This is a genomic window from Streptomyces venezuelae ATCC 10712 (assembly GCF_008639165.1).
GTDB lineage: Bacteria > Actinomycetota > Actinomycetes > Streptomycetales > Streptomycetaceae > Streptomyces > Streptomyces venezuelae.
In genome coordinates this window covers 2717789-2775129 of sequence record NZ_CP029197.1, presented here as the reverse complement: position 1 = coordinate 2775129, position 57341 = coordinate 2717789, and the positions used below count along the sequence as shown (strand labels likewise).

Below are 57341 nucleotides of genomic sequence, written 5' to 3'. Positions count from 1 at the left end.
CATGGACGGCGTCGTCGCCTACGTCGCCCCGAACGACGTGGTCAACAACGAGGACTCGGCCTACGACCGGTTCTTCGAGACCGTCGGCACCAAGGAGTGCCGCGACCGCCTGAACAACCTCCAGCGCGAGGCCCTCGTCCGCCGCGCGCCCCTGGAGGCCAAGTACCAGGCGTGGGCCGAGTCGGAGGGCGCCACCTTCAACACGGTCGGCACGCTCGACAAGGCCTTCGAGGCCGTCGTCCTCGACTTCGTGTGGGGCTTCTGGCAGTACTACGGCGAGGACGTCTGCGACCAGATCCCGGACGCGAAGACCGCCAGCGACGACGTCGTCTACGAGACGATCGACGCCTACTCCGGCTGGTCCGCCTACACCGACCAGGGCCTGGAGGGCTACACGCCGTACTACTACCAGGCGGCGACCCAGCTCGGCTCGCCCACCATCAAGCAGCCGCACCTGAAGGGCCTCAGCCGCTACGGCTACCAGCCCGCGCGGAACTTCGTGCCGCGCGAGATCCCGATGAAGTTCCAGCCGCACGCCATGCGTGACGTGGACAGCTGGGTCCGCAACAACGCGAACAAGATGCTCTTCGTGTACGGCGGCAACGACCCGTGGGGCTCCGAGAAGTTCCACCTCGGCAAGGGCGCGCGCGACAGCTACGTGTACGTGGCGCCGGGCGCCAACCACGGGGCGAACGTCGCCGGGCTCGTCGACGCGGAGCGGGAGAACGCCACCGCCCGCATCCTCGCCTGGGCGGGCGTCCCCGCGCCGGCCGTCCAGGCGGCGCAGCCGCTGGCCCGCTTCGACGCGCGCCTCGACCGGCAGGTCGACGAGGACGCGACGAAGGAGCACGGTCTGCGGCCGTAACCGCTCCGAGGGGGTGGGGTGCGTCCGGCGGCGCACCCCACCCCCCCGTCGTGGCGGTCGTGTCAGCGGTACGACAGTCCGTACCCGACCGGGTGGAGCACCTTCGCCGGCTCCTCGGCGTCCTGCACCGGGACCGGCAGCCGGCCCCTCGGGCGGGCCCGGCCCGCCAGGACCCGTACGGCGGCGCGGAGTTCGACATCGGTCCAGGAGTACGTGGCGAGGGTCGCCCGCTGACCCTCCAGCCAGGCGATGTCGTACGGGTTGCGGATCGCCACCGTCACCACCGGCACCCCGGTCGCCACCAGCCGCGCCACGAGCGTGCGCTGCGGGCTCGCCCCCGTGACGTTGTACGTGCCCACCACGACGACGTCCTTGCCGGCGGCCGCCGCCACCGCCTCCTCGATCCGCGCCGCCGTCGGGCTGATCCCGGTGGACAGCGCGGTCGCGGTGAAGCCGAGCTCCGTCAGGGCGGTCGCGAGGGTGGTCGTCGGCGGACCCGTCGTACCGGACGGGGACGCCGGGTCGGCGCCGACGACGAGGACCGAACCGTGGCGTGCCGGGTTCAGCGGCAGGAACCCGCCCTCGTTGCGCAGCAGCGTCGTGGTCGCCTCGGCGATCCGGTCGGCCTGGGCGAGGTGCGCGGCGCTGCCGACCACCCGGTCGACGCCCGCCCGGCTGACGTACGCCCGCCGGAACAGACCGAGCTTCGCCTTGAGCCGCAGGATCCGCAGGATCGATTCGTCGAGCCGGGCCTCCGTCAGCTCGCCGTCCCGCACCGCCCTCAGGACCGCGTTCCACGCCACGTCGAGCTTCGGCGGGTTCAGCAGCTGGTCCACCCCGGCCTTCAGGGCGAGGACCGGGACGCGCTCGTCGCCGTACCGGGTGCGCACCCCCTCCATCCCGAGCGAGTCGGTGACCACGACGCCGTCGTAGCCCAGCTCCTCGCGGAGGATGCCGGTGAGGATCGGCCGGGACAGCGTCGCCGGGTCCCCGCTCGGGTCGAGCGCCGGGACCACGATGTGCGCGGTCATGATCGAGTCGATCCCGGCGGCGATCGCGGACCGGAACGGCGGCGCGTCCAGCTCGCTCCACTGCGCCCGCGTGTGGCTGATCGTCGGCAGTCCGACATGGCTGTCGACGGTGGTGTCGCCGTGCCCGGGGAAGTGCTTGGAGGTGGCCGCGACCCCGGCCCGCTGGTACCCCGTGACCTGCGCGGCGACCAGGCCGGCGACGGCCGCCGGGTCCGAGCCGAAGGAGCGGACGCCGATGACCGGGTTGGCCGGGTTGACGTTGACGTCCGCGACCGGCGCGTAGTTCTGCCGGATGCCGACGGCCGCGAGCTCCTCGCCCGCGATCTGCGCGGCCCTGCGGGCGTCCGCCCGCGAACCGCCGGCGCCGAGGGCCATCGCCCCGGGCAGCAGGGCGGCGGGCTCGCCGACCCGGCAGACGATGCCGTGCTCCTGGTCGGTGGAGATCAGCGCGGGGACCGGCGTGGGCTGGGCGAGCGCGGCCTGCTGGATGCCGTTGGAGAGCTCGGCGATCTGCCGCGGGTCGCGGGTGTTGTGGGCCCAGGAGAAGTAGATGACGCCGCCCACGTGGTAGCGCTCGACCAGCTCGGCGGCGGTGCGGACGCCGATGTCCTGGAGGTTGGCGTCGATGTCGGCCTGGTCGGGGGCGGTCGCGGAGTGGCCGTACACCCGCATCACGAAGAGCTGGCCGACCTTCTCCTCGAGGGACATGCGGTCGATGATCCGCCGGAGCTTCCGGTCGTCGTGCCGGTCCTGCCCGGCGTGGGCGGGGGTGGCGAACCCGGTGACGGCGGCCGCTGCCGCGGCGGCGGTCACCGTGAGGAGGGTGCGTCGGGAGGGGGCGGGGGCGCGGTGGTGCACTGATGCTCCTTCCGGCCGTGCGAGGTGGGAGGAATCCGTGTCGGGACCCCGGAAGCCGCCGTTGAAGGAAACTTCCAAGGAGTCACGGATAGCCCGAAAGTAACTGCCAGGTCAAGGACCCGCGCACGAATCACCCACGGCGGCGATCCCGGGCCAGAGTTCCTGGAGCGTACGGACCGTCTCCCGGATCGCCGGGCGCCGCGCCGCCCCGGTCCGCCACATGGCGTGCAGCCGGCGCGTCGGCATCGGGTCGAGCCGCACCGGCACCACCTCCGGCGGCAGCGCCCCCCGCCCGAGGCGCGGCACCAGCGCGATCCCCAGACCGGCCGCCACCAGCGCCACCTGGGTGTGGTTCTCCTCCGCCTGATGCACGATCAGCGGCTCGAAACCGGTCGCCCGCAGCGTCCGCGTCAGCCAGTCGTGGCACACCGTCCCCGGCGGCTGCGAAATCCACCGCTCCGCCGCCAGCTCCTCCCGGCGCACCGACTCCCGCGCCGCCAGCGGATGGTCCCGGTGGACGAGGATGTCGCACAGATCGTCGCCGATCACCGCCTGCTCCACCCCCGGCGGCACCGGCAGCGGGGCGATGTCCCAGTCGTGCGCCACCGCCAGGTCGATCACGCCCCGCGCCACCAGGTCGATCGACACGTGCGGGTCCACCTCGGTGAGGCGGGCGTCGACGTCCGGGTGGAGCCGGGCGAGCTCCGCGAGCGCCCGGGGCATCAGACCGCGCGCCGCGCTCGCGAAACAGCCGATCGCCAGCCGCCCGGCCGGCCGGCCGCGCCGCTCCTCGATCCGGACCTCCGCCTCCTCGACGAGCGCGAGCAGCTGCCGCGCGGTGGCGGCGAGTTGATGGGCGTCGTCGGTGAGCCGGACGCCCCGGCCGCTGCGTTCGAGCAGGGTCGTGCGGGTCTCCCGCTCCAGCTTCGCGATCTGCTGGGAGACCGCGGACGGCGTGTAGCCGAGGGCGGTGGCGGCGGCGCCGACACTGCCGTGGACGGCGACGGCGTGCAGGGCGCGCAGACGGCCGAGATCCAGCACGGGCTCCTCCTCGGGTGATCGATGGCAGGGAAGCGAAGCGTCGCCGCATCCGCACCGGAAGGCGAGGATGAAGCATCGCTACATCCCACCATGAAGGAACCCGTGCTGGTGCTACACGGTCGCCGCCGGTCATCCTCGATCACATGCGCCCCGCCCACCTCGCCCTCGCCGCCCTGGTCGCCGCCGTCTGGGGAGTCAACTTCGTCGTCATCGAGATCGGCCTCGACCACTTCCCGCCGCTGCTCTTCTCCGCCCTCCGGTTCCTCGTCGCCGCACTCCCCGCCGTCTTCCTGGTGGGCCGGCCGACCGTGGCCTGGAAGTGGATCCTGGCGGTCGGACTCGTCCTGGGCGTCGCCAAGTTCGGACTGCTCTTCACCGGCATGGACCTCGGCGCCCCCGCCGGACTCTCCTCCCTCGTCCTCCAGGTCCAGGCCGTCTTTACCGCCCTCTTCGCCTTCGCCGCCCTCGGCGAACGCCCCGGCCGGCTCAAGCTCGCGGGCATGGCCGTCGCCCTCGCGGGCATCGCCGTGGCCGCGGCGGACGAGGGCGGGACCGGGTCCCTCACCGGCTTCGCCCTGGTCATCGGCGCGGCGGCCTGCTGGGGCGTGTCCAACGTCCTCACCCGCAAGGCCTCCCCGCCCGACGCCCTCAACTTCATGGTCTGGGTCAGCACCGTGCCCGTCCTGCCGCTGCTCGCCCTCTCCCTCCTCCTGGAGGGCCCGGAGCGCGACCTGGCGGCCCTGCGCGGCCTCGACCCGGCCGGCGCCGGCGTCATCGTCTACGTCGCCTGGATCACCACCGTCTTCGGCTTCGGCGCCTGGGGCTGGCTGCTCCGCCGCTACCCGGCCTCGTCCGTCGCCCCCTTCTCCCTCCTCGTCCCCGTCTTCGGCATGTCCTCCGCCGCGCTCTTCCTGGGCGAGGGCGTGAGCCCGGCCCGCTGGGGCGCGGCGGCACTGCTCGTCGGGGGAGTGGCCCTGACCTCCTTGGCGCCCGGCCGCAGGACCGGCGGGAATTCCGTGGCGGACCCGGCCCCCGTGCCCGTATCGTCCTCCGGTCGCGCCCTCAGCGAGGAAAGGCCCGCATGACCTTCGAGCACATCACCGTCGACGCCCCCGAGTCCGCCCCCGGAGCCGTCCTGCTCGCCGGCATCCCCGGCAGCGGCAAATCCACGGTCGCGGCCGCCCTCGCCGCCCGCTTCGCCCGGGCCGCGCACATCGAGGTCGACGACCTCCAGTCCCTCATCGTGAGCGGCTGCCACTGGCCGACCCCGGACGGCGACCCGGAGGCGGACCGCCAGATCCTGCTGCGCGCCCGCAACGCCTGCCTCCTCGCGGACAGTCTCGCCACGGCCGGTTTCCTGCCGGTCCTCGACGACGTCGTCGTACGCCGCTCCCACCTGGACTTCTACCGCGCCCACGCGCGGGCGGTCCCGCTCCACGTGGTGATCCTCGCCCCGGGCCCGGACCGGGCCTGGGAGCGGAACAACGCCCGCGACAAGCGCCTGACGACGAACTGGGCGTTCCTGGACGAGGCCATGCGCGAGGAGCTGTCGGACGAGGGCGTCTGGATCGACAACGCGGACCAGACGGTCGAGGAGACGGTGGACGCGGTCCTGAGGGTGACGGGTCTGAAGCCGGGGGAGTGACCCGGCCGGAGAAGCGAACCGCCGGACCCCCGGGTGGGGGTCCGGCGTTCCTGATTCCCCCCCGCGGGGATCAGGCGAAGAGCTCGGACAGCAGCTCGGGACCGATCACGATGGGCGCCGGCCGGTAGGCCGGCGGCAGGGTGCCCATCAGCTCGCGGACCAGGAAGTCCCAGCAGCGGGTGCGGACATGGGCCAGGCAGTCGATGAAGGTGTGCTCGGCGCCGGGCACGACGTGCAGCTCGAAGTCCTTGCCGGCGGCGAGGAGCCGGTCGGCGAACCGCAGGGTCTGGTCCGGGTGGACCTGGTCGTCCATGTCGCCGTGGACGAGCAGCAGCTTGCCGGCCAGCCGGTCCGCGAGGTGCAGGTTGGACGTCCGGGCCCACGCCTCGCGGTCGTCGCCGTCGTACGCCTCCACGAAGCCCGCGTGGAAGGTGGGCGCGTCGTGCGAACCGGAGAGCGCGACCCCGGCCTTGTACACCTCGGGGAACTCCAGCATCGCCCGCGCGGCCGCGAACCCGCCGCCGGAGTGGCCGAGGACGCCCACCCGGTCCAGGTCCATCCACGGCCGGGTCTCGGCCAGCTGCCGCAGGGCCGCGGCGTGGTCGGCCAGGCCGCCGGCGTCGGCCAGCCGGCCGTAGGAGGCGTCGTGGAAGGCCTTGCTCCGGCCCGGGGTGCCCCGCCCGTCCAGCGCGACGACCACGAAGCCGAGTGCCGCGAGGGGCTCCGCGTCCATGCCCATGCCGCCGGGGTCGAAGCCGGGGGCGACCCGGTTGACCTGCGGGCCGGGGTAGAGGTTGTCCACCACCGGGTAGCAGCCGTCCGGGTCGAAGCCGCGCGGCCGGTACAGCACCCCGTGGACGTCGGTCTCGCCGTCGGCGGCCTTGACGCGGAAGCGCTCCGGAGCCGTCCAGCCGGTCGCGGTCAGCCCGCCGATGTCGGCGCGCTCCAGCTCGACCAGGACCCGGCCGGTCCAGTCGCGGACCGTCGTGACCGGCGGGGTGTCGACCGTGGAGGCGGAGTCGACGAAGTACGCGTGGGTGTCCGGGTCCTCCGGCAGCGTGAGGACGTGGTCCAGCGCGTCGTCCGTGACCCGGGCGAAGCCGGAGCCGTCCAGGCCGACCCGGCAGACCGTGCGCCGGTACGGGTCCTCGTCGACGAGCCCGGAGACGGTGACGTACGCGACCCGCTCCCCCTCGTCGACGTGCAGGATCTGCCGCACCGCCCACGGGCCGGAGGTGACCTGGCCGAGCAGCGCACCGGTGTTCAGGTCGTACCGGTAGAGGTGGCCCCAGCCGTCGCGCTGCGAGTACCAGAGCACCTCGTCGGCGAGCACCCGCACGATCGGCGGCTCGGTCATCCACTGGTTGGGTTCGACGCGGGTGTCCCCGGTCTCGCTCAGTACGGTGGTGACCTCGCCGGTGGCCGGGTCGAGGCGGTACAGGGCGAGCGTGCGCAGGTCGCGCGGTCGGCCCAGGTAGTAGACCGCCGATCCGTCCGGGGCCCACCAGGCCCAGCGGGCCGTGACCGGCGAGACGTGCGTCATGAGCAGCGGCTCGGCCTGGGCGCGGACCACCGTGCCGGTGGCGACGTCGAGGACGACCAGCTCGGCCAGCGGCAGGTGCTCGTCACCGGGGTGGGCGAAGCGCTGGGTGTGCAACCGGGCCGGGCCGCCGTCGGCGGGCCTCGCCTCCAGGAGGTGGGTCTCCCGGACGGACCGCTCGTCGGTCCGGTGGGCGAGGACCTTCGTCGAGTCGGGCGACCAGGCCACCGCGGGCGGCAGGTGGGGCACGCCGAGCTTGCGCAGCAGGGTGGCGTTGCCGGTGGCGGCCGGGCCCGGACCGTACGCGTGGTCCGGGGCGCCGTCGGTGGTCAGCGCCCACTCGCGGCCGTCGGACAGCGAGCGCGCCCACAGGTCGTGGCCCCGCTGGGACACCGCGTGCTTCCCGTCGGGCGAGGTGACGTCCAGCGGGTTGCCCGGCGGGGTGAACTCGGCCCGCTCACAGGCGTAGTCGTCCAGGCGGCAGCGCCAGTACGCGCCGAGCCCGAAGAACTCCACGGCGTCCCCGGTCGGCACGATGGCCGTGAACGGCAGGGCCTGGGGGTCGACCTCCTGGCCGGAGGCGGCGGCCAGGGCGGCGGCGAGCCGGGCGTGGTCGAAGGCCGGCTCGCGGGTGCCCGCGGCGGGGTCGACCAGCTCGAACCGCTTGCCGGCCCCGTTGCTCACCCCGTACCAGAAGCGGGTGCCTCCGTCGATCCACTGGGGCCGGACCCTGTCGCCGACGACGAGCTCGCCGGGGCGGGCGGGCCGGCGGAGCAGCTGCTCGGCGGCCATGTAGTCCTGGGTGGAGCTCATGTCGTGTGTCCGTTCTGGCGGTTGGCTGTTGGCTGTTGGCTGAAGTCGATCTCGGCGGGCGGTGGTGCCTCAGAGGCTGCGGGCGGTGATGTCGCCGTACGAGGTGGTGGCGTGGATGGTCAGTTCGGCGGCGGAGCCCGCGGAGTTGGTGAGCGCGTTGTGGATCCGGCCGTAGGCGGTGCCGGCGTTGAGGATCGCGGAGACGCCGCGGGCGGCGTCGACGGAGATCGCGCCGGACTCGGTGCGCAGCACGACCGTGCCGCCGGTGGCCTCGGCGACGCGGAGGTCGCCCTGCTGGGTGCTGATCTCCGCGGAGCCGCCGAGCCTGCCGACCGTGATGTCGCCGGCGGCGAGGGTGAGGCGGGCGCTCGCGGCCTCGTCGAGGACGACGGTGCCCTGCGCGCCCTCGAAGGTGACGTCGCCGAGGGGCCCGGCGCCGCGGAGTTCGGCGGCGGCCGCGACGGCCTCGACGCGGGAGCCGGCCGGCAGTTCGACGGTCACCTCGACGGAGCCGGAGTCGCCCAGGATGCGGTTCTTCGCGGGGGCGGCGGCGATCCGCAGCACGCCGTCGACGTACTCGACGGTGATCTGCTCCGCGGCCTTCACGTCGGCGCCCTTGGCGGCGTTCGCGGGCCGGATGTCGACGGTGGCGTCGGTCCGGTCGGAGGCGATGAGCTCGATGCGTCCGGCGGGGATGTCGAGGGTGGCGGCGATGGCGGCGGTGGTGGCGAACTTCTGCATGGCTTTTCTCCTGTCTGGTCAGCGTGCGCTCTGTCGGCCCGCTGTTTCCGATGAGGGAAAAGCTACGTTGCGTTCGCGCTTCTGGCAACGCATTCATTGCGTCAATAAGCAGTATCCGCAGGTAGATCCATGGATTTCATTGCAATGGTTTCGCGTCTAATGCAACGAACCCGGCTCCTCCTGTTGCAATGAACTGGAGGTGAATGCTCTGCCGGATCCGCTCGCCGGGCCGCGTGGCCGCCGGCCCGCCGGGAAACGACGAACGCCGCCGCGAGCGATGCTCGCGACGGCGTCCGGTGGCCTCCGGGTGACTATCCCCGTGTGCGGGGCCGTCCCGTCGACCCGCGCACCACCAGCTCCGCCGACACCTGCTCAAGGCCGCCCGCCAAAGGCTCCTCCGTCCCCATCGCCAGCCGCCCCGCCCGAACTCCCGCCTCGTGCAGGGGGAGATGGACCGTCGTCAGGGACGGGACCGCGTCCACCGAGAAGGGCAGGTCGTCGAAGCCCGCCACGGACACGTCGCCCGGGATGTCCAGGCCGCGTTCCCGCAGGGCCGCGCAGACGCCGAGGGCCACCGTGTCGTTCGCGGCGACCACCGCGGTCAGTTCCGGGTCGCGGGCGAGGAGTTCGGCCGTCGCCTCGTACCCGGCCCGCCGGTCGTACGCGCCGTGGACCGTCGGCCCCTCCGGGACGCCCGCGGCCGCGAGCGCGTCCCGGTGCCCTTCGAGGCGGTGCCGGGTCGTCGTCCGGTCGCCGGGCCCGGCCGCGTAACCGATGCGTCGGTGCCCGAGGCCGAGCAGGTGCTCGGTCAGGCGCCGCGCGCCGGTCCGGTTGTCGAAGACGAGCGCCGCCGCGTTCGCGTCGCCGGTCACCGGCGGGCGCCCGCACAGCACGACCCGGGTGCCCGCCTCCGCGAGCTTCGCCAGCTTGGCCGTCGTCGCCGCCAGGTGCTCGGGGGCCTCCAGGGAGCCGCCCATCAGGATCACGGCGGCGGCCCGCTGCCGCTGGAGCAGGGTGAGGTAGGTCAGCTCGCGTGCGGGGGAGCCGCCGGTGTTGCACACGACGGCGAGCTTCTCGCCGCCGCCGCGCCCCGAAGCGCCCTCGCCGATGGCGCTCTGGGCGGCGCTCGCCATGATCCCGAAGAAGGGGTCGGCGATGTCGTTGACGAGGACGCCGACCAGGTCGGAGGTGGCGGCGGCGAGGGAGCTCGCGGGCCCGTTGAGGACGTAGTCCAGTTCGTCCACGGCCCGCAGGACCCGTTCCCGGGTCGATTCGGCGACCGGGTAGTTGCCGTTGAGGACGCGGGAGACGGTGGCGGGGGAGACCCGTGCGCGAGCGGCCACGTCCGCCAGGGTGACGGTCATCGTGTGCGTACCTCCAGGGCCCTTGTCGACGGCGATGTCGGCAGGCTAGCGTCATCATCGATGGAAAGCGCTTTCTATCCAGGCGCGGAACACCGGGGAGAGGAACCTTTCGTGACACGCAGGACAGTCCGCATCGCCATGAACGGCGTCACCGGACGCATGGGACACCGCCAGCACCTCGTCCGCTCGATCCTCGCCCTGCGCGAACAGGGCGGCCTCGACCTCGGCGACGGCGAGATCCTCTGGCCCGAGCCGGTCCTCGTCGGCCGCCGCGAGCCCGCCCTGCGCGCGCTCGCCGAACGCCACGGCCTCACCGAATGGTCCACCGACCTCGACGCCGTCCTCGCCGACGACAGCGTCGACATCTACTTCGACGCCCAGGTCACCTCCGCCCGCGCCGAGGCGATCACCAAGGCGATCCGGGCCGGCAAGCACATCTACACCGAGAAGCCGACCGCCGGAGACCTCGCCGGCGCGCTCGCCCTCGCCCGGCTCGCCACCGAGCACGGCGTCAAGCACGGCGTCGTCCAGGACAAGCTGTTCCTGCCGGGACTGCTCAAGCTCAAGCGCCTCATCGACGGCGGCTTCTTCGGCGAGATCCTGTCCGTACGCGGCGAGTTCGGCTACTGGGTCTTCGAGGGCGACTGGCAGGACGCCCAGCGCCCCAGCTGGAACTACCGCGCCCAGGACGGCGGCGGCATCGTCGTCGACATGTTCCCGCACTGGGAGTACGTGCTCCACGAACTGTTCGGCCGGGTCACCTCCGTCACCGCCCAGGTCGCCACCCACGTCCCGCGCCGCTGGGACGAGCAGGGCAAGCCGTACGAGGCCACCGCCGACGACGCCGCGTACGGCATCTTCCAGCTGGAAGGCGGCGCCATCGCCCAGATCAACTCCTCCTGGACCGTCCGGGTCAACCGCGACGAGCTCGTCGAGTTCCAGGTCGACGGCACCCACGGCTCCGCCGTCGCCGGACTGCGCAACTGCCGCGTCCAGCACCGCTCGGCCACCCCCAAGCCCGTCTGGAACCCGGACATCCCGGCCACCGAACCCTTCCGCGACCAGTGGCAGGAGGTCCCCGACAACGCCGAGTTCGACAACGGCTTCAAGGCCCAGTGGGAGCTGTTCCTGCGGCACGTCGTCCTCGACGAGCCGTACCACTGGGACCTGCTCGCCGGCGCCCGCGGCGTCCAGCTCGCCGAACTCGGCCTGAGGTCCGCCGCCGAGGGCCGCCGCCTCGACGTCCCGGAGGTCGGCCTGTGATCCGCCTGCCCGAACTCGGCGGCGGCGTGAGGGAGTACGCGCCCCGCACCGAGCCCCTGACCTTGAACGGCGGCGGCCCCCTTGCCTCCCGCACCGTCTACTCGGCCGCCCACGTGGTCGCGGACCCGTACGCCGACACCACCCCCGACTCCCCCGCCGCCGTCGACTGGGACGCCACCCTCGCCTTCCGCCGGCACCTCTGGTCCCACGGCCTCGGGGTCGCCGAGGCCATGGACACCGCCCAGCGCGGCATGGGCCTCGACTGGGCCGGCGCGGCCGAACTGATCCGCCGCAGCGCGGCGGAGGCGAAGGCGGTCGGCGGACGGATCGCCTGCGGCGTCGGCACCGACCAACTCACCGCCCCCGCCGACCTGGCGGCAGTCCGCAAGGCGTACGAGGAGCAGCTCGCGCTCGTCGAGGAGACCGGCTCCCGCGCCATCCTGATGGCCTCCCGCGCCCTCGCCGCCACGGCGCAGGGACCCGACGACTACCTCGACCTGTACGGCCACCTGCTCCGCCAGGCGAGCGAGCCGGTGATCCTCCACTGGCTCGGCCCGATGTTCGACCCGGCACTCGACGGCTACTGGGGCTCGCCGGACCTGGACGCCGCGACCGAGACCTTCCTTGAGGTCATCGCCGCCCACCCCGACAAGGTCGACGGCATCAAGGTCTCCCTCCTCGACGCGGGCCGCGAGGTGGCGCTGCGCCGCCGGCTCCCGGAGGGCGTCCGCTGCTACACCGGCGACGACTTCCACTACCCGGAGCTGATCGCGGGCGACGAACAGGGCTTCAGCCACGCCCTGCTGGGCATCTTCGACCCGCTGGCAGCGCTGGCGGCGGACGCGGTACGGACGCTCGACACGGGCGACGTCGACGGCTTCCGTGCCACGCTCGACCCGACGGTCGCGCTCTCCCGCCACCTCTTCCGGGCGCCGACCCGCTTCTACAAGACGGGCGTCGTCCTGCTGGCCTGGCTGGCCGGCCACCAGGACCACTTCACGATGGTCGGCGGCCTGCAGTCCGCACGCTCCCTGCCGCACCTGGCGAAGGCGTACGAACTGGCGGACGGCCTGGGACTCTTCCCCGACCCGGCGCTCGCGGAGGACCGCATGCGCTCCCTCCTGAAGGTCCACGGAGGCCTGGCGTGAACCCGGACCGCTTCAGCATCAACCAGATGACGGTCAGACAGCTCGCCCTGCCCGACCTGGTGGCCCACTGCGTCCGCCTCGGCATCCCGGGCGTCGGGCTGTGGCGCGAACCGGTCCAGGAGTACGGGGTGGCGGCCGCCGCCGACCTCGTCCGGGACGCCGGCCTGACCGTCACGACCCTCTGCCGGGGCGGCTTCTTCACCTCCGACGGCTGGGAGGCGGAGAACCGGGCGGCGATCGACGAGGCGGCGACCCTCGGCACGGACACCGTCGTCCTGGTCTCCGGCGGCCTCACCCCCGCCTACCCGGACCTGCCCTCGGCCCGGGCCCGGATCACCGAGGCCATCGGCGCCCTCGCCCCCTACGCGGCCGAACGCGGCATCCGGCTGGCGATCGAACCCCTCCACCCCATGTACGCCGCCGACCGCTGCGCCGTCTCGACCCTGGACCAGGCGCTGACGATCGCGGAGCACTTCCCCGCCGACCAGGTGGGCGTGGTCGTCGACACGTACCACCTCTGGTGGGACGACCGGGCCCCGGCGGCGGTGGAACGCGCGGGCGCGGCGGGCCGCGTCCACTCCTTCCAGCTCGCCGACTGGACCACCCCCCTCCCGGCGGGGGTCCTGAACGGCCGGGGCCAACTCGGCGACGGCGCCATCGACCTCAGGGCCTGGGCCGACCTCCTGGAGAAGGCGGGCTGGACGGGCCCGGTGGAGGTGGAGCTCTTCAACGACGCCCTGTGGGCGAGGGACGGGGTGGAGGTCCTGGAGGAGACGCTGGAGGCGTTCCTGGAGGTCTGAGGACGCGGGGCGGCCGGCCGGTCACCCGCCCGCGTGGCGCACGTCCTGCTGTTCGACCTCCTTGAGTACACGGGCGACCGTGGCGAAGTCGTTGTCCCGGTGCAGCACGGTCAACCCGTGGTGGACCGCCGTGGCGCAGATGAGGAGGTCGATGACGCCCGCCGCGCGGTGCTGCCCCTTCTGCGTCAGCTTGTACTGGGCGCTCTCCACCCAGCGCCAGGCGTCCTTGGGGACGCGTACCGGCGCGAACATGGCCGCGAGGTCCTCTTCGATCGCCTCGCGATCGTCCGCGTTCACGGCACTGAAGAGGAGCTCCGTGCGGGTGGCTTCGCACATGCCGATCGCACCCGTCTCGATCTCGGCGTCCCAGCGCCGCTGCGCGGCGGGATCCGTACCGAGGTGGACGTAAGCGCTGGTGTCGACGAGGTAGGTGATCACACCGCGCCCTCGCCGTGCTGGGCTGCCTTGCGGGCCTCCCAGTCCCGGCGGGTGCGCTCCAGCTCCCCCCGCGCGCCGCGTTCGGCGAGACGTTGGAAGGCGGCGCGGCGGTGATGACGCCGTATGACCTCTTCCAGGGCCGTGTTGATCGTGTCCTTCTTCGTGGTCGTACCGAGCAGCTTCGCGGCCTCGGCGAGCACATCGTCGTCCACGTCCACATTGGTCACACCCATGGTCACCCCTTGTGGGTCATGTGGCAGGTTCGCCCATATTTCCCACATCGTACCGCGCGGGCGAGCCCCCGCCCCGCCACGGGCCGGCCCCCGCTGTCCGACCGGTTCGCTACCGTCGGGTCATGTCCAACGAAGGTCGCGGGCCGGGGTCCGCAGTGCTCGAAGGGGTGCTGGAGCGGATCACCTACGCCAACGAGGAGAGCGGGTACACGGTCGCCCGGGTCGACACCGGCCGGGGGGCCGGGGATCTGCTCACCGTGGTCGGCTCGCTGCTCGGCGCGCAGCCGGGGGAGTCGCTGCGGATGGAGGGCCGTTGGGGGTCGCATCCGCAGTACGGGAAGCAGTTCACCGTCGACAACTACACGACGCTCCTTCCCGCCACCATCCAAGGCATCCGCCGCTATCTCGGGTCCGGGCTCGTCAAGGGCATCGGGCCCGTCTTCGCCGACCGCATCACCCAGCACTTCGGGCTCGACACCCTGCGGATCCTGGAGGACGCCCCCGCCCGGCTGATCGAGGTCCCGGGCCTGGGCCCGAAGCGCACGAAGAACATCATCGCGGCCTGGGAGGAGCAGAAGGCCATCAAGGAGGTGATGGTCTTCCTCCAGGGGGTCGGGGTGTCCACGTCCATCGCCGTGCGGATCTACAAGAAGTACGGGGACGCCTCGATCTCCGTCGTCCGCAACCAGCCCTACCGGCTCGCCGCCGACGTCTGGGGCATCGGCTTCCTCACCGCCGACAAGATCGCCCAGGCCGTGGGCATCCCGCACGACAGCCCCGACCGGGTGAAGGCGGGCCTGCAGTACGCCCTGTCGCAGTCCAGCGACCAGGGGCACTGCTACCTCCCGGAGGAGCGGCTGATCGCCGACGCGGTGAAGCTGCTCCAGGTCGACACAGGGCTCGTCATCGAGTGCCTCGCCGAGCTGGCCGAGGACCCCGAGGGCGTGGTGCGGGAGACCGTCCCCGGGCCGGAGGGGACGCCCGTCACCGCCGTGTACCTGATCCCCTTCCACCGGGCCGAGCTGTCGCTCGCCGGACAGCTGCGGCGCCTCCTGCGGGCCGAGGAGGACCGGATGCCCGCCTTCCGGGACGTGCCCTGGGACAGGGCCCTCGGCTGGCTCGCCGACCGCACCGGCGCCTCCCTCGCCCCCGAGCAGGAGGAGGCCGTACGGCTCGCCCTCACCCGGAAGGTCGCCGTGCTCACCGGCGGCCCCGGCTGCGGCAAGTCCTTCACGGTCCGTTCCATCGTGGAGCTGGCCCGCGCCAAGAAGGCCAAGGTCGTCCTCGCCGCGCCCACCGGCCGCGCCGCCAAGCGGCTCGCCGAGCTGACCGGCGCCGAGGCCTCCACCGTGCACCGGCTGCTCGAACTCAAGCCGGGCGGGGACGCCGCGTACGACCGGGACCGGCCCCTGGACGCCGATCTCGTCGTCGTCGACGAGGCCTCCATGCTCGACCTGCTGCTGGCGAACAAGCTGGTGAAGGCGGTGGCGCCGGGAGCCCATCTGCTGCTGGTGGGGGACGTGGACCAGCTCCCGTCGGTCGGGGCGGGCGAGGTCCTCGGCGACCTGCTCGCCCCGGGCAGTCCGGTGCCCGCCGTCCGGCTGACCCGGATCTTCCGGCAGGCGCAGGAGTCCGGCGTGGTCACCAACGCGCACCGGATCAACGCCGGCATCCCGCCGCGGACCGAGGGCCTGCCGGACTTCTTCCTCTTCTCCGAGGAGGAGACCGAGGACGCCGCCCGGGTCGCCGTGGAGGTCGCGGCCCGCCGGATTCCGGCCAGGTTCGGCCTCGACCCGCGCCGTGACGTCCAGGTCCTCGCCCCCATGCACCGGGGCCCGGCCGGCGCCGGCGCGCTGAACGGGCTGCTCCAGCAGGCCGTCACCCCGGCCCGCCCCGACCTTCCGGAGAAGCGGTTCGGCGGCCGGGTCTTCCGGGTGGGTGACAAGGTCACCCAGATTCGGAACAACTATGAGAAGGGGGCCAACGGGGTCTTCAACGGTACGGTCGGCGTCGTCACGGCACTGGACACCGTCGAGCAGCGGCTGACCGTGCGGACGGACGAGGACGAGGAGGTGGCGTACGACTTCGACGAACTGGACGAGCTCGCCCACGCGTACGCGGTCACCATCCACCGTTCGCAGGGCAGCGAGTATCCCGCCGTGGTGATCCCGGTCACCATGAGCGCGTGGATGATGCTCCAGCGGAACCTGCTCTACACGGCCGTGACCCGGGCCCGGAAGCTCGTCGTCCTCGTCGGGTCCCGCCGGGCGATCGCCCAGGCGGTCCGTACGGTCTCCGCGGGCAGGCGCTTTACCGCACTCGCCTTCCGGCTCACAGGCGGCACCCTCGTGTGAAAGATCACGGAGGACTACCGGAACCGGGGCGAAGGGGGCAGGATATGAAGGTTGGCGGCACTGAGTGCCGCCGATTGGCCCAATGGTCGACCCCGAGTGCACTCTCCTGAGCCAAATGGGGGATGGTAGAGACAGTCAGGGCACCTCGAAGAAGAGGCACTACGTCGGTGAGGGATGACGTGAGCGACAACTCTGTAGTACTGCGGTACGCGGACGGTGAATACACCTACCCGGTGGTCGAGAGCACCGTCGGCGACAAGGGCTTCGACATCGGGAAACTCCGAGCCCAGACCGGTCTGGTCACCCTGGACAGCGGATACGGCAACACCGCCGCCTATAAATCCGCGATCACCTACCTCGACGGTGAGCAGGGGATTCTGCGGTACCGCGGCTACCCCATCGAGCAGCTGGCCGAGCGCTCCACCTTCCTTGAGGTGGCGTACCTGCTGATCAACGGCGAGCTTCCCAAGGTCGACGAGCTGGCGACCTTCAAGAACGAGATCACGCAGCACACGCTGGTCCACGAGGACGTCAAGAACTTCTTCCGCGGTTTCCCGCGGGACGCCCACCCGATGGCGATGCTGTCCTCGGTGGTCTCCGCGCTGTCCACCTTCTACCAGGACAGCCACAACCCGTTCGACGAGCAGCAGCGTCACCTCTCCACGATCCGGCTGCTCGCCAAGCTGCCGACGATCGCGGCGTACGCGTACAAGAAGTCGATCGGTCACCCCTTCGTCTACCCGCGCAACGACCTCGGGTACGTCGAGAACTTCCTGCGCATGACCTTCTCGGTCCCGGCGCAGGAGTACGACCTGGACCCGGTCGTCGTCTCCGCGCTCGACAAGCTGCTGATCCTGCACGCGGACCACGAGCAGAACTGCTCGACCTCCACCGTGCGTCTGGTCGGCTCCTCGCAGGCCAACATGTTCGCCTCGATCTCCGCCGGCATCTCGGCCCTGTGGGGCCCCCTGCACGGTGGCGCCAACCAGTCGGTCCTGGAGATGCTGGAAGGCATCCAGGCCAACGGCGGCGATGTCGACTCCTTCATCCGCAAGGTGAAGAACAAGGAGGACGGCGTCCGCCTGATGGGCTTCGGCCACCGGGTGTACAAGTCCTTCGACCCGCGCGCCAAGATCATCAAGGCGGCGGCGCACGACGTCCTCTCGGCCCTCGGCAAGTCCGACGAGCTCCTGGACATCGCGCTCAAGCTGGAGGAGCACGCGCTCTCCGACGAGTACTTCGTCTCGCGCAACCTCTACCCGAACGTGGACTTCTACACGGGCCTCATCTACCGCGCGATGGGCTTCCCGACCGAGATGTTCACCGTCCTCTTCGCGCTCGGCCGGCTCCCCGGCTGGATCGCCCAGTGGCACGAGATGATCAAGGAGCCGGGCTCCCGCATCGGCCGCCCGCGCCAGATCTACACCGGCGAGGTCCTCCGCGACTTCGTCCCGGTCGAGGCGCGCTAGCAGTACGCCATGAGGGCCGGCGCCCCGTAGCGGCGAGTGAGCCGAAGGGGCGCGCCTGTGGGGGCGCGGCGAACGCGCGGAGGCCCGACGAAGGAGGGTCGAGCACGATCGCCGTGCCCCCACAGGCTCCAGCGCCCCGGAGGCGAACCGAGCCTTGAAAAAAAGAGGAAGCGCCCCGCGTCGTCGATCCCCCCACGGGTCGACGAGCGGGGCGCTTCCCATGTCCCGGTGCGGATTCCCCCCACGGGATCCGGGCCGGGCGTCTGCGGTGTCGGCAGAAGCTACGCGGGTCGGGCGCTGCGCGGTCTGCCGGGGTACGTACGGGAGGGCCGCTCAAAGCTCCCCGGTGCACGTGCCCCGGCCAACGCTTGCCTAGGAACGTCCCCCAAGACATTCCATGAACGTCCCCCAAGACGTTCTCGGCATCGCCCACTTAGACTCGCGAACAGCCCAGATGGTTACCCCCCAATATCTGTGATCTAGGTCTCCTTGTGAAGGTCCTGTGCGTCACGTGTAGGTGAATTCACGTGAAGCGCCGCAGACGAAGGCTGTTGGATACGACGAAGACGGACGAAAAGGCCATGGCGAGTCCGGCGATCATCGGGTTGAGGAATCCGGCCGCCGCCAGCGGCAGGGCCGCCAGGTTGTAGCCGAAGGCCCAGCCGAGGTTGCCCTTGATCGTCGCCAGGGTGCGGCGGGCGAGCCGGATGGCGTCGGCCGCGACCCGCAGGTCGCCCCGTACCAGGGTCAGATCGCTCGCCTCGATCGCCGCGTCCGTGCCCGTCCCCATCGCCAGGCCCAGGTCCGCCGTCGCGAGCGCGGCCGCGTCGTTCACCCCGTCGCCGACCATCGCGACCGTCCGGCCCTCCGCCTGGAGCCGCCGGACCACTTCGGCCTTCTCCTCAGGGAGGACCTCCGCGATCACCTCGTCGATGCCGACCTCCGCCGCGACGGCCTCCGCCTCCGCCCGGTGGTCGCCGGTGAGGAGGACCGGGCGCAGTCCCAGGGCGCGCAGCCGGGTGACGGCCTCCGCGCTGGTGTCCTTGACGGTGTCCCGGACGGTCAGGGTGCCGCGGGCGACGCCGTCCCAGGCGACGTGGACGGCGCCGGGCTCCGCCCCCGCCGGCACGGTGACGCCCTCCGTGGTGAGCAGTGCCGCGCGGCCGACGAGGACGAGGTGGCCGTCGACCGAGCCGCGTACGCCGAGTCCGGGGACGTTCTCGAAGGTCTTGGGTACGGGGAGTTCCCCGCAGCGCGCGGCGGCGGCGGTAGCGACGGCGCGGGCCACCGGGTGTTCGGAGGAGTGCTCCAGGGCTCCGGCCAGCCGGAGCAGTTCGGTCTCGTCGGTGGCGTCGGTGCCGTACTTCCCGCCGTACACCCGCACACCGGCCAGTCGCATCCGGCCGGTGGTGACCGTCCCCGTCTTGTCGAGGACGACGGTGTCGACGCGGCGGGTGGACTCCAGGACCTCGGGTCCCTTGATGAGGATGCCGAGCTGGGCGCCGCGGCCGGTGCCGACCATGAGGGCGGTGGGGGTGGCGAGGCCCAGGGCGCAGGGGCAGGCGATGATCAGGACGGCGACGGCGGCGGTGAAGGAGGCCGTCGGGTCGTCGGTGAGCAGCAGCCAGGTGACGAGGGTGCCGAGCGCGAGGAGCAGGACGACGGGCACGAAGACGGCGGAGATCCGGTCGGCGAGCCGCTGCACGTCGGCCTTGCCGTTCTGGGCGTCCTCGACGAGCTTGGCCATCCGGGCGAGCCGGGTGTCGGCGCCGACGCGGGTGGCGCGGACGACGAGCCGGCCGGAGACGTTGACGCAGCCGCCGGTGACGGGGCTGCCCTCGGTGACGTCGAGCGGCAGGGATTCGCCGGTGAGCAGGGAGGCGTCGACGGCGGAGGCGCCCTCGGTGACGGTGCCGTCGGTGGCGATCTTCTCCCCGGGCCGTACGACGAAGAGGTCGCCGGTCCGCAGGGCGGTGACCGGGACCCGTACCTCCGTCCCCGCGCGCAGCACGGCCACGTCCTTGGCGCCGAGTTCCATCAGGGCCCGCAGGGCGGTGCCGGCCTTGCGCTTGGCGCGGGCCTCCAGGTAGCGGCCGAGGAGGATGAAGGTGACGACTCCGGCGGCGACCTCCAGGTAGATCGCGGAGGAGGCGGCGGAGCGGTCGACGGTCAGGTCGAAGCCGTGCCGCATGCCGGGCATGCCGGCGTCGCCGAGGAAGAGTGCCCAGAGCGACCAGCCGAAGGCGGCGAGGGTGCCGACCGAGACGAGGGTGTCCATGGTGGCGGCGCCGTGCCGGAGGTTGGTCCAGGTGGCCCGGTGGAAGGGCAGTCCGCCCCAGACGACGACGGGAGCGGCGAGGGTGAGGGAGAGCCACTGCCAGTTGTCGAACTGGAGGCTCGGGACCATGGCGAGCAGGACGACGGGCGCGGCGAGGAGCGCGGAGACGGTGAGCCGCTGCCGGAGGGCGGCGAGCTCGGGGTCCTGTGCCGCCTCTTCCTGCTGCTCCGGTGCCGGTGGCAGGGGTACGTCCGCGGTGTAGCCGGTCTTCACGACGGTGGCGATCAGCGCGTCGACGTCGACGTCCGGCGTGTGCTCGACGTGCGCCTTCTCGGTGGCGTAGTTGACGGTGGCGGTGACGCCGTCCAGCCGGTTGAGCTTCTTCTCGATGCGGGCGGCGCAGGAGGCGCAGGTCATTCCGCCGATCGTCAGCTCGGTGACCGTGGTGCTTGGCATGGGGTTTCCCAACGGGAGCAGGGCCGTACCAGGTAACGGTACGGCCCTGCGCGGCTTGTCCGGGAGGCGGTCAGACCAGCTCGTAGCCGGCCTCGTCCACGGCGGCGGCGACGGCCTCGCGGTCGAGGGGGGCGTCGGAGACGACGGTGACCTCGCCGGTCTTGGCGACGGCCGTGACCGCGGAGACGCCGGGGATCTCGGAGATCTCGCTCGAGACCGCGCCCTCGCAGTGGCCGCAGGTCATGCCCTTGACCTGGTAGACGGTGGTGAGTTCGGTCTTCGTCTCTGCGGACATGGCGCTCTCCTCCTGGGGGTTCAGGGTCGTACGCTATCGAGGTTATACCCCTGGGGGGTATTAATCCAGTCGCGCTGACGTCGTGTGCGACCCGGCGCCCCGTCGGAAGCCATGGTAAACACCCGATATGTCGCATTCGGGGATCACGCTCATCCTGATCATGACGATCGCCGTCCTGGCCCCCCTGCTCGCCTACCTGGCCGGACGGTGGCTCCCCGTCCCCCTCGTCATCTTCGAGATCCTGCTGGGCATCGTCGTCGGCCCCGACGTCCTGGACTGGGCCCGCTCCGACGCGCTGATCGACGGCCTCTCGCAGCTCGGCCTCACCATGCTGATCTTCCTCGCGGGGTACGAGATCGAGTTCGGCAAGATCCGCGGCGACACCCTCAACCGCTCCGTCCGGGCCTGGCTGATCGCCCTCGTGCTCGGCCTCGGCACCGGCGTCCTGCTCGCCGGCGGCTGGACCAAGGGCGTCTTCGTCGGAGTCGCCCTCACCAGCACCGCGCTCGGCACCGTGCTGCCCGTCCTCAGGGACGAGGGCGACCTCCACGGACGGTTCGGATCGGTCGTCATGGCCTTCGGCGCGGTCGGCGAGTTCGGCCCGATCATCGCGATGGCCCTGCTGCTCAGCGGGCGCGGCGCGGGCGAGTCGACCGTGCTCCTCGCGGTCTTCGCCGCGCTCACCGCCGGCGCGGTGTTCTGGGCGCTCCGGCCGCGCCCGCCGTGGTTCTCCCGGATCATCGCCAAGACCCTGCACAGCAGCGGGCAGTTCGCGGTGCGGTTCGTCTTCCTGCTGCTCGCCCTCATGCTGGGCGCCTCGCAGGCCCTCGGCCTCGACATCCTCCTCGGCGCCTTCGCCGCCGGGCTCATCACCCGGCTGGTCCTCACCGGGGCCGCGCCCGAGTCGGGGCCGCGGATCCTGGAGAAGATCGAGGGCGTCGGCTTCGGCTTCCTCGTCCCGGTCTTCTTCGTGGTCACCGGGATCGAGTTCGACCTGGACTCGCTCCTCGAAGGGGGCAGGACCCTGGTCCTGCTGCCGGTCTTCCTGCTGCTCTTCCTGGTGGTGCGCGGCGGGCCGATCTGGTTCCTCGCGCCGCGCGACCTCGGCCGCGGGGACCGGGGCGCGCTCGTGCTCTACGGCTCCACGGCGCTGCCGCTGGTCGTCGCGATCACCACCATCGGCGTGGACGACAAGGCGATGACGGCGGGGGAGGCCGCGGCGCTCGTCGGGGCGGCCATGGTGTCCGTCCTCGTCTTCCCGCTGATCGCGCTGAAGTCGCGGTCGGGGGCGAAGGCGCGGCCGTCCGAGGAGCTCAGCGGCTCGGAGTCGTGGTGACCGGCCGTCCGGCCGGGGGTCCTGCGGCCGGGGGTCCGCCGGCCGGTGACTCCTCGACCAGCGGGGACAGGTAGCGCAGCAGGAGCGTCTTCAACTCGGCCACCATGGCGTCCCGTTCGGCCCCCTCGGGTGCGGCGAGGACGAGGTCGAGGCCCCCCTTGAAGGCGGCGAAGGTCATGTTCGCGGTCCGGAGGCGGTCCTCGGGGGGAAGTGTGGGCGCGTAGTGGGCGATCACCTCCTGCACGCGGGTGAGGAGGGTCGCGTGCAGTTCGTCGTGCTCCTCCGCGATCCGGCCGGGGACGTCGGAGCCGTGCATCAGGGCGAGGAAGGCCGGGTTGGCGCAGTTGAACTCGATCATCGGGTCGACCACGGCGTCCAGCAGCCCGGGCAGCGGCAGGGAGAGGTTCGCCGGGGTGAACGCCTGGCCGTGGGCCTCCCGCATCTCGTGCAGCAGGCGCTCGCCGAGCTCGATCGCGATGGCTTCCTTGTTCGGGAAGTACTGGTAGAGGGTGCCGGGCGAGACGTGCGCCTCGCGGGCGATCGCGTTGGTGCTGGACGCCGTGTAGCCGTTGGCGCAGAAGACCTTCGCGGCGGCCTGGAGCAGCTGGGTGATGCGCCGCTCGCCGCGTGCCTGGCGGCGGGGCGGCTTCGGCTCCTCGGGCCGGTCATCGGACCTGACGGCTGACCTGTCGTCGGACATGGCTGTTCCCGACTCTCCTCGACACGTTTGACAAACACGAGAGGTCGCTCGCATTCTTGAGAAACGCGAGTGATCACTCGTGTTTGCCAGTTTATGGCAATGGGCGACCCATGTGACCTGCCGGGAAGCACGCACAGGGGTCAGGTGAAGGGGACACCTCGTCATGGCCGAAGTCAAGAAATCAGCACCCGGAGGGGGAGCCACCGCCCAGCGGGCGGGCTCCGGCGGCTGGACGCGGTTCGTGACCGCCCGCCCCCGCCTCACCCTGCTCGTCGCCCTCGTCCTCACCGCCCTCGCCGTCCTGGCCGGCGGCGGGGTCGCGGACCGGATGGGCAGCGGCGGCTGGGAGGACCCGGCCGCCGAGTCCACGTACGCGACCGAGGCGCTCGCCCGGCAGTTCCCCGGCTCCCAGCCGAACCTGATCCTGCTCGTCGACGCCGGAGCGGCCGGGGCGGACGCCCCGGCGGTCGCCGCCCAGGCCCGGAAGCTCGCCGAGCGGCTCGACGCCGAGCCCGGCGTCGACGGCGTCGGGTCCTACTGGTCCACCGGCTCGCCCGCGCTCCGCTCCGAGGACGGCCGCAAGGCCGTGATCGCCGCCCGGATCGCCGGCGAGGAGAAGGACGCCGCGGCCGTCCTCGACCGGATCGCCCCCGAGTACCGGGGCACGCACGGCCCCGTCGAGGTCTCCCTGGGCGGCGGCCTCGCCGTACGCCACGAGATGCAGACCGTCATCCAGGAGGACCTGCTGCGGGCCGAGCTCATCGCCCTGCCCCTCACCCTCGTCCTGCTCGTCATGGTCTTCGGCAGCGCGGTGGCCGCCCTGCTGCCGCTCGGCGTCGGCATCGTCGCCATCCTCGGCACCAACGCCGTGCTGCGCGGCATCACCGAGTTCACCGACGTCTCCGTCTTCGCGCAGAACCTGACGACCGCCCTCGGGCTCGGACTCGCCATCGACTACGCCCTGTTCGTCGTCCGCCGCTACCGCGAGGAACTCGCCACCGGCGCCGACACGTACACCGCCGTCCGCACCACCCTGCGCACCGCCGGACGGACCGTGCTCTTCTCCGCCCTGACCGTCGCCGTCTCACTGGCCGCGATGCTGGTCTTCCCGCAGTACTTCCTGCGCTCCTTCGCGTACGCGGGGATAGCCGTGGTCCTGCTCGCCGCCACCGCCGCGCTCACCCTCCTCCCGGCGGCCCTCGTCCTGCTCGGCGACCGGGTCAACGCCCTCGACCTGCGCCGCCTGCTCCGGCGCGGCCGAGCGTCCGGCCGGAAGGCCGACGGCGGCGAGGGCGCCGGCGGCGAGGGCGCCGGCTGGGGGCGGGCCACCGCGCTCGTGATGCGCAGGGCGCCCGTCTTCGCCGTCCTCACCACGGCCGGCCTCGTCCTCCTCGGACTGCCCTTCCTGGGCGTGAGGTTCGGCACCGCCGACGACCGCCAGCTGCCCGCCACCGCCTCCTCCCGGGTCGTCCAGGACCAGCTGCGGGACGGCTTCCCCGGCGACCCCGGCGGCGGCATCACCGTCCTCGCCGAAGGCGCGGCCACCCCCGCGCAGTACGCGGACTACCGCGAGCGGATCGCCGGCCTCGACGGGGTCGCCCGCGCCGACGGACCCGTCACCGCCGGCGGCGGCCGGGCCTACTTCACCGTCGTCCCCGACGGCGAGGCCGTCGGCCCCGACGCCCAGCGGACCGTGACCGAACTGCGGGCCGAACCCGCCCCGTTCGACACCTCCGTGACCGGCCAGGCCGCCGTCCTCGTCGACTCCAAGGACGCCCTCGCCGAACGGCTGCCCTGGGCCGCGGCGATCATCGTCCTCGTCACGCTGCTCCTGGTCTTCCTGCTCACCGGCAGCGTCCTCATCCCCGTCCAGGCCGTCGTCCTCAACGCCCTCAGCCTCACCGCGATGTTCGGCGCGGTGGTCTGGGTCTTCCAGGACGGGCACCTGGCCGGATTCCTCGGCTTCACCCCCACCGGCGACATCGAGACGACCCTGCCGGTGCTCATGTTCTGCGTGGCCTTCGGACTCTCCATGGACTACGGGGTGTTCCTGCTCTCCCGCGTCAAGGAGGAGTACGACCGCACCGGCGAGCACGAGCACTCCGTCCGCTTCGGCCTGCGCCACACCGGCGGCCTCATCACCGCCGCCGCCGTGATCCTCGCCGTCGTGATGGTCGCCATCGGCACCTCCCGCGTCACCAACACCAAGATGCTCGGCCTCGGTGTCGCCCTCGCCGTCCTCATGGACGCCATGGTGGTCCGCAGCCTCCTCGTCCCCGCCGTGATGAAACTGACCGGCCGCCTCACCTGGTGGGCCCCCGGCCCGCTGCGCCGCTTCCACGACCGCTTCGGCATCAGCGAGTCGGACGCGTACAACCCCGGACCGACCCCGGACGTCGAAGAGGTGTCCGAGACACGACGGGAGATGACCTCCCTGCGCCCATGACCCTCAAGGGGGATCCATGACACGCACGCGTACGTTCCTGGTCGCGGCGACGGCTCTGCTCGCCGCTCTCTTCCCCCTCGCCGCCGCAGGGGCGCCGGCCTCCGCCGCGCCCCTCCCGGCCCCGGCCGCCGGCCCCGCGCCGGGGACGGCCGTGCAGCACGGAGGCCCGCTGACCGTTCCCGCCGGCGAGGAGGGGCCGGTCACCACCTACGCGACGGCCGCGCTGCCGGGCGGCGCGGCCGGCCCGGTGAAGGCGTCGCTGCGGCTGCCGGGCCTCGAATGGACGCCGGGCGGCGACCGGCCGGGCGTGCTCGGCCACATCCGCTGGTGGTGCGCCGTGAACGGCGGGGCGTTCACGGCGTGCTCGGTGCGCGGACCCGCGGAGGGCCGCGGACCCTCCCTCGACCTGCCGGACACCGCGGCCGCACCCCTCCTCACCTACGCGATCCGCGTCGACGCCGACTCGTGGGGCCTCCTCGCCCGGCACGAGACCAGCGGCGACCTGGTCGTCACCGACGGCGCGGGAGCCGAACTCTCCCGGGGCGGCCTCGACATGGCGTTCGTCCAGGGCGCCCTGGAGGCGCCGTACCGCTCGGTGCTGCACGCCCGGGACCGCTCCGGCGTCCTGTGGCGGTACGAGGCCACGGGCCGGCCCGGCACCCCGCTGAAGGCCCGCACGCGGATCGGCGGCGGCTGGAACGGCTACACGGCGCTCGCCCCGCTCGGCCGTCCGACGGCGGACGGCGAGGGCGACCTGGTGGCCCGCGACCGCGACGGCGTCCTCTGGTACTACGCGGGCTCCGGCGACCCCGCCGCCCCGTTCTGGCCGCGCGTCCGCGTCGGCGGCGGGTGGAACGCGTACACCTCGCTCGTCGCCCTGCCCGACGGGCTCCTCGCGCGGGACAGGACCGGGGTCCTCTGGCACTACCCGCGCCGGCCCGCGGCGCCGCCGGCGGCTCCCTTCGGGCCCCGCGCCCGGGTCGGCGGCGGCTGGAACGCCTACACCGCTGTCACCCCGTGGGGTACGGGCCTCGCGGCCAGGGACACGGCCGGCGCCCTCTGGCTCCACCCCGGCACCGGGGGCCCCGACCCGGCCGTCCCGCTCCGCCCGCGCGTCCGCGTCGGCGGCGGCTGGAACGGCTACACGGCACTCGCGCCCGTCAGCGGCCCCGGCCACCAGGCCCCGCCGGACCTCCTGGCCCGCGACCGGAACGGCGACCTGTGGGCGCACCACGGCACGGGGGGATCGGTCGAGCCGGCCCGGCAGCGGATCGGCTGGGGCTGGAACCAGTACGACCTGGTGCTCTGAGCCCACAGCGCCGGCTTCGAGCCCGCACGCGCCCGGCTTCGAGGCCGCAGCGCACGGCTTCGAGCTCGCGGCGCACGCTTCGAGCCCGGACGCGCCGGGGCCGGCCCGGGGATCGCCGGGGCCGGCCCTGGAAGGCGGGCGGTCCGCTCGCCGGTTCAGTCGCGGCGGCCCCGGTTGCCGGGGCGGCTGGCGACCCAGGCGCGGATCGTGTCCGCGTACCAGTAGGGCTTGCCCGACTCGACGTGGTCGGGGGCCGGCAGCAGGCCGTGCTTCCGGTAGGAGCGGACCGTGTCGGGCTGGACCCGGATGTGCGCGGCGATGTCCTTGTACGACCAGAGCCTTCTGTCCGTCATGCCTGGTACCTCCCTGCGCGCCGCGCAGCGGCGGCGGGGGTGCCGTTCGGGGGCGCTGCGGGCGGGCGTTGGCGATCACTGAGCCATTGCCCCCTGCAACGACCCCCTCAGACAGGAGGGGAGCGGCTGTCGAGCGCCTGTGACGGAAAGCCCGCGTAACGGAGATATGCGTGACGCCGGAGGGACGAGTGTGACGAAAGCGAGCCATCGGGACATCGGCGTGTCCCCGTGCCGCACCCCTGGTCAGAGAGGTATGCGCCGGTCACACGCCGCAGGAGCGAAGGAAGCGCCGGGTCCGGAGCGCGATCGGGTACGGGGCGTCCGGGTCGCACGGATACATGTCCTGCTCGACGATCGCGAACAGGTCCACGTCCAGCGCCGACGCGGCCGCCAGGACCGGTTCGAGCGCGGGCACCCCCGCCGGCGGCTCGCACATCACGCCCCGCGCCACCGCCGGACCGAACGGCACCCCCTCGGCCACCACCCGGGCCAGCACCTCCGGGTCCACCTGCTTCAGATGGAGGTAGCCGATCCGCTCGCCGTACGTCTCGATCAGCTTCACGCTGTCCCCGCCGGCGTACGCGTAGTGCCCGGTGTCCAGACAGAGCGACACCGCCTCCGGGTCGGTGGCGTCCAGGAACCGCGTCACGCTCTCCTCGTCGTCCAGGTGCGTGTCCGCGTGCGGATGCACCACCACCCGCAGCCCGTACCGCTCGCGCACCTCCCGGCCGAGGCGCTCGGTGAGCCGGGTCAGGTCCCGCCACTGCCCGGCGGTCAGCGTCCGGTCCTCAAGGACCTCGCCCGTCCGGTCGTCGCGCCAGAAGGCCGGGATCACCACGAGATGGCCCGCGCCCATGGCCTGCGCGAGGGCGGCGTTCTCCGCGACGTGCGCCCAGGTACGGTCCCAGACCTCGGGGCCGCGGTGCAGCCCGGTGAAGACCGTCCCCGCCGAGACCCTGAGACCGCGCCGGGTGGTCTCCTCCGTCAGGAGGGCCGGATCGGTGGGCAGATAGCCGTACGGACCGAGCTCGATCCACCCGTACCCCGCTCCCGACACCTCGTCGAGGAAGCGCTGCCAGGGCACCTGCCGGGGATCGTCGGGGAACCACACCCCCCAGGAGTCCGGCGCGGAGCCGATCCGGATACGGGACGCGGGCGGGGGCGGCTGCGGTGACGGCGTCGTCATGTCTGCCACCTTGACCGGGGCCCGCGAGCAGCGTCAAGGAGGCCGCCACGGCCCGGTCACGTCGTCCGAATGTCCGGACATATCGTTGACACGCCTCCGGGCGGACGGCTAGACCTGGGTGCGGAGAGCCCTGGGCGCGCAAGCCGGACGCGAGAGGTGGCGCGGGTGGAGTCGGAGCCGTACGACCTGATCACCATGGGGCGCCTCGGCGTGGACCTGTACCCGCTCCAGACCGGCGTCGGGCTCGACCGCGTCGAGACCTTCGCCAAGTTCCTCGGCGGCTCCCCGGCCAACGTCGCCGTCGCCGCCGCCCGCCTGGGCCGTCGCACCGCCCTCGTCTCCCGCACCGGCGCCGACCCCTTCGGCGGCTATCTGCGCCGCGAACTCAAGGGGTTCGGGGTGGACGACCGCTGGGTGACCGAGGTCGAGGAGCACCCCACCCCCCTCACCTTCTGCGCCCTCTTCCCGCCCGACGACTTCCCCCTCACCTTCTACCGCCGCCCCCACGCCCCCGACCTGGAGATCCACCCGCACGAGCTGGACCTGGACGCGATCCGCGCCGCCCGGGTCTTCTGGGCCACCGGCACCGGACTCTGCGCCGAACCCAGCCGTACGGCGACCCTGGAGGCGCTGCGGGCCAGGGCCGGCCGCGAGGTGACGGTCCTCGACCTGGACTGGCGGCCGATGTTCTGGGCGGACCCCGCGTCGGCCCGCCCGTACTACGCGCAGGCGCTGCGGCACGCGACCGTCGCCGTCGGCAACCTCGACGAGTGCGAGGTCGCGACCGGGGAGCGCGAACCGTACGCCGCCGCCCGGGCCCTGCTCGCGACCGGCGCCGTCCGGCTCGCCGTCGTGAAACGGGGCCCCGAGGGCGTCCTCGCGCTCGCCGCCGACGGGACGGCCGCCGAGGTGCCGCCGCTGCCGGTGGAGGTGGTCAACGGCCTCGGCGCGGGCGACGCGTTCGGCGGGGCCCTCGTCCACGGCCTGCTCGCCGGCGAGGAGCTCGGCACGACCCTGCGCCGGGCCAACGCCGCCGGGTCGATCGTCGCCGGCCGGCTCGCCTGCTCCGCCGCCATGCCGTACGCCGCCGAGATCGACGAGGCCCTCGCCACGGGCTCCGGCACCCTGCCGGAAAAGGGGTAGGGGTCCGTCATGAGCACCCACCGCCCCCCGTCCCTCCACCTCCCCGCCGGGGCCGCCGCCCACGGCCCGTACACGGTCGACATCGACCCGGGGCGGGCCGGATGGACGTACTCCGCCCTCCGCGTCCTCACCCTCGCACCGGGGGAGCACCACACCTTCGCGAGCGGGGATTCCGAATGGGTCGTGCTTCCCCTCTCCGGTGCCTGTAGCGTGCGCGTCGACGGCGAGATCCTCGAACTCACGGGCCGCGCAAGCGTGTTCGACGGAGTGACCGACTTCGCCTATGTACCGCGCGACGCCCACGCCCAGATCGCCTCCGGCGCGGGAGGCCGCTTCGCTTTGGCAGGAGCGAAGTGCGAGCGACGACTCCCCGCCCGCTACGGCCCCGCGCCGGAGGTTCCCGTCGAGACCCGGGGCAGCGGCAACCGCGCCCGCCAGGTGCGGAACTTCGCCTCGGCCGACGCCTTCGACTGCGACCGGCTCATCGCCGTCGAGGTCGTCACCCCCGGCGGCAACTGGTCCTCCTACCCGCCGCACAAGCACGACGAGCACCGCCCCGGCACGGAGTCGGTCCTCGAGGAGATCTACTACTACGAGATCGAGGGCCCGGCCGGCCTCGGCTACCAGCGGATCTCCCCCTCCCGCCCCGGCGGCGCCGAGCTGCTCGCCGAGGTCCGGCACGGCGACGCCGTGCTCGTCCCCGACGGCTGGCACGGCCCGTCCATCGCCCAGCCGGGTCACGCCCTCTTCTATCTCAACGTCATGGCGGGCCCCGGACCCGAGCGGGAGTGGAAGATCTGCTTCCACCCCGACCACACGGAGGGATACGCATGAGCGTCCGGCTCACCGTCGCCCAGGCCCTGCTGCGCTTCCTCGCCGCGCAGCACACCGAACGCGACGGCGCCCGGCAGCGGCTGATCACCGCCACCTGGGGCATCTTCGGCCACGGGAACGTCGCCGGCATCGGCCAGGCACTCGTCGAGGACCCCGGCCTCATGCCGTACCACCAGGGCCGCAACGAACAGGCCATGGTGCACGCCGCCGTCGGCTACGCCCGCCAGTCCCGCCGGCTCTCCACCCACGCCGTCACCACCTCCATCGGCCCCGGCGCCACCAACCTCGTCACCGGCGCCGCCCTCGCCACGGTCAACCGGCTGCCCGTCCTCCTGCTCCCCGGCGACACCTTCGCCACCCGCCCCGCCGACCCCGTCCTCCAGCAGCTCGAAGTGCCGTACGCGGGCGAGGTGTCCGTCAACGACTGCCTGCGGCCCGTCTCGCGCTACTTCGACCGGATCACCCGCCCCGAAGCACTGATCCCGGCCGCCCTCGCCGCCGTACGCGTCCTCACCGACCCCGCCGACACCGGGGCCGTCACCCTCGCACTGCCCCAGGACGTCCAGGCCGAGGCCTACGACTGGCCCGAGGAGTTCCTCGCCGAGCGGACCTGGACCGTGCGCCGCCCACGGCCCGACACCGCCGAACTCGACGCGGCGGCACGGGCGGTCGGCGCCGCCCGGCGGCCGCTGGTCATCGCCGGCGGCGGAGTCAGGCACAGCGCCGCCGAGGACGCCCTGCGCACCTTCGCCGAGCGGGCCGGCCTCCCCGTCGCCACCACCCAGGCCGGCAAGGGAGCCCTGCCCTGGGACCACCCCTGCGACGTCGGCGGCATCGGCCACACCGGCACCGCCACCGCCAACGACCTCGCCCGCACCAGCGACCTGATCATCGGCGTCGGCACCCGCCACACCGACTTCACCACCGCATCCGGCACCCTCTTCCGCCCCGACGCCCGGTTCGTCAACCTCAACATCACCGGGTTCGACGCCCACAAGCAGGCCGCGCTGCCGCTCGTCGCCGACGCCCGCGAGGGACTCCTCGCCCTCACCGAGGCCCTCACCGAAACCCCCGCCGACCACCGGCCCGGCACCGCACGGTGGGCCGCCGCCAAGCAGGACTGGCAGGAACGCACCGACGCCGCCTACACCCCGCGGAGCGAGGACGCCCGCCCCACCCAGGCCCAGGTCCTCGGCGTACTCGACACCCTGGTCGACGGCACCGACATCCTGATCAACGCCGCGGGCTCGCTCCCCGGCGACCTCCACAAGCTGTGGCGGGCCCGCTCCACCGACCAGTACCACGTCGAGTACGGCTACTCGTGCATGGGCTACGAGATCCCCGCCGCGATCGGCGTCGCCCTCGCCGCCCCCGGCCGGCCCGTCTGGGCGCTCGTCGGCGACGGTACGTATCTGATGAATCCCACCGAGATCGTCACCGCCGTCCAGGAGCGGCTGCCCCTCACCGTGGTCATCCTCCAGAACCACGGCTACGCCTCGATCGGCGGCCTGTCCGAGGCCGTCGGCGCCGAGCGCTTCGGCACCGACTACCGCTTCCGGGCACCCGACGGCACCTTCACCGGAGCACCGCTCCCCGTCGACCTGGCCGCCAACGCCGCCTCCCTCGGCATGCGGGTGCTGCCCGCACGCACCGTGCGTGACCTGCGGGAAGCCCTCGCCGACGCGCGAGCGGCGACGGTTCCCACATGTGTCTACGTCGAGACCGAAACGGCAGACAGTGTGTCGGGCGCGCCCCCCGCCCAGGCGTGGTGGGATGTGCCCGTGGCCGAGACCTCGACCCGCCCGTCGGCGGTCAAGGCCCGCGAGGAGTACGACCGGCACGTCACCGCCCGACGCCGCCACCTGTAACAGCCAGAAGGAGCATTCCGTCATGACGAAGACCGTCAACCACTGGATCGGTGGCAAGAGCGTCGAGGGCACGTCGGGCAACTGGGGCCCGGTCACCGACCCGGCCACCGGCGCCGTGACCACCAAGGTCGCGCTCGCCTCCGTCGAGGAGGTCGACGCCGCCGTCGCCGCCGCCAAGGACGCCTGGGCGACCTGGGGTACCTCCTCGCTCGCCCAGCGCACCACGATCCTCTTCAAGTTCCGCGCGCTCCTCGACGCCAACCGCGACGCGATCGCCGAGCTGATCGTCGCCGAGCACGGCAAGGTCCACTCGGACGCCCTCGGCGAGGTCGCCCGCGGCCTGGAGATCGTCGACCTGGCCTGCGGCATCACCACCCAGCTCAAGGGCGAGCTCTCCACCCAGGTGTCGAACCGGGTCGACGTGGCGTCGATCCGCCAGCCGGTGGGCGTCGTCGCGGGCATCACGCCCTTCAACTTCCCGGCCATGGTGCCGATGTGGATGTTCCCGATCGCCATCGCGACCGGCAACACCTTCATCCTCAAGCCGAGCGAGAAGGACCCCTCGCCGTCCCTGAAGATCGCCGAGCTGCTCGCCGAGGCGGGCCTCCCGGACGGCGTCTTCAACGTCCTGCACGGCGACAAGGTGGCCGTGGACCGGCTCCTGGAGCACCCGGACGTCGCCGCGGTCTCCTTCGTCGGCTCCACCCCGATCGCCCGCCACATCCACACCACCGCCTCCGCCAACGGCAAGCGCGTGCAGGCCCTCGGCGGCGCGAAGAACCACATGCTGGTCCTCCCCGACGCCGACCTCGACGCGGCGGCCGACGCGGCCGTCTCCGCGGCGTACGGCTCCGCCGGCGAGCGCTGCATGGCCATCTCCGCGGTCGTGGCCGTCGGCTCCATCGGCGACGAGCTGGTGCAGAAGATCCGCGAGCGCGCCGAGAAGATCAAGATCGGCCCCGGCACCGACCCGACCTCCGAGATGGGCCCGCTCATCACGGCCGTCCACCGCGACAAGGTCGCCTCGTACGTCCACGGCGCGGCCGACGAGGGCTGCGAGGTCGTCCTCGACGGCACCGGCTACACGGTGGAGGGCCACGAGAACGGCCACTGGATCGGCCTCTCCCTCCTGGACCACGTGCCCACCACCGCCAAGGCCTACCAGGACGAGATCTTCGGCCCGGTGCTCTGCGTGCTGCGCGCCGAGTCCTACGAGGAGGGCCTCGCCCTCATCAACGCCTCGCCGTTCGGCAACGGCACCGCGATCTTCACCCGCGACGGCGGCGCCGCCCGCCGCTTCCAGCTGGAGGTCGAGGCCGGCATGGTCGGCGTGAACGTGCCGATCCCGGTGCCGGTGGGCTACCACTCCTTCGGTGGCTGGAAGGACTCGCTCTTCGGCGACCACCACATCTACGGCAACGACGGCGTGCACTTCTACACCCGCGGCAAGGTCGTCACCACCCGCTGGCCGGACCCCTCCGAGGCCCCCGCCGGCGTGGACCTGGGCTTCCCGCGCAACCACTGACGCCGGCCCGCTCCCCGTCACCGCCGACGCCGGCGGGCCCCCGCGGCCCCCGGCTCCGGCGGTGCGCGACCACGGCCCCCGGGGTGCTGACAGCACACCCCGGGGGCCGTTCCCTTTGGGCGGGGGATACCGCGCCCGTGGTACGCGCGGACCCGGCCGTACGACTCCAGGAGGGCGGCCGCCTCCGCCCCCTGGCCGCCGTGCTCCCCAGCGGGCCCGCTTAGGCTCGACACCATGCGACTCCGACTTCCCCGGTGGGCCGCGGTCACCGCCGTCCTCGCCGTCCTCGCGGGTGCCGGCACCTGGACCGCCGTCGCCTCGGACGATCCGCCGCCCGTCCACCGGGCGGACCGGATGCTCGACCTCGACGGCACCCGGCTCGACACCTCGTACTTCACGGGCGACGGGGACGGACGCCGGCCGGCCGTCCTCCTCGGCCACGGCTTCGGCGGCTCCAAGGACGACGTCCGCGCCCAGGCCGAGCAACTCGCCCGCGACGGCTACGCCGTGCTCACCTGGTCCGCGCGCGGCTTCGGCGCCTCCGGCGGTGAGATCGGGCTCAACGACCCCGACCACGAGGTCAAGGACGCCCGGAAGCTGATCGACTGGCTCGCCGCGCGGCCCGAGGTGCTCCTCGACAAGCCGGGCGACCCGCGCGTGGGCGTCACCGGCGCCTCCTACGGCGGCGCGCTCTCGCTGCTGGCCGCCGGACACGACCCGCGCGTCGACGCCATCGCCCCGCAGATCACCTACTGGAACCTCGCCGACGCGCTGTTCCCCGAAGGCGTCTTCAAGAAGCTCTGGGCGGGGATCTTCTTCTCGGCGGGCAACCAGCCGGGCGCCGCGACCCCCGCGGGGAAGACCGCCGCCTGTGGCCGCTTCACCCCCGAACTCTGCGCCCTCTACGAGCGCGTCGCGGTCAACGGCAAGCCCGACGCCGCCGCCCGCGCCCTCCTCGAAGCCCGCAGCCCCGCCGCCGTCGGAGCCAGGATCAAGGTGCCCGCCCTCCTCGTCCAGGGCCAGTCCGACTCGCTCTTCACCCTGGCCCAGTCCGACGCCATGGCCCGTACCCTCACCGCCAACGGCGCCCCCGTCGCCGTCGACTGGATCTCCGGCGGCCACGACGGCGGCGACCGCGAGACCGAGCGCGTCGAGCGCCGGATCAGCAGCTGGTTCGACCGCTGGCTGAAGAAGGACACCTCCGCCGACACCGGCCCCGCCTTCCGGGTCAGCCGGACCGGCGGCGTCGACTCCACCGACGGACAGGCCACCCTGCGCGCCGCGACCGCCGACCGCTACCCGGGACTCACCGCCGGCCCCACGAGCATCCCGCTCGCCGGAGCGGCGCAGACCTTCGCCAACCCGGCCGGAGCCGCACCGCCCGCCGTCTCGGCCGTCCCCGGCCTCGGCGGGGGAGTCGCCGGACTCTCCTCCCTCGGCGTCGGCCTCTCCCTCGACTTCCCCGGTCAGCACGCCCGGTTCGACGCGAAGCCGCAGGACGAGCCCCTTCGGATCACCGGCACGCCCACCGTCCGCGTCAAGGTCGGCTCCACCGCGAGCGACGGTTCCGCCGTCCTCTTCGCCAAGCTGTACGACGTCGGGCCCGACGGGCGCCAGCAGGTGCTGCCCGCCCAACTCGTCGCCCCCGTCCGCGTCGACGGAGCCACGAAGGGAGGGGCCGCGGCCGGGAAGAGCGTCACGCTCACCCTGCCCGCGATCGACCACGAGGTGGAGGCCGGCCACCGGCTCCGGCTCGTCGTCGCCGCCACCGACCTCGGCTACGCCTCCCCGACCGTCCCCGCCGACTACACCGTCGCCGTCGAGAGCCCGCTCACCGTCCCGACCGCGCCCGGCCTCGACACCCAGGCCGCCGCGCTGCCCTGGTGGGTCTGGGGCCTGCCGCTGCTCGGCCTCGCCGTCGCCGCCGCGCTGCTGCTCACCGCCCGCCGCCGCACCGCCGCCCCCGCGCCCGACCCCGCACTGGCCGCCGTACCGCTCCAGATCAGTGGGCTCTCCAAGAAGTACAAGGGCGGCGACCGGTACAGCGTCAAGGACCTCTCCTTCCGCGTCGAGCAGGGCCAGGTCCTCGGCCTCCTCGGCCCCAACGGAGCCGGAAAGACCACCACCCTGCGCATGCTGATGGGCCTGATCACCCCCGACGAGGGCGAGATCCGGGTCTTCGGCCAGGCCATCCGGCCCGGCGCCCCGGTCCTCTCCCGGGTCGGCTCCTTCGTCGAGGGCGCCGGCTTCCTGCCGCACCTCAATGGCCGGGAGAACCTCGACCTGTACTGGAAGGCCACCGGCCGCCCCGCCGAGGACGCCCACGTCGACGAGGCCCTGCGCATCGCCAACCTCGGCAACGCCCTCGACCGGGCCGTCCGCACCTACTCGCAGGGCATGCGGCAGCGCCTCGCCCTCGCGCAGGCCATGCTCGGCCTGCCGGACCTGCTGATCCTGGACGAGCCCACCAACGGACTCGACCCGCCGCAGATCCGTGAGATGCGCGAGGTCATGATCCGGTACGCGGCCGGCGGCCGCACCGTCATCGTCTCCAGCCACCTCCTCGCCGAGGTCGAGCAGTCCTGCACCCACCTCGTCGTCATGGACCGGGGCCAGCTCGTGCAGGCCGGACCGGTCGCCGAGATCACCGGCTCCGGCGACACCCTGCTCGTGACGCTCGGGGCGGCCGTCCCCGACGCGCTCGTCGAGAAGATCGGCGCCCTCCCCGGCGTCGCCACGGCGACCCGCACCGACGGCGGCCTCCTCGTCCGCCTCGACACCCTGGACGCGACCACCCTCATCGGCGAACTCGTCGCCCTCGACGTGCCGCTGACCGGCGTCGGACCGCACCGGCGCCTCGAAGACGCGTTCCTGACCCTGATCGGAGGAGCCGCATGAGCCCGCTGCTCGACACCCCGACGGCTCCCACGGCAGCCCCGGCCGCCGTGGACTCCGCCCCGGGCTACCGCCCCGGACGCACCCTGCCGCTGCGCGTCGAGGCCCTGCGCCAGTGGAAGCGCCGCCGCACCCTGATCATGGGCGGCATCCTCGTCGCCCTGCCGTTCGTCCTGCTCATCGCCTTCGCGATCGGCGGCGACTCGGACAGCGACGGCAGGGGCCGCATCACCCTGATGGACACCGCGACCGCCTCGGGCGCCAACTTCGCCGCCACCTGCCTCTTCGTCTCGGCCGGCTTCCTCCTCGTCATCCCGGTGGCGCTGTTCTGCGGGGACACCGTCGCCTCCGAGGCGAGCTGGTCCTCGCTGCGCTACCTCCTGGCCGCGCCCGTCCCCCGGTCCCGGCTCCTCGCGTCCAAGCTGGCGGTCGCCCTCGGCTTCAGCGCGGCCGCGATGGTCCTCCTTCCGCTCGTGGCGCTGGCCGTGGGCACGGTCGCCTACGGCTGGGGGCCGCTCCGGCTGCCCACCGGCGGTGCGGTGCCCGCCGGGGACGCGCTGCTGCGGATCGCCGTCGCCGTCGCGTTCGTCTTCGCCTCCCAACTGGTCACCGCGGGCCTCGCCTTCTGGCTGTCCACCCGCACCGACGCCCCGCTCGGCGCGGTGGGCGGCGCCGTCGGCCTGACCATCGTCGGCAACGTCCTGGACGCCGTCACCGCGCTCGGCGACTGGCGCGAGTACCTGCCCGCGCACTGGCAGTTCGCCTGGATCGACGCGCTCCAGCCGCAGCTGGAGTGGGGCGGCATGGTGAAGGGCACGGCGATCTCCCTGACGTACGCCCTGGTGCTCTTCGCGCTCGCCTTCCGCGGCTTCGCCCGCAAGGACATCGTGTCGTAGCCCGCTCAGGGTCTTCTCACAGCCACCCCCTTCGAGCCGCTTCCGCACCCGCGCGGAAGCGGCTCGTCGTGCCGAGGGCCGCCATCAGCTCGCCCACCCGCCGGGAGTAGGTCCGCGCGGACATGCCGAGCCGGGCCGCCGCCGTCTCGTCCGTGAGCCCCGCCACGAGGGCGTCGAGCACCGGCCGCAGCTGCGGCGGCAGATCGCGGGGCGGCGGCGGGGGCGGCGGCGCGTACGTCAGGTCCTCGGCCGCCGCCCAGCAGGCGTGATGGGCCCGGGCGAGGGCCTGCACGACCACCGGGTCCCGGATCAGCAGCAGCCCGTTGTACAACAGCTCCAGGTCGAGCGGGACCGCCGCCACCGTCCGGTCGACGACGATCATCTTGAACGGGATGGACTCCGCGAGCCGGGCCCGCCCGGGAATCCGAGGACCGTCTTCGAGCCGGGGCAGCGCGTGCCGCGGCACGATCCTCCTGACCTCCCCGGCCCGCTCCGCCGCCGCCCGCATACAGGCCCCCGCCAGCTCCAGGAACGGCTCGGGGATCGCGCATCCCGCCGACGCGACCGGGTCGTCGAAGGTCAGCAGCTCGTACCGGGTGGAAGCGGCCAGCCCGGCGAGCGCCGCGCTGATGCGCCGCGCACCCCGGACCGGGCGCCCCGCGGGCCGCTGTCCCTCGGTCGCGGCCCGGTTCATCGCCGAACGGGCGAGCATCACGGAGCCCGCGCTCTCTGCCACCGCTCACCACCCCCGCCCGATCGATGTCCACTCCATGTACGCATGCGACTGCACACGGTGACAAGCCCTGTTGAAAAGGATGGCGAATCCATGCCACCCCGCGCCCCCCCGGCCGCCGTTGCCGCATCGAGATCCATCCGCAACTCCTTCGACTGCTCCCCGCGGGCCTCTCGTTCGTCACATTCACAAGTGCCTTACCCAGAGGGGGAGATGACGTGGAACGACAGAACAGCGGGACCGCCGCCCACCGCCGGGGCCGGTGCCCGGCGCTCGTCGCGGCGCTGCTCGCCGCCGGACTCGCCGTCGCCGGCTGCGCCGCCGGAGGCGGCGACCGCGGCGAGACGTCCGCCGACCACGCGGCCCGGGGGAACGGCCGGACCGCCCCGGCCGCCCCCGACGGAGGGAGCCGGGTGAACCCCGAGGGCGGCGACGAGCGGGCCCGGCCCTCCACCGCGCCCGCCCCCGACTACCTGTCCACCTTCGCCCTGGACGTGGACACCGCCTCGTACGGCTACGCCCGCCGGACCCTCGCCGAGGGGCGGCTGCCCGACCCGGCGACCGTGCGCCCCGAGGAGTTCGTCAACAGCTTCCGCCCCGACTACCCGCGCCCGGCGGACAACGGCTTCAGCGTGACCCTCGACGGGGCCCGCGCCGGGAGCGACGGCTGGTCCCTGGTCCGGGTCGGGCTCGCCACCCGCGCCGCGGACCGCACGGGCGAACGCCCGCCCGCCGCCCTCACCTTCGTCGTCGACATCTCCGGCTCGATGGCCGAGCCGGGCCGCCTCGACCTGGTCAAGGAGTCGCTCGGACTGCTCGCCGACGAGCTCCGCGACGACGACTCGATCGCCCTGGTCACCTTCAGCGACGAGGCCGAGACCCGGCTGCCGATGACCCGGGTGGGGGAGGCCCGGGGCCGGGTCCGCGAGGTGGTGAACTCGCTCGCGACGACCTCCTCCACCAATGTCGAGGCCGGCGTCCGCACCGGTTACGACGTCGCCGTCGACGGCCACCGCAAGGACGCCACCAACCGGGTCGTCCTCCTCTCCGACGCGCTCGCCAACACCGGCGCCACCGAGGCCGGCGCGATCCTCGAACGGATCGAGGAGGAGCGCAAGGCCTACGGGATCACCCTCTTCGGCGTCGGGGTGGGCAGCGACTACGGCGACGCGTTCATGGAGCGGCTCGCCGACCGGGGCGACGGCCAGACCACCTACGTCTCCACCTCCGCGCAGGCCCGCAAGGTCTTCGTCGACCAGCTGCCCGCCCATGTCGAGCTGCGCGCCCGCGACGCCAAGGCGCAGGTCGCCTTCGACCGGGGGACCGTCGAGCGGTTCCGGCTGATCGGCTACGAGAACAGGGAGGTCGCCGACGAGGACTTCCGCGACGACCGGGTGGACGGCGGCGAGGTCGGCGCCGGGCACACCGTCACCGCGCTGTACGCGGTGAAGACCAGGCCCGGGGCGAGCGGCCCGGTCGCCACCGCCACCGTGCGCTGGCTGGACCCCGCCACCCGGGCGCCGCACGAGCGGTCCGGCTCGGTCGGCACGGCCGGGCTGACCGCCGACCTCTGGGGCGGCGGCCACGACAGTCTGCAGCTGACCGCGATCAGCGCCTACTTCGCGGACGCCCTGCGGGGCGGCGGGCTGCCGGGCGGGCCGGGGCTCCCGGCGCTCGCGGAGCGCGCCGAGGCGATCGCCGGCCGTTCGGGTTCGGCGGTGGTGCGCGAGCTGGCCGCGTCCGTGCGGCAGGCCGACGGGCTGCTCCGGCGGGCCGACGGACCGGGCCGGACGCCGGACGGGGACGGCGCCCGCGAGGGTGAGTTGAGGTCGGGTGACCCGTACAGCTGACGCGGGGGGCGGGCAGCGGGTCAGAATGGCCGCATGGCCTCCCTGCTGCTCGCCCTCGCCGTCGGATGCACCGGCCTGTACGCCGGTTTCATGCTGATCTTCCAGACCGGGATCATGCCCGCGCTGGCCCGTCTGACGGACGCCGAGTTCGTCGTGGCGATGCGCCGGATCAACGAGGCCGTGCCCAGGGCCGTGTTCCTGCTGGTCTTCCTCGGGGTGGTCGCCTTCCCCCTGGCCGCGTTCCTCGTCCCGGGCGACGGGCGGACCCCGACGCAGAAGTGGCTGGTCCTCGCGGGCCTGGTGTGCGCGGTCCTCAACCACGTGGTCACCGTCGGCGGCAACATCCCGCTGAACAACGCGCTGGCCGCCTCGGAGTCCACGGCTGACGAGCCGTCGGCCGTCCGCGCCGCCTTCGAGCGCCGGTGGAACGGCTTCCACCGGGTCCGTACCCCGCAGATCGTCGTCGCGTTCGGCCTGCTGACCGCCGCCGCGGTCCTGTAGGGCCTGCCGCCCGGCCGCCGTGAACCGTACCCGGCGGCCGGTTTCTGGCGTGAACTCGCGGGTGTAGAGCCTTCAACCATCTCGGCCGACCCCTCGAAAGCGTACCTCCGAGTCCGGAAACCGTCTTCCGGTGCCCATTGGTCTGCGCCAGTGACGAAAATCTTACGCCCTTATAACCCCACAAAGGGGGTGAATCACCCCGATATCCAGGGTTCGGATTCCGTACCCTCCGGTTTCTTATTGACATGCCTACGGGGGTCTTTTCTAATCATCGAGAGTCATCCCGCGCGCTGACGTCGCACAGGCACTGAGGGGGCAAGATGGACGTCCGGATTCTGGGGGGACTGTCGGTACGTGAGAACGGGGTGTCGATCACCCCGACCGCGGCCGCACCCCGACAGCTCCTCGCCCTGCTCACGGCCAGCGCCGACCAGGTCGTCCCCGTCACGGTCCTCACCGAGGAACTGTGGCCGTCCGGCGCCCCGCGCGGCGCCCGCGCCGAACTCCAGGCCCACATAGCCGAGTTGCGGTCCCTCATCGCCGCCGCCCTGCGCGGCGCCGACCCCGCGGAGCCCGCGACCGGCTGGGCCGAACGGCGCACCGCCGACGCGATCCTCGTCTCCCAGCCCGGCGGCTACCGGCTCGACACCGGCGGCGGCGCCCACGACGTCTGGCAGTTCGAGCGCGCGGCCGGCGCCGGCTACCGCGCCATGGAGGCCGGAGACCTCGCCCGCGCCGCGCTCCGCCTCGGCGAGGCCCTCGCCCTGTGGCGCGGCGAACCCTACGCGGGCGTCGCCGCCGGACCCCGGCTCCGCAGGGAGATCGAGCGCCTCGAAACCTCCCGGCTCAGCGTCCTCGACCAGTGGATGGAAGCGCAGCTCGGACTCGGCAGACACGCCGAACTCGTCTCCGAGCTCTCCGGCCTCGTCGCCCGCTACCGCACCAACGAGCCCCTCCACGCCCACTACATGGTGGCGCTGCTGCGCTGCGGACAGCACGACGAGGCCCTCACCGCCTACGAGCGGCTGCGCGTCGCCCTCAAGGGGGAGAGCGGCATGGAGCCTTCGGCGCGCCTGCGCCGCCTCCAGCGCTCGGTCCTCGCCGTGCGGAACACCACCGTCCGCCCGCTGTACCGCCCCCGCGTCCCCGCCCAGTACCACCCGGCCCGCGCCCGGCTCGTCCCGGCGGGCTCGGTCGGCTGACCGGCCGGCCCGGCCCCGGCCGGCCCCCCGCCCCCGCGGCGGGACGCGCCCCGGCGGCCACCACCGGGAATGAAGTGCGGCAACTCACCGTTGACCGACTCCCGAAGCCGAATTATTTTCGGCGAGCAGTACGGGTTTCCTCCCAGGTGCCCGATTTCGCTCGACCACGGGGGTAGGGGCCATGACCTTGCACGGCGCGCACGGAGCCGGTGGTGCCGACGCGCTGCTCACGGTCCTCGAACTCCTCGCCCGGCAGGCGCCCGCCGCCCGCTTCGAAGGGCTCGTCGACGAGGCCCGCGCCACCGGCGCCGACGCCGCCGAACTCGACCGCCTCGAACGGGCCGTCGCCCTGGCCGCCGAGGTCCGGGCCGGACGCGAGCGGGACGCCCGCCGCGAGGCCGGGCTCGCCACCCTCACCGACACCGCCCGCGACCTCACCCTCTCCTACGACCTCGACAGCCTGCTGCGGGTGATCACCCGCCGCGCCCGCCGGCTCCTCGGCCTCGACCTGGCGTACGTGACCCTCCGCGGCCCGCACGGCGCCTCCTACGTCCACACCACCGAGGGCACCCGCGGCGGACGCGTCGAAGGCCCCCGCCTCGCCCCCGGGCTCCGGATCGCCGAGGGATACGGACTCGGCGGCGCCGTCCAGCTCCACGGAGAGCCCGTCTGGACCGCCGACTACCTCGCCGACGAGCGCTTCGCCCCCTCCGGTTCCCTCGACGCCGGCGTCCACGCGCCGGCCTTCGACGAGTCCGCCGAGGCGGCCCTGCGCGCCGAGGACCTGCACGCGATCATGGCCGCGCCGCTGCGCAGCGGCGACACCGTCATCGGGGCCCTGCACGGCGCCGACCGGCACGTCCGCGACCACACCCCCGAGGAGATCGGGCTGCTCGCCGCGCTCGCCGACCTCGCCGCGCTCGCCGTCGAGAAGGCCGGACTCCTCGACCGCACCCGGGCCGAGGTCTCCGAACTCGAACGGGACAGCTCCCGGGTCCGCACCAGCCTCACCCGGATGCGGCACGTCAGCGAGGCCCACGGCCGCATCATGAACCTCGTCCTCGCGGGCGGCGACCTGTGCAACGTCGCCAAGGCCGCAGCCGACGCCCTCGACGCGACCGTGATGATCCGCGACCAGGGCGGCCGCTGCCTCGCCACCGCCGGGGACATACCCGGCCTCGACGAGGAGGCCGTCGCCAAGGCCTCGCTCGACGCGCACGCCCGCCGCCGCCCGGTCCTCGCCGACGACGACACCTGGGTCGCCCCCGTCATCGCCGGCTCCGAAGACCTCGGCGGCCTCGTCATCCGGGCCGCCGGCGGACTCACCGGCGAGGACGAGCGGCTGCTCGAACTCTCCGCCCAGTCCGTCGCCTTCCTCCTCCTCATGCGACGCTCCACCGCCGTCGCCGAAGGACCCGTCCGCGACGAACTCCTCGACGACCTCATCGCCGACCCGCCGCACGCCCCCCAGCAGATCGCCCAGCGCGCCCGCCGGCTCGGCGTCGACCTCCGCAAACCGCACGTCCTGGTACTCGCCCGGCCGGAGGGCGGCGAACAGGGCCGGGCCGTGGTGTGGGCCTCCTCCTACGCGTACCGCCTCAGTGGACTGAAGACCGTGCAGGGCGGCTGCATCGTGCTGCTGCTCCCGGGGATCGACGCCTCCGCCGCCGCCAAGGCCGTCGCCGCGGAGCTCTCCCCGCTGCTCGGACACCCCGTCTCGGTCGCCGCCGCCGGACCAGGCTGGAGCCCCGACGGCGTGGCCCGGATGCACCAGGAGGCCGGCCGCTGCCTGGACGCGATGAGCGCGCTCGGCGGCACCGGCTCCGCGGCCTCCGTGCAGGACCTCGGCTTCCTCGGGCTGCTGCTCTCCGACGACAACGACGTGGACGGCTTCGTCGAGGCGGCGATCGGGCCCGTACTGGACTACGACGCCGAGCGGTTCACCGACCTCACCCACACCCTGGAGGCGTACTTCGCCTCCGGCGGCAGCCCGACGAACGCCGCCGAGGCGCTCCACGTCCACCCCAACACGGTCTCGCGCCGCCTGGAGCGGATCGGCGAACTCCTCGGCCCCGAATGGCAGAAGCCCGGCCAGGTCCTCGAGGTCCAGCTGGCACTGCGCCTCCAGCGCACCCGCGAGGTCCTCGCCCGGGGCCGCGCGGCCGCGGACCCGGCCCGCCAGCCGCCGGGCCCGCCCGAGCGCACCACCTGAGGACCCGGCAGCCGGATCAGCTCGCCGTACGCCCCGAGCCGTAGCCGGAGCCGTACGCCCCTTCCCAGTCGGTGGCGGCCAGGACCGTCGCCGCGTGGGCCGCCGACGCCAGCGTGATGTGCCGGTGCCAGCCGCGGTACGAGCGCCCCACGAAGTCCCGCAGGCCCGCGCCCTCGCCGACCTCCACGAAGTCCCGCTCCACCCGGCGGGCCAGCTTCGTCAGCCGCAGCAGGGTGCCGACCGGCGAACCGGTCAGATCGCTGATCCACACCCGGGAGGGCGCGCGCCGGGGGTCGTCCCACTCGCCGAGCAGCACCAGCGGACGCATCCGCTCCCCGCCCGGCGTCGGCAGCGCGACCCGGACGGCCGTGGCCAGCGAGGTCCGCGAGGTCCGCGCACCGGCCACCGTGTCCACCCAGCTGACCGGCCTGCGCAGGCCCTTGAGCGACTCCAGGATCTGCACCGCGGACAGCGGGCCGGCGCCGAAGCCGGGCAGCGACCGGTCGGCGATCGCGAGCCGGGACCCCGGACCGATCCGGGCCACGACCGGCACCCCGGCCCCGGCGAGCCGGGTCAGGGCCGCCCGCCCTGCGCCGCCCCGGATGTCGAGCAGCACCGGCTTGCGGGTGACGTCGGACCAGCGCGCGGTGTCGAGCGCCGCCGCGACCGCGCACTCCTCCAGCGTCTCCTCGCCGGCCTCCTGGGGAACCTCCGCGCGGTCGCGCCGCGTGCGGTCGTTCACCCAGGGGTCCGGCAGGAACAGCCGCCAGTTGACGGGGACGCTCAGTTCGTCGCTCGCGAACCAGACGCCGAACGCCTGCTGGCCGTGGAAGACCTGACCGCGCTCCGGGTCGAAGCGCCGGTCCACGCCCACCGAGTGCTCGCCGGCCTTCGGGATCGGCATCGGGCGCACCACCCAGGCCTGCGGGCAGCTGTTGCGCTCGAGGAAGTGGGCGAGCGCCGCCCGCATCGGCTGCCAGTCCCAGGTGGAGCTGGAGACGAAGTGGTGCAGGCTCTGCTCGGCGGCGGGCCCGCCTATCTGCGCGGCGATGTTCCGGATCGACTTGCGGCCCTGCGCGGTGAGCAGGCCGTGCAGGTACTGCTCGGCCTTCAGGCGCTGGTCGCGGCGCGGGAAGCCGGAGAACAGCGCGGCACACAGCTCGGCGTAGACGTCCTCGCGCGAGCCGGCCGCGCCGACGGACCTGACGACGCCCAGGGGAACGGCCGGGGAAACGGCCCCGGCGGCGGCCCTGCGCTTGGTTGCGACGGATGTACTCACGACACTCCTGCCCTCAGGTTGAGCAGCTCCCTCCCGCTGCCCCACCACCGTCGCCCGGCAGGCCCCTCCAGGACGAGGTGTACCCGGCACCCGAATCGGCCGCCGGATGGTGGCCGGACCACCCCCCGCCGTGTCGTCGCAGCTCACAGCGGTCTCCGCGCACCCCTCACGGGCCCCCGTCAGGGCCTCGCCGAATACCCCGTGGGGGATCTGACAGACTCGCCGACCGGGCTTTGACCCGTCGCAGGGAGTGGCCGGACCATCGCAGAGCGAGGCTGCACGGGCCGGACCCCGGTTAATGCCCCAGGCCGGGGGCCGTGCCTGTGCGCCTCGCCTTGATCGTCCCCCCGTACGCTGTGGCGCATGGGAGCGCGCGCCGAACCGCCGGTCGTCGCGGCGGTGGCCGCCGGCGGCGCCCTCGGCGCGAGCGCCCGCTACGGCGCGGGGCTGCTGTGGCCCACCCCCGAAGGTGCCTTCCCGTGGACGACGTTCACGGTGAACGTGCTGGGCTGCGCCCTGCTGGGGGTGCTCATGGTGCTGCTCACGGAGAAGCCGGCCGAGTGGTCGGCCGCGCCCCCGCACCCCCTCCTCCGCCCGTTCCTCGGCACCGGGTTCTGCGGCGGGTTCACCACCTTCTCGACGTACGCCCTGGAGACCGAGCGGTTGCTGAGCGCCGGCGACCCGCTGCGCGGCCTGCTCTACCTGGGCGGGACCGCGGTCACCGCGCTCGCCGCCGTCCGGGCCGGGGTCACGGCCGCCAGAGCCGCCACCCGGGCCGTACGCGGGCCGGGGAGGCGCCCGTGAACTGGCTGTTCGTCGTCGCCGGGGCCGCCGTCGGCGCACCCCTGCGCTACCTCACGGACCTCGCCGCGCGGGCCCGCTTCGGCCCCGGCTTCCCCTGGGGCACCTTCACGGTGAACGTCACCGGCTCGTTCGTCCTCGGACTGCTCACCGGGGTGACCTCGGCCCAGGTCCACCTGCTGCTCGGCACGGGCCTGTGCGGGGCGCTCACCACGTACTCGACCTTCTCGTACGAGACACTCAAGCTCGTCGAGGACGGGGCGAAGGGGCGGGCGGCGCTCAACGTCGCCGCGAGCCTGGCCGCCGGTCTCGGAGCCGTATGGCTGGGAGTCCGGGCGGCCGGGCTGTTCTAGCGGAGGGGTCTCAGGCGGTGATCCAGTCGCTGGTCGCGATCACCGGCTGGACGCCGTCGCGGTGGATCGTGCCCTCGATCAGGCCGTACATCCGGTCCGCCGCGAAGTACACCTCGTTGTCGTTCTCCAGCCCGAACGGCTCCAGGTCCACCAGGAAGTGGTGCTTGTTCGGCAGGTTGAGCCGGACCTCGTTGACCGTGGGGACGTTGTCCAGGACCCGGTCGGCCATCGCGTGCAGGGTCTGCTGGAGCGAGTAGCTGTACGTCTCCGCGAACGCCTCCAGCATGTGCCGCCGCACCTTCTGGTACGAGCGGTCCCAGTCGTGCTCCTCGTCCGCCGCCGCCGGGGCCGAGTTCGCCCAGCGGGCGGTGACCTTGGTGGCGAGGATCCGGTCGTACGCCTCCCGCAGCGTCGTGTACCTGTCCTTGAGGAAGCCGTGGAACTCGGAGTTCGTCGAGTTCATCACGGTCAGGTCCTTGAGGCCGGAGAGGACCTGGAGGCCGGTGTTCGCCGAGTAGGTGATCTGCGCCGTGCGGACCTCCTGGCCCGTGCGGACGAAGGAGTGCTGCTCCTTGCGGGTGGGCACGGAGACCCGCTCCCAGGCGTACTCCTCCACCCGGATCTGCGCCTCGTGGATCACCGCCTGCGAGGTCACGAAGTGCTTGGCGAGAAGGATGCCGAAGGCCTCGGGGGAGGCGACGCCGTGCTCCTTGGCGAAGGCGTACACGGTGTTCTTGGTGGTGTCGGTCGGCAGGCAGTTGCCGTTGTCGCCGGTCAGATGGACGTCGCGGTACTCGCCGCGCAGCGCCACCGACACGTTCAGGTCGCGGATCTCGTGCCATGCGCCGGCGTCGCCCTTGCGGGTCACGGTGACGATGCGGTTCTCGGCCTTGCCGTACTGGTTCTGCGCCAGGACGTGCTTGCTCATGTGCTGCTCAGCTCCTGCGGGTACGTGGATACGGATATCCCGTACGCCCGGCGTCCAGCCTCCCCGTCGTCCCCGAGGGTCCGCTCCCCGCCGTCCGGCCCGTGAACGGCGGGCCGCCCCGGGACTGACGAGCATCCCGGTCCGTAGGTGTCGCTCGAAGATATGTCGGCTTCCGGCCACTGGCAATGGGGCGGGCTGCGCGTAGAGGAAGCGTCAAGACGGGCATTCGCGGCGTTAGGGGCACGTCAACGGAGGCGGCGAGCGGCCTGCGGAGAGGTTTCCTCATCTGGTCCGAGAATCCGTTCTTCCTTCTTCGTGCATCCGGGAGCTCACGATGGCCGACGTGGCCTTCGTCGTCACCACGATCGCGGTCTTCGCGCTGGTGGCCTTCATCGCCAAGGGGGTGGCCAAGCTGTGAGTGCCGAGAACATCGTCGGTCTGCTGGTGGCCGCCGCCCTCCTGGGCTACCTCGTCCTCGCCCTCGTCAAGCCCGAGAGGTTCTGAGGCCGCACCATGAGTCCCGTTCTCGCTGGGGTCCTCCAGCTCCTCGCTCTGGTCGTCGCGCTCGGCCTGTCGTACCGGCCGCTGGGCGACCACATGGCCAGGGTCTACTCCTCCGACAAGCACCTGCGGGTGGAGAAGTGGATCTACAAGGGCATCGGCGCCAACCCGTCGGTGGAGATGCGCTGGCCCGCCTACCTCCGCGGCGTCCTCGCCTTCTCCGCCGTGAGCGTCCTCTTCCTGTACCTGCTCCAGCGGGTGCAGGGCTCGCTGCCGGGTTCGCTCGGCTTCGTGTCGATCGACCCGGACCAGGCCTTCAACACGGCCGCCTCCTTCGTGGCGAACACCAACTGGCAGTCGTACTACGGCGAGCAGGCCATGGGCCACGTCGTGCAGACCGGCGGCCTCGCGGTGCAGAACTTCGTGTCGGCGGCGGTCGGCATCGCGGTCGCCGTCGCCCTCGTCCGCGGCTTCACCAGGTCCCGTACCGGCGAACTCGGCAACTTCTGGGCCGACCTGGTCCGGGGCGTCGTCCGCGTCCTGCTCCCGATCTCCGTCGTCGGCGCCCTGGTGCTGGTCGCCTGCGGTGCCATCCAGAACTTCGCCGGCATCCACGAGGTCGGCCAGTTCATGGGCGGCACACAGCAGTGGAACGGCGGCGCGGTCGCCTCCCAGGAGGTCATCAAGGAGCTGGGCACGAACGGCGGCGGCTACTTCAACGCCAACTCCGCCCACCCCTTCGAGAACCCCAACGGCCTCTCCAACCTCTTCGAGATCTACCTGATCCTCGTCATCCCCTTCGCGCTGACCCGGACCTTCGGCCGGATGGCCGGCTCCCTGAAGCAGGGATACGCGATCCTCGGCACGATGGCCGCGATCTGGCTCGGCTTCACGGCGCTGATGATGTGGACCGAGTTCGCCCACCACGGACCGGCGTTCGACCTGGCCGGCGGGGCGACGGAGGGCAAGGAGACCCGGTTCGGCATCGGCGGCTCCTCGATCTTCGCGGTCGCCACCACACTGACCTCCACGGGAGCGGTGAACTCCTTCCACTCCTCGTACACCGGCTTCGGCGGCGGGATCACCATGCTGGGCATGCAGCTCGGCGAGATCGCGCCCGGCGGCGTCGGCTCCGGCCTCTACGGCATGCTGATCATGGCGATCATCGCGGTGTTCATCGCCGGACTGATGGTCGGCCGGACCCCGGAGTACCTGGGCAAGAAGATCGGCACGCGGGAGATCAAGTTCGCCGCGCTCTACATCCTGATCACACCGGCGCTGGTGCTGTGCTTCACGGCGGCTTCGTTCGTCCTGGACACCCCGTCGCACTCCCTGACGAACTCCGGCGCGCACGGCTTCTCCGAGATCCTCTACGCCTACACCTCGGGCGCCAACAACAACGGTTCGGCCTTCGCCGGCCTCAACGCGGACACCCAGTGGTTCAACTCGACCATCGGCATCGCGATGCTGCTCGGCCGGTTCCTGCCCATGGTGTTCGTGCTCGCGCTCGCCGGCTCGCTGGCCGAGCAGACGCCCGTACCGGAGACGGCGGGCACCCTGCGCACCGAGAAGCCGCTGTTCACCGGACTGCTCGTCGGCACGATCCTCATCGTCGCCGGTCTCACCTACTTCCCGGCCCTCGCGCTGGGACCGCTCGCCGAAGGGCTCGCAGCATGAGCACCATCACCCCCACCCGGCCCCCGCAGTCGGAGGCGCCCGGCGGCCGGCCCGCCGAGGCCGGACGCGTCGGCGGCGGACTGTTCGACCCCAAGCAGCTCGTCACGTCCTTCCCCGACGCGATCAGGAAGCTCGACCCCCGGGTCATGGTCAAGTCCCCCGTCATGTTCGTGGTGCTGATCGGCTCGATCGTCACCACGGTCCTCGCGGTCACCAACCCGGGGGACTGGTTCGGCTGGGCGATCACCGCCTGGCTCTGGCTGACCACGGTCTTCGCCAACCTCGCGGAGGCGGTCGCCGAGGGACGCGGCAAGGCGCAGGCCGACACCCTGCGCAAGGCCAAGACCGACACCGTCGCCCGCCGGATCACCGGCCCGCACGAGGAGCGGGTCCCCGGCACCGAGCTGCGCGTCGGCGACCTGGTCGTCTGCGAGGCCGGCGACACCATCCCCGGCGACGGTGACGTCGTCGAAGGCGTGGCCAGCGTCGACGAGTCGGCCATCACGGGCGAGTCGGCCCCGGTCATCCGCGAGTCCGGCGGCGACCGGTGCGCGGTCACCGGCGGCACGAAGGTGCTCTCCGACCGGATCGTCGTGAAGATCACGACGAAGCCCGGCGAGACGTTCATCGACCGGATGATCAACCTCGTCGAGGGCGCCGCCCGGCAGAAGACCCCCAACGAGATCGCCCTCAACATCCTGCTCGCCTCGCTGACGATCGTCTTCCTGCTGGCCGTGGTGACGCTGAAGCCGTTCGCGATCTACGCCGGAGCGGACGAGCAGACCTCGCTGATCGTGCTGACGGCCCTGCTCGTCTGCCTGATCCCGACCACGATCGGCGCGCTGCTCTCCGCGATCGGCATCGCGGGCATGGACCGGCTGGTCCAGCGCAACGTCCTGGCGATGTCGGGCCGCGCGGTCGAGGCCGCCGGTGACGTCTCCACGCTGCTCCTCGACAAGACGGGCACGATCACCCTGGGCAACCGGCAGGCCTCGGAGTTCGTCCCGGTCGCCGGCACGACGGAGGCCGAACTGGCCGACGCCGCCCAGCTCTCCTCCCTCGCGGACGAGACGCCGGAGGGCCGCTCGATCGTGGTCCTCGCGAAGCAGGCGTACGGCCTGCGCGAGCGCCACCAGGGCGAACTGGCCCACGCCGAGTGGATCGAGTTCACCGCCCAGACCCGCATGTCGGGCGTGGACGTGGACGGCAGGAAGGTACGGAAGGGCGCGACCGGAGCGGTCGTGGCCTGGGTGAAGGAGCGGGGCGGCAGTGTCTCCGAGGACGCGCAGGCGCTCACGGACCGGATTTCCCAGGCTGGTGGCACGCCGCTGCTCGTGGCTCTGGAGGACGGCGCGGGCGCGCGTGTCCTCGGCGTCATCCACCTGAAGGACGTCGTCAAGGAGGGCATGCGGGAGCGGTTCGACGAACTGCGCCGGATGGGCATCCGCACGGTCATGATCACGGGTGACAACCCGCTGACCGCGAAGGCCATCGCCGAGGAGGCCGGTGTCGACGACTTCCTCGCCGAAGCCACCCCCGAGGACAAGATGGCGCTCATCAAGCGGGAGCAGGCAGGCGGGAAGCTGGTCGCCATGACCGGCGACGGCACCAACGACGCCCCGGCGCTGGCGCAGGCGGACGTCGGCGTGGCGATGAACACGGGCACGTCGGCCGCGAAGGAGGCCGGCAACATGGTCGACCTCGACTCCAACCCGACCAAGCTCATCGAGATCGTCGAGATCGGCAAGCAACTCCTCATCACCCGAGGAGCGTTGACGACCTTCTCGATCGCCAACGACGTGGCGAAATACTTCGCGATCATCCCCGCGATGTTCGCCGTCGCCCACCCCTCGCTGGACAAGCTCAACATCATGGGCCTGACCTCGCCCGAGTCCGCGATCCTCTCCGCCGTCATCTTCAACGCGCTGATCATCATCGCCCTCGTCCCGCTGGCCCTGAAGGGCGTGCGCTACCGGCCGAGCAGCGCCGACTCGATGCTCCGCCGCAACCTCGGCCTCTACGGACTCGGCGGCCTCATCGCCCCCTTCATCGGCATCAAGCTCATCGACATGCTCCTCACCCTCATCCCCGGAATCGGCTGACACACGATGAACAACTCAGCGGCGAACACCGGCCGTGTCCTGTGGGCGGGCCTGCGCGCCCTCCTCGTCCTGACCGTCGTCTGCGGCGTGCTCTACCCGCTCGCCGTCACCGGCGCCGCCCAACTCGCCTTCCCCGGGAAGGCGAACGGCTCGGAGATCGAGGACGCGAGCGGAAAGGTCGTCGGCTCCGAACTCATCGGCCAGCGCTACGACCTGCCCCTGAAGGACGGCGAGGACACCCCGGCCCCCGACCTGCGCTGGTTCCAGCCACGCCCCTCCAACGGCCTCGGCACCAACTCCGTCAACACCCGGTACTCGCTCATCCTGTCCGGTGCCACCAACCGCTCCGGCGACAACGCCGAGCTGATCCGGTGGGTGAAGGACGCCAAGGCCGCCGTCGTCGAGGACAACTCCACGGCCGACCACCAGGTGAAGCCCTCCGACGTGCCCGCCGACGCCGTCACCTCCTCCGGCTCCGGACTCGACCCGCACATCTCACCCGCGTACGCGAAGCTCCAGGTCCACCGCGTCGCCGAACGCAACGGGCTCCCCGTCGCCCAGGTCGACCGGCTCGTCGCCGACCACACCGACGGCCGGATCCTCGGCTTCGTCGGCGAGCCCCGCGTCAACGTCCTGAAGCTCAACATCGCCCTCAAGCAGCTCGTGGCGACGAAGGGCTGACGGAGGGGGGCGGCTTGGCGGCTGATACGGGGCCTGGCGGCCGATACGGGCCCGGCGGCCGACACAGGCCCCGACCGGGTCGCCGTCCGTCAGGACCCCGGCAGCACCCGGGTCTCGACCGTGGGAAGTCCCTTGACCCACCAGTGGTCGTAGCGGCCGTAGACCCGGGCGTCCCGGGCGGTGAGGAAGCCGCCGAGCGCCTCGGCCTCCACCGCGAGCTCCGCCCAGACCCGGGCGGGCAGCGGGTGGAAGGCCGAGGCCTCGATGCCTCCCTCGACCGGGCGCCACACCCCGGCCACGTACCCGTCGAGGAGGAGCGTCGGCAGCGTGTCGCCGTTCACCCGGATCACGTGTTTGCGGTACTCGGGCGGAATGACCCGGCCACGGTCCGCGTACGCCAGCAGGACGCTGTCCCACATGGCCATCAGCCGGGGCGGCGCCGGAGCGTCCTCGTCGGGCAGCACCGCCCCGGGCACGTCGTACAGCACCGTCCCGCCCGGCCCCTCGTACTCCGTGAGCTCGCCGGCGAGGAGCCGTACCGCCTCCCGCACCTTGCCCCGCGGCGCCGTCGCGAACTGCGCCATGTCCGGTACGGACGCCGGCCCGAAGCCCTCCAGATAGCGCCGGATCAGGACGGCGAGCCCCGCCGCCGCCGCGTCCGGATCACCCAGCACCGGCAGCGGCCCGCCCGCCGTCACGAACGACTGCGCCGCCCCGAACGACCACGGCGGCCCGGTCGGCGCGTGCCACAGCGGCGCGTACTGCCGGATCATCCGCCACACCACGGCCTCCACCGGCCCGCCCCACGCCTCCTCCAGGCGCTCCCGCATCTCGGCCCCGCTCCGCGCCTCCCCGGCGTACTCCAGGAGAGCGGGCAGCAGGGCGTCGGCGTCGGCGGCCGTGAACCCCGCCGCCTTGAACCGGGGATCGTGCAGCCGCGAACCGCGCAGCGTCGGCTCCATGGCCTCCCGGAACGCCCGGTAGTCCGCGGCGTGCACCAGGTGCAGCGTGAGCCGCATCAGGGTCGAGCGGACCAGCGCGAAACCGGCCACCGCCTCGTCGAGCCGCGCCGGATCGAAGCCGGCGACCCTGTTCCACAGCGCCACATAGGGCGAACCCGGCTGCTGCGCCTGGAGGGCCACCACCCGCCGTACGGCGTCCTCGACGCCGATCGACGCCCGGCCGAGCAGCAACTGACGGTCGAGGGTGGAGCGGTTGAGCGCACGTGCGGTGATCACCATGGCGGGATTCTCCCCCTTGGGGCGAGAGGAACGCACCGTAAAGTCTTGGCCATGGGGGACATGTCTACACAAGCGTCCGAACGACCGCAGGAGGGGGCGGGGGAGGGGCCGGGGGAGCGACTGGCCGTCGCGCCACGACCGCGCGCGGCCGACCGCGCGCAGACCCCGGCACCGTCGGCACCGCCGGCACCGTCGTCCTGGCGGTCCGGTACCGCCCTCACCCTCCTCTGCTTCCTCGTCTGCTGCGGCATCGGCCTGCAGTCCTGGACGGCCATGCGGCTCACCGGCTTCGACCTCGGCATCTTCGACCAGGCCGTCCGCGCCTACGCGCACTTCGAACTGCCCAGGTCGCCCATCAAGAACGTGCACCACGAGTTCCCGCCCGGCTTCTCCCTCCTCGGCGACCACTTCACCCCGGCGCTCGCCCTGCTCGCCCCGCTGTACTGGCTGTGGGACGACCCGAGGGTCCTCCTCCTCGCGCAGGCCGCGCTGTTCGCGGTGGGCGTGCCGGCGGTCCGGCGCATCGCCCGGCACTCCTTCGCGGACGCCCCGCCCCGCACCGCACGGCGGGCGGCGGACCTCGCCGGCCTGGTGTACGCGCTGGGGTGGCCGCTGCTGAACTCCGCGTACAACGGCTTCCACGAGGTGGCCTTCGCCGTACCGTTCACCCTGCTCATGCTGGAGCGCGGCCTCGCCCGGCGGTACGCCGCCGCGGCCTGCTGGGCGGCCCTGCTCTGCACCACGAAGGAGGACATGGGGCTCGTCGTCGGAGCCTTCGGCCTGGTCCTCGCCGTACGGGCGCACCGCGCCGGCCACCGCCACGGCCGGGCCACCGGGCTCGCCCTCGCCCTGGCCGGACCCCTCGTCTCGGTCGCCGTGATCACCTGGTTCCTGCCGGCGATGGGCGGCCCCGAGGGTTACTACTGGTCGTACGGCAGCCTCGGCGCCGACCCGCGCGCCGCCCTGGCCCACGTCCTCGCCGAACCGTGGGTGCTGTTCCAGGTCGCCGTCACCCCCGGCGTGAAGGTCGCCATGACGGCCTGGATCCTGGGCAGTCTGGCCCTGCTCCCGCTCGGCTCCCCGACCTTCCTGCTCGCCGTCCCGCTGCTCGCGGAGCGGGTCCTCTCCGACAACCCCAACCACTGGCCGGTGATCAACCACTACGACGCCTTCCTGTGGCCGATCCTGCTGACGGCCGCGCTGGAGACGCTGGGACGGATGCACCGGACCTCGTACGGAAGGCGCGCGCCGGCCCTGTGGTGGGGGAGCGCGGGGATCGCCCTGGCCACGGCGGCCTCCTTCGGCCTGGGCCTCGTCCTCTTCTTCCAGCCGGGCGCCTGGCGGCCCCCGACCGACCGCGCGGCGCTCGCCGCGGCGGCCGAACTCGTCCCCGACGGGGCGACGGTGGAGGCGGACAACGTCGTCGCGCCCCGGCTGACCGCCCGTACCCGGGTCGTCCTCGCGGACGCGACCCCCCGGGGCGCCGACTGGGTCGTCCTCCGGGTGTCGGGCCGCACCTTCCCGTTCGCCTCGCTCGACGAGCAACGGCGGCGCGTGGAGCTGCTGCTGGCCCACGGGTACACGAAGGTCCGGGAACGCGACGGGGCGGTCCTGCTGCACCGCACCCGGCGGGTGCCGATCCCCGGCATGCGGCTGCCGGGCCCGGACAGCACACCGATCCGCGAGGCCGTCCCTACGGACGTCGGCACGAGCCTGTTCCTGCGGTAGCCGCCGGGGCGGGGGAGCGGCCCGGCGGCTACCGCCCGTCCTGCGCGGCGCCGCGCGTTCACCGAGGACTCCCCCCGCCGTCGCGTTCCCGACGCCCGGCGTTGTGGCCGGAAATGGACCATGAGGCCGCCTCCATGGGCGACAACCATGTGTCAAAGGGAGTTCAGATGAATCCGCGCCTCCTGCGCCGGCCCGCCACCGTAGCGCTGCCGCTCTCCGCCGCGCTCGCGCTCACGGTGGTCATGGGTACGGCCGAGGCCGAGCCCGCGCGGCACGGCTCGGCCGCCCGGGTCGTCACCACCTCGACCCTGCCGGACATCCCGCTGGCCGCCTTCAGCAACCGCCTCCTCCCCGGCACCGTCGCCGACGACCGGGACGTCGACCTCGGCGGCATCGGCAGCGACCTGTACCCGGCCGAGCGGCGCGGCGAGTACTGGACGGTGACCGACCGGGGCCCCAACGGCCAGATCTCGGTCGGCAAGGACAAGCGGCGCACCTTCCCCGTGCCCGGCTTCGACCCGGCGATCGTGAAGGTCCGCACCGTCGGCGACCGCGTCCAGGTGCTGAAGGCCATCCCGCTGACCACCGCCTCCGGCGCGCCCGTCACCGGCCTGCCCAACCAGCCGGGCCGCGACGAGGCCCCGTACGACTACAACGCCTCGACCCCGCTCCCGTACAACCCGAACGGCCTCGACACCGAGGGCCTCGTGCGCGACCGGGACGGCAGCTTCTGGCTGGTCGACGAGTACGGCCCGTCCCTCGTGCACGTCTCCGCGAAGGGCCGGGTCCTCGCCCGCCACGTGCCGAAGGGCCTCGGCCTGACCGGCGCCGACTACCCGGTCGTCGAGTCGCTCCCCTCGATCTTCCTCAAGCGCAAGATCAACCGCGGCTTCGAGGGCCTCGCGCTGCTCCCCGACGGCGACCTCGTCATGGCGCTGCAGAGCCCGCTGCTCAACCCCGACAAGGCCGCAGGCGAGGACTCCCGCACGACCAGGCTGCTGCGCTTCTCGACCCGCGAGAACCGCGTCACGGCCGAGTACGCCTACCGCTTCGACCCGGTCGGCGTCGTCGAGCCCGGCCAGACGAAGACCGCCGAGCTGAAGATCTCCTCCGTCGTCGCCCTCGGCGGCGACCGCCTCCTCGTCCAGGAGCGCACCGACAAGGGCTCCCGCGCCTACGAGGTACGCCTCCGCCGCGGCGCCGACATCCTCGGCACCGCGTGGGACTCCACGGCGAGCCCGGCCCTGGAGCAGCTCGACGACGAGGCGGCGGCCGGGGCGCCGGTCCTCGCCAAGCGGCTGATCGTCGACTTCAACCGGGTCGAGGGCGTCCCCGGCAAGATCGAGGGCCTCGCCCTGGAAGGCTCCTCGACGCTGGTCCTGCTCAACGACAACGACTTCGGCATGACGGACGGCCCGGCCGCCTTCGACGCGAACGGCCGCCTGGTCGACAGCGAGGTGGAGACGACCCTGGTCCGCGTACGGCTGCCACGGCCGGTGCGCTGACGCTGGCGGGGGGCGGGTCGTTCAGCTGACCGGGCCGGGCGGTCGGTTGCTCGGCCGGTTGCCCAGCTGACCCGGCCGGGCGGCCGGTAGCTCAGCTCATCCGGCCGGGCGGCAGGTACCTCAGCTCACCCCGCCGGGCGCCCGGCCGGGGTCAGCTCACCCACCCCGTGCACTTCAGCTCGATGCCCTCGACGTTGACGCAGGCGCGCAGCCACGTGCCGTCGGGCCAGTAGGACATCGACGTGTACTCCTGACCGCCGTCGGCGTGCACGTACCCCCGCGTCCCGTCCCACGTCCTGCCCCCGTCCGTGGAACGGTCGATCCACACCCCGTACTTGTAGTAGGTGGTGGCGGTCCTGGCCCAGCCGTACCACCGGCCGTCCTTCTTCCCGGACCGGAGTTCCACGGTGGCGAAGCCGCGTACCGTCGCCGTGGCGTCGGTGGTGGGGCCGGAGTCCCAGCTGACCGTGTTCGGGTCCCAGTTGTCGCAGGCGTAACCGCTGCACGGCAGGCCGGCGGCCGAGGCGGGGCTGGTCGTCACGGCGAGCGCGGCGAAGGCCAGCGCCGCCGCGGGCAGCAGCCTTCCGCGCAGCACACCACTCTTGATCTTCGTTCGCATGAGGGCTCCCTCTCCGTCCGGCCGGTGGCCGCGCACCCCTGTCGCGGCGCGGCCCGGCCGGTCTGTGGGAACACCGTCGCGGGCGACACCAACGAACGCTCAACACGGCGTCAACAGGACGGGAGACAGCCCGACTTACGGGCGCAGGGGTGCCTCACGCGGCGGCGCGGCGCTCCGCCGCCGGACTCCCACGGGTCAGACTGACCCGTATGAGAGCGGCGGCCAGGCGGGAGAGGTCCGCCGGGTCGACGTGCCGGGCGAGACCGGCCGGGGTGTGGGGGAGACCCAGCCGGGCGGCGGCCGTC

Annotated in this window: 47 protein-coding genes (2 of these 47 running past the window's edge); 29 read left to right on the top strand and 18 right to left on the bottom strand. The window is 72.9% G+C overall.

Annotated features, from left to right (window positions below; all coding sequences use genetic code 11):
* Positions 1-865, top strand: the 3' portion of a protein-coding gene (locus DEJ43_RS12640; protein WP_015033753.1) for an alpha/beta hydrolase family protein. It extends 581 nt beyond the left edge of the window; only the last 865 of its 1446 coding nucleotides appear in the window; its start codon lies off the left edge, out of view; the stop codon is at positions 863-865.
* Positions 866-927: 62 nt separating this feature from the next.
* Here DEJ43_RS12640 and DEJ43_RS12635 read toward each other — a convergent pair whose 3' ends face one another.
* The gene (locus DEJ43_RS12635; protein ID WP_041662416.1) at positions 928-2754 is read right to left on the bottom strand and encodes a glycoside hydrolase family 3 protein; all 1827 of its coding nucleotides are present in this window, start codon (positions 2752-2754) and stop codon (positions 928-930) included.
* A 111-nt stretch (positions 2755-2865) separates the two neighbouring features.
* Positions 2866-3795, bottom strand: a complete 930-nt coding sequence (locus tag DEJ43_RS12630; RefSeq protein WP_015033751.1) for a LysR family transcriptional regulator — start codon at positions 3793-3795, stop codon at positions 2866-2868.
* 143 nt (positions 3796-3938) lie between these two features.
* Between DEJ43_RS12630 and DEJ43_RS12625 the strand changes: the two genes are divergently transcribed.
* Both DEJ43_RS12625 and DEJ43_RS12620 read left to right on the top strand, forming a co-directional pair.
* Entirely contained in the window at positions 3939-4880 is a 942-nt protein-coding gene (locus tag DEJ43_RS12625; RefSeq protein WP_015033750.1) for an EamA family transporter, read from the top strand.
* Positions 4877-5440, top strand: a complete 564-nt coding sequence (locus tag DEJ43_RS12620; protein ID WP_015033749.1) for an AAA family ATPase — start codon at positions 4877-4879, stop codon at positions 5438-5440. Before DEJ43_RS12625 ends, DEJ43_RS12620 begins: the two co-directional genes overlap by 4 nt.
* 70 nt (positions 5441-5510) lie before the next feature.
* Here the strand turns inward: DEJ43_RS12620 and DEJ43_RS12615 are convergent, their stop codons facing one another.
* The 3 genes from DEJ43_RS12615 to DEJ43_RS12605 form a co-directional block, all read right to left on the bottom strand.
* On the bottom strand, positions 5511-7793 hold the full coding sequence (locus DEJ43_RS12615) for a S9 family peptidase (RefSeq protein WP_015033748.1): 2283 nt from the start codon (positions 7791-7793) through the stop codon (positions 5511-5513).
* 69 nt (positions 7794-7862) lie between these two features.
* Positions 7863-8534, bottom strand: a complete 672-nt coding sequence (locus DEJ43_RS12610; protein WP_015033747.1) for a DUF4097 family beta strand repeat-containing protein — start codon at positions 8532-8534, stop codon at positions 7863-7865.
* Between the two features lie 311 nt (positions 8535-8845).
* Entirely contained in the window at positions 8846-9898 is a 1053-nt protein-coding gene (locus DEJ43_RS12605) for a LacI family DNA-binding transcriptional regulator (RefSeq protein WP_015033746.1), read from the bottom strand.
* A gap of 111 nt (positions 9899-10009) precedes the next feature.
* Here DEJ43_RS12605 and DEJ43_RS12600 point away from each other — a divergent pair, with 111 nt between their 5' ends.
* The 3 genes from DEJ43_RS12600 to DEJ43_RS12590 are packed head-to-tail and all read left to right on the top strand — an operon-like array spanning position 10010 to position 13109.
* Positions 10010-11161, top strand: coding sequence for a Gfo/Idh/MocA family protein (locus DEJ43_RS12600; RefSeq protein ID WP_015033745.1), 1152 nt, complete (start codon positions 10010-10012; stop codon positions 11159-11161).
* On the top strand, positions 11158-12309 hold the full coding sequence (locus DEJ43_RS12595; protein ID WP_015033744.1) for a dihydrodipicolinate synthase family protein: 1152 nt from the start codon (positions 11158-11160) through the stop codon (positions 12307-12309). Before DEJ43_RS12600 ends, DEJ43_RS12595 begins: the two co-directional genes overlap by 4 nt.
* Positions 12306-13109, top strand: coding sequence for a sugar phosphate isomerase/epimerase family protein (locus DEJ43_RS12590; RefSeq protein ID WP_015033743.1), 804 nt, complete (start codon positions 12306-12308; stop codon positions 13107-13109). The genes DEJ43_RS12595 and DEJ43_RS12590 overlap by 4 nt, the downstream gene beginning before the upstream one ends.
* A gap of 21 nt (positions 13110-13130) precedes the next feature.
* Here the strand turns inward: DEJ43_RS12590 and DEJ43_RS12585 are convergent, their stop codons facing one another.
* Together DEJ43_RS12585 and DEJ43_RS12580 are read right to left on the bottom strand one after the other, a co-directional pair.
* Positions 13131-13547 (bottom strand): PIN domain nuclease, encoded by a 417-nt coding sequence (locus DEJ43_RS12585; protein WP_015033742.1) that lies wholly within the window; start codon positions 13545-13547, stop codon positions 13131-13133.
* Positions 13544-13780 (bottom strand): type II toxin-antitoxin system VapB family antitoxin, encoded by a 237-nt coding sequence (locus DEJ43_RS12580; RefSeq protein ID WP_015033741.1) that lies wholly within the window; start codon positions 13778-13780, stop codon positions 13544-13546. The genes DEJ43_RS12585 and DEJ43_RS12580 overlap by 4 nt, the downstream gene beginning before the upstream one ends.
* A gap of 122 nt (positions 13781-13902) precedes the next feature.
* Here DEJ43_RS12580 and recD2 point away from each other — a divergent pair, with 122 nt between their 5' ends.
* Together recD2 and DEJ43_RS12570 are read left to right on the top strand one after the other, a co-directional pair.
* Positions 13903-16134, top strand: a complete 2232-nt coding sequence (gene recD2 / locus DEJ43_RS12575; RefSeq protein WP_041662414.1) for an SF1B family DNA helicase RecD2 — start codon at positions 13903-13905, stop codon at positions 16132-16134.
* Positions 16135-16313: 179 nt separating this feature from the next.
* Entirely contained in the window at positions 16314-17603 is a 1290-nt protein-coding gene (locus DEJ43_RS12570; protein WP_041662413.1) for a citrate synthase, read from the top strand.
* Positions 17604-18126: 523 nt separating this feature from the next.
* On the opposite strand, the gene DEJ43_RS12565 is transcribed toward DEJ43_RS12570, so the two are convergent.
* Together DEJ43_RS12565 and DEJ43_RS12560 are read right to left on the bottom strand one after the other, a co-directional pair.
* Positions 18127-20337 (bottom strand): heavy metal translocating P-type ATPase, encoded by a 2211-nt coding sequence (locus DEJ43_RS12565; protein WP_015033738.1) that lies wholly within the window; start codon positions 20335-20337, stop codon positions 18127-18129.
* Between the two features lie 70 nt (positions 20338-20407).
* Positions 20408-20632: a heavy-metal-associated domain-containing protein gene (locus DEJ43_RS12560; protein WP_015033737.1), complete on the bottom strand. Its 225-nt coding sequence runs from the start codon at positions 20630-20632 to the stop codon at positions 20408-20410.
* A gap of 127 nt (positions 20633-20759) precedes the next feature.
* On the opposite strand from DEJ43_RS12560, the gene DEJ43_RS12555 reads away from it, so the two are divergent.
* A complete protein-coding gene (locus tag DEJ43_RS12555) occupies positions 20760-21968 on the top strand; it encodes a cation:proton antiporter (RefSeq protein ID WP_015033736.1) in 1209 nt (402 codons plus the stop codon).
* Here DEJ43_RS12555 and DEJ43_RS12550 read toward each other — a convergent pair.
* Positions 21946-22668, bottom strand: a complete 723-nt coding sequence (locus DEJ43_RS12550) for a TetR/AcrR family transcriptional regulator (protein ID WP_015033735.1) — start codon at positions 22666-22668, stop codon at positions 21946-21948. The two genes, DEJ43_RS12555 and DEJ43_RS12550, sit on opposite strands and share 23 nt — an antisense overlap.
* A 163-nt stretch (positions 22669-22831) precedes the next feature.
* Here DEJ43_RS12550 and DEJ43_RS12545 point away from each other — a divergent pair, with 163 nt between their 5' ends.
* Entirely contained in the window at positions 22832-25114 is a 2283-nt protein-coding gene (locus DEJ43_RS12545) for an MMPL family transporter (RefSeq protein WP_015033734.1), read from the top strand.
* 16 nt (positions 25115-25130) lie between these two features.
* Positions 25131-26423 (top strand): hypothetical protein, encoded by a 1293-nt coding sequence (locus DEJ43_RS12540; RefSeq protein ID WP_015033733.1) that lies wholly within the window; start codon positions 25131-25133, stop codon positions 26421-26423.
* Between the two features lie 155 nt (positions 26424-26578).
* On the opposite strand, the gene DEJ43_RS12535 is transcribed toward DEJ43_RS12540, so the two are convergent.
* Positions 26579-26776, bottom strand: coding sequence for a helix-turn-helix transcriptional regulator (locus DEJ43_RS12535; protein ID WP_015033732.1), 198 nt, complete (start codon positions 26774-26776; stop codon positions 26579-26581).
* Between the two features lie 262 nt (positions 26777-27038).
* Positions 27039-27962 carry a sugar phosphate isomerase/epimerase family protein gene (locus DEJ43_RS12530; RefSeq protein ID WP_015033731.1) on the bottom strand — a complete coding sequence of 308 codons (924 nt, stop codon included), beginning with the start codon at positions 27960-27962 and terminating at the stop codon, positions 27039-27041.
* 195 nt (positions 27963-28157) lie between these two features.
* On the opposite strand from DEJ43_RS12530, the gene iolC reads away from it, so the two are divergent.
* The 6 genes from iolC to DEJ43_RS12500 all read left to right on the top strand — a co-directional run bounded on the left by iolC (position 28158) and on the right by DEJ43_RS12500 (position 37123).
* On the top strand, positions 28158-29105 hold the full coding sequence (gene iolC / locus DEJ43_RS12525) for a 5-dehydro-2-deoxygluconokinase (protein WP_233448057.1): 948 nt from the start codon (positions 28158-28160) through the stop codon (positions 29103-29105).
* A 9-nt stretch (positions 29106-29114) separates the two neighbouring features.
* Positions 29115-29939, top strand: a complete 825-nt coding sequence (gene iolB / locus DEJ43_RS12520) for a 5-deoxy-glucuronate isomerase (RefSeq protein ID WP_015033729.1) — start codon at positions 29115-29117, stop codon at positions 29937-29939.
* Positions 29936-31807: a 3D-(3,5/4)-trihydroxycyclohexane-1,2-dione acylhydrolase (decyclizing) gene (iolD, locus tag DEJ43_RS12515; protein ID WP_015033728.1), complete on the top strand. Its 1872-nt coding sequence runs from the start codon at positions 29936-29938 to the stop codon at positions 31805-31807. The genes iolB and iolD overlap by 4 nt, the downstream gene beginning before the upstream one ends.
* Positions 31808-31829: 22 nt before the next feature.
* Positions 31830-33332, top strand: a complete 1503-nt coding sequence (gene mmsA, locus DEJ43_RS12510; protein ID WP_015033727.1) for a CoA-acylating methylmalonate-semialdehyde dehydrogenase — start codon at positions 31830-31832, stop codon at positions 33330-33332.
* Positions 33333-33566: 234 nt separating this feature from the next.
* Complete coding sequence (locus DEJ43_RS12505; protein ID WP_015033726.1) at positions 33567-36230, top strand: CocE/NonD family hydrolase; 2664 nt, start codon at positions 33567-33569, stop codon at positions 36228-36230.
* Positions 36227-37123 (top strand): ABC transporter permease, encoded by an 897-nt coding sequence (locus DEJ43_RS12500; RefSeq protein ID WP_015033725.1) that lies wholly within the window; start codon positions 36227-36229, stop codon positions 37121-37123. Before DEJ43_RS12505 ends, DEJ43_RS12500 begins: the two co-directional genes overlap by 4 nt.
* A 16-nt stretch (positions 37124-37139) precedes the next feature.
* Here the strand turns inward: DEJ43_RS12500 and DEJ43_RS12495 are convergent, their stop codons facing one another.
* A complete protein-coding gene (locus DEJ43_RS12495; RefSeq protein ID WP_015033724.1) occupies positions 37140-37859 on the bottom strand; it encodes a helix-turn-helix domain-containing protein in 720 nt (239 codons plus the stop codon).
* A gap of 215 nt (positions 37860-38074) precedes the next feature.
* Between DEJ43_RS12495 and DEJ43_RS12490 the strand changes: the two genes are divergently transcribed.
* The 4 genes from DEJ43_RS12490 to DEJ43_RS12475 all read left to right on the top strand — a co-directional run bounded on the left by DEJ43_RS12490 (position 38075) and on the right by DEJ43_RS12475 (position 43621).
* Positions 38075-39706 (top strand): vWA domain-containing protein, encoded by a 1632-nt coding sequence (locus DEJ43_RS12490; protein WP_015033723.1) that lies wholly within the window; start codon positions 38075-38077, stop codon positions 39704-39706.
* A gap of 33 nt (positions 39707-39739) precedes the next feature.
* Positions 39740-40207 (top strand): anthrone oxygenase family protein, encoded by a 468-nt coding sequence (locus DEJ43_RS12485; protein ID WP_015033722.1) that lies wholly within the window; start codon positions 39740-39742, stop codon positions 40205-40207.
* A 320-nt stretch (positions 40208-40527) separates the two neighbouring features.
* Positions 40528-41409 carry an AfsR/SARP family transcriptional regulator gene (locus tag DEJ43_RS12480; RefSeq protein WP_015033721.1) on the top strand — a complete coding sequence of 294 codons (882 nt, stop codon included), beginning with the start codon at positions 40528-40530 and terminating at the stop codon, positions 41407-41409.
* Positions 41410-41590: 181 nt separating this feature from the next.
* The gene (locus DEJ43_RS12475; protein ID WP_015033720.1) at positions 41591-43621 is read left to right on the top strand and encodes a helix-turn-helix domain-containing protein; all 2031 of its coding nucleotides are present in this window, start codon (positions 41591-41593) and stop codon (positions 43619-43621) included.
* A gap of 16 nt (positions 43622-43637) precedes the next feature.
* Here DEJ43_RS12475 and DEJ43_RS12470 read toward each other — a convergent pair whose 3' ends face one another.
* Complete coding sequence (locus DEJ43_RS12470) at positions 43638-44900, bottom strand: IS701 family transposase (protein WP_015033719.1); 1263 nt, start codon at positions 44898-44900, stop codon at positions 43638-43640.
* Between the two features lie 363 nt (positions 44901-45263).
* Here DEJ43_RS12470 and crcB (DEJ43_RS12460) point away from each other — a divergent pair, with 363 nt between their 5' ends.
* Positions 45264-45704 carry a fluoride efflux transporter CrcB gene (gene crcB, locus DEJ43_RS12460; protein WP_015033718.1) on the top strand — a complete coding sequence of 147 codons (441 nt, stop codon included), beginning with the start codon at positions 45264-45266 and terminating at the stop codon, positions 45702-45704.
* Complete coding sequence (gene crcB, locus DEJ43_RS12455) at positions 45701-46054, top strand: fluoride efflux transporter CrcB (protein ID WP_015033717.1); 354 nt, start codon at positions 45701-45703, stop codon at positions 46052-46054. The genes crcB (DEJ43_RS12460) and crcB (DEJ43_RS12455) overlap by 4 nt, the downstream gene beginning before the upstream one ends.
* A gap of 10 nt (positions 46055-46064) precedes the next feature.
* On the opposite strand, the gene pucL is transcribed toward crcB (DEJ43_RS12455), so the two are convergent.
* The gene (gene pucL / locus DEJ43_RS12450) at positions 46065-46982 is read right to left on the bottom strand and encodes a factor-independent urate hydroxylase (protein WP_015033716.1); all 918 of its coding nucleotides are present in this window, start codon (positions 46980-46982) and stop codon (positions 46065-46067) included.
* A 414-nt stretch (positions 46983-47396) separates the two neighbouring features.
* Between pucL and kdpF the strand changes: the two genes are divergently transcribed.
* The 4 genes from kdpF to DEJ43_RS12430 are packed head-to-tail and all read left to right on the top strand — an operon-like array spanning position 47397 to position 51943.
* The gene (gene kdpF / locus DEJ43_RS12445) at positions 47397-47486 is read left to right on the top strand and encodes a K(+)-transporting ATPase subunit F (protein ID WP_033204243.1); all 90 of its coding nucleotides are present in this window, start codon (positions 47397-47399) and stop codon (positions 47484-47486) included.
* A 9-nt stretch (positions 47487-47495) separates the two neighbouring features.
* Complete coding sequence (kdpA, locus tag DEJ43_RS12440) at positions 47496-49160, top strand: potassium-transporting ATPase subunit KdpA (protein WP_015033714.1); 1665 nt, start codon at positions 47496-47498, stop codon at positions 49158-49160.
* Positions 49157-51262: a potassium-transporting ATPase subunit KdpB gene (gene kdpB, locus DEJ43_RS12435; protein WP_015033713.1), complete on the top strand. Its 2106-nt coding sequence runs from the start codon at positions 49157-49159 to the stop codon at positions 51260-51262. The genes kdpA and kdpB overlap by 4 nt, the downstream gene beginning before the upstream one ends.
* 6 nt (positions 51263-51268) lie before the next feature.
* A complete protein-coding gene (locus DEJ43_RS12430) occupies positions 51269-51943 on the top strand; it encodes a potassium-transporting ATPase subunit C (RefSeq protein ID WP_015033712.1) in 675 nt (224 codons plus the stop codon).
* A gap of 89 nt (positions 51944-52032) precedes the next feature.
* On the opposite strand, the gene DEJ43_RS12425 is transcribed toward DEJ43_RS12430, so the two are convergent.
* Positions 52033-53184 (bottom strand): winged helix DNA-binding domain-containing protein, encoded by a 1152-nt coding sequence (locus tag DEJ43_RS12425; RefSeq protein WP_015033711.1) that lies wholly within the window; start codon positions 53182-53184, stop codon positions 52033-52035.
* A gap of 60 nt (positions 53185-53244) precedes the next feature.
* Between DEJ43_RS12425 and DEJ43_RS12420 the strand changes: the two genes are divergently transcribed.
* The gene (locus DEJ43_RS12420) at positions 53245-54912 is read left to right on the top strand and encodes a DUF2079 domain-containing protein (protein ID WP_106433841.1); all 1668 of its coding nucleotides are present in this window, start codon (positions 53245-53247) and stop codon (positions 54910-54912) included.
* Positions 54913-55079: 167 nt separating this feature from the next.
* Positions 55080-56417 carry an esterase-like activity of phytase family protein gene (locus DEJ43_RS12415; protein ID WP_041662409.1) on the top strand — a complete coding sequence of 446 codons (1338 nt, stop codon included), beginning with the start codon at positions 55080-55082 and terminating at the stop codon, positions 56415-56417.
* 151 nt (positions 56418-56568) lie between these two features.
* Here the strand turns inward: DEJ43_RS12415 and DEJ43_RS12410 are convergent, their stop codons facing one another.
* The gene (locus DEJ43_RS12410) at positions 56569-57036 is read right to left on the bottom strand and encodes a hypothetical protein (RefSeq protein WP_015033708.1); all 468 of its coding nucleotides are present in this window, start codon (positions 57034-57036) and stop codon (positions 56569-56571) included.
* Positions 57037-57190: 154 nt separating this feature from the next.
* A protein-coding gene (locus DEJ43_RS12405) for a hypothetical protein (RefSeq protein WP_015033707.1) crosses the window boundary here: on the bottom strand, positions 57191-57341 show its final stretch. The gene runs 494 nt beyond the window's last position; 151 of the gene's 645 nt are visible here — the last part of the coding sequence; the start codon falls outside the window, past its right edge; the stop codon is at positions 57191-57193.

Coding starts and splice junctions, on each gene's coding strand:
- DEJ43_RS12625 (WP_015033750.1), top strand. CDS start 3,939: ATGCGCCCCGCCCACCTCGCCCTCGCCGCCCTGGTCGCCGCCGTCTGG.
- DEJ43_RS12620 (WP_015033749.1), top strand. CDS start 4,877: ATGACCTTCGAGCACATCACCGTCGACGCCCCCGAGTCCGCCCCCGGA.
- DEJ43_RS12615 (WP_015033748.1), bottom strand. CDS start 7,793: ATGAGCTCCACCCAGGACTACATGGCCGCCGAGCAGCTGCTCCGCCGG.
- DEJ43_RS12610 (WP_015033747.1), bottom strand. CDS start 8,534: ATGCAGAAGTTCGCCACCACCGCCGCCATCGCCGCCACCCTCGACATC.
- DEJ43_RS12605 (WP_015033746.1), bottom strand. CDS start 9,898: ATGACCGTCACCCTGGCGGACGTGGCCGCTCGCGCACGGGTCTCCCCC.
- DEJ43_RS12580 (WP_015033741.1), bottom strand. CDS start 13,780: ATGGGTGTGACCAATGTGGACGTGGACGACGATGTGCTCGCCGAGGCC.
- recD2 (WP_041662414.1), top strand. CDS start 13,903: ATGTCCAACGAAGGTCGCGGGCCGGGGTCCGCAGTGCTCGAAGGGGTG.
- DEJ43_RS12565 (WP_015033738.1), bottom strand. CDS start 20,337: ATGCCAAGCACCACGGTCACCGAGCTGACGATCGGCGGAATGACCTGC.
- DEJ43_RS12560 (WP_015033737.1), bottom strand. CDS start 20,632: ATGTCCGCAGAGACGAAGACCGAACTCACCACCGTCTACCAGGTCAAG.
- DEJ43_RS12555 (WP_015033736.1), top strand. CDS start 20,760: ATGTCGCATTCGGGGATCACGCTCATCCTGATCATGACGATCGCCGTC.
- DEJ43_RS12550 (WP_015033735.1), bottom strand. CDS start 22,668: ATGTCCGACGACAGGTCAGCCGTCAGGTCCGATGACCGGCCCGAGGAG.
- DEJ43_RS12545 (WP_015033734.1), top strand. CDS start 22,832: ATGGCCGAAGTCAAGAAATCAGCACCCGGAGGGGGAGCCACCGCCCAG.
- DEJ43_RS12540 (WP_015033733.1), top strand. CDS start 25,131: ATGACACGCACGCGTACGTTCCTGGTCGCGGCGACGGCTCTGCTCGCC.
- DEJ43_RS12535 (WP_015033732.1), bottom strand. CDS start 26,776: ATGACGGACAGAAGGCTCTGGTCGTACAAGGACATCGCCGCGCACATC.
- DEJ43_RS12530 (WP_015033731.1), bottom strand. CDS start 27,962: ATGACGACGCCGTCACCGCAGCCGCCCCCGCCCGCGTCCCGTATCCGG.
- iolC (WP_233448057.1), top strand. CDS start 28,158: ATGGGGCGCCTCGGCGTGGACCTGTACCCGCTCCAGACCGGCGTCGGG.
- iolB (WP_015033729.1), top strand. CDS start 29,115: ATGAGCACCCACCGCCCCCCGTCCCTCCACCTCCCCGCCGGGGCCGCC.
- iolD (WP_015033728.1), top strand. CDS start 29,936: ATGAGCGTCCGGCTCACCGTCGCCCAGGCCCTGCTGCGCTTCCTCGCC.
- mmsA (WP_015033727.1), top strand. CDS start 31,830: ATGACGAAGACCGTCAACCACTGGATCGGTGGCAAGAGCGTCGAGGGC.
- DEJ43_RS12505 (WP_015033726.1), top strand. CDS start 33,567: ATGCGACTCCGACTTCCCCGGTGGGCCGCGGTCACCGCCGTCCTCGCC.
- DEJ43_RS12500 (WP_015033725.1), top strand. CDS start 36,227: ATGAGCCCGCTGCTCGACACCCCGACGGCTCCCACGGCAGCCCCGGCC.
- DEJ43_RS12485 (WP_015033722.1), top strand. CDS start 39,740: ATGGCCTCCCTGCTGCTCGCCCTCGCCGTCGGATGCACCGGCCTGTAC.
- DEJ43_RS12480 (WP_015033721.1), top strand. CDS start 40,528: ATGGACGTCCGGATTCTGGGGGGACTGTCGGTACGTGAGAACGGGGTG.
- DEJ43_RS12475 (WP_015033720.1), top strand. CDS start 41,591: ATGACCTTGCACGGCGCGCACGGAGCCGGTGGTGCCGACGCGCTGCTC.
- crcB (WP_015033718.1), top strand. CDS start 45,264: ATGGGAGCGCGCGCCGAACCGCCGGTCGTCGCGGCGGTGGCCGCCGGC.
- pucL (WP_015033716.1), bottom strand. CDS start 46,982: ATGAGCAAGCACGTCCTGGCGCAGAACCAGTACGGCAAGGCCGAGAAC.
- kdpA (WP_015033714.1), top strand. CDS start 47,496: ATGAGTCCCGTTCTCGCTGGGGTCCTCCAGCTCCTCGCTCTGGTCGTC.
- kdpB (WP_015033713.1), top strand. CDS start 49,157: ATGAGCACCATCACCCCCACCCGGCCCCCGCAGTCGGAGGCGCCCGGC.
- DEJ43_RS12430 (WP_015033712.1), top strand. CDS start 51,269: ATGAACAACTCAGCGGCGAACACCGGCCGTGTCCTGTGGGCGGGCCTG.
- DEJ43_RS12425 (WP_015033711.1), bottom strand. CDS start 53,184: ATGGTGATCACCGCACGTGCGCTCAACCGCTCCACCCTCGACCGTCAG.
- DEJ43_RS12420 (WP_106433841.1), top strand. CDS start 53,245: ATGTCTACACAAGCGTCCGAACGACCGCAGGAGGGGGCGGGGGAGGGG.
- DEJ43_RS12415 (WP_041662409.1), top strand. CDS start 55,080: ATGAATCCGCGCCTCCTGCGCCGGCCCGCCACCGTAGCGCTGCCGCTC.
- DEJ43_RS12410 (WP_015033708.1), bottom strand. CDS start 57,036: ATGCGAACGAAGATCAAGAGTGGTGTGCTGCGCGGAAGGCTGCTGCCC.